The following is a 57,219-nucleotide window of genomic DNA, read 5'->3' on the forward strand; positions in this document are numbered from 1 at the left end:
GCCGGTGGCGCCGCCGCCCCAGGTACGGGCCGCGTCCGCCGCCCCCTCCGTGACCTCCCGGTGGTGCGCCAGCCCCAGGTAGTCGTTGCTCGCGAGATCCAGCAGCGGCGACTCGGCCGGACGGGGCCGCAGGGTCCGGACGAGTCCGGCGCGGCGGCGCGCCCGGGCCTGCTCGTCGATCCAGCCGAACGCCATGGGTCCTCCGGGGCTTTTGTAGGCAGTGGACAGACCCTAGCGGCGCGGCCGACACCCCATGGTGTGGCAATACCCACACGTCGATCCGTCTCTGTTGTGCAAACTCTCCTTGGCCCCGGGCACTCCCGTAGGACAGGATCGGCTCTCATGGACCTGCTGAACACGCTGGTGGACAAGGGGCTTCGGCGCGAGCTGCCGACCCGCGAGGAAGCTCTGGCCGTGCTGGCCACCTCCGACGACGACCTGCTCGATGTGGTGGCCGCGGCCGGAAAGGTACGCCGCCACTGGTTCGGCCGACGGGTGAAGCTCAACTATCTCGTCAACCTCAAGTCCGGCCTGTGCCCCGAGGACTGCTCCTACTGCTCCCAGCGGCTGGGCTCCAAGGCGGACATCCTCAAGTACACCTGGCTCAAGCCGGACGAGGCGTCCCAGGCGGCCAGCGCCGGGCTGGCCGGGGGCGCCAAGCGGGTCTGCCTGGTGGCTAGCGGGCGCGGCCCGACGGACCGGGACGTGGACCGGGTCTCCCAGACCATCAAGGCCATCAAGGACCAGAACGAGGGCGTCGAGGTGTGCGCCTGCCTCGGCCTGCTCTCCGACGGCCAGGCCGAGCGGCTGCGCGAGGCCGGCGCCGACGCCTACAACCACAACCTCAACACCTCCGAGGCGACGTACGGCGACATCACCACCACCCACACCTACGCCGACCGGGTGGACACGGTGCAGAAGGCGCACGCGGCCGGGCTGTCCGCCTGCTCCGGTCTGATCGCCGGCATGGGCGAGAGCGACGAGGACCTCGTCGACGTGGTCTTCTCGCTGCGCGCGCTGGACCCGGACTCCGTTCCGGTGAACTTCCTGATCCCGTTCGAGGGCACCCCCCTCGCCCAGGAGTGGAACCTCAGCCCGCAGCGCTGCCTGCGGATCCTGGCCATGACGCGGTTCGTCTGCCCGGACGTGGAGGTGCGCATCGCGGGCGGCCGCGAGGTCCATCTGCGCCACATGCAGCCGCTGGCCCTGCACCTGGCCAACTCCATCTTCCTCGGCGACTACCTCACCAGCGAGGGCCAGGCGGGCAAGGCCGACCTGGAGATGATCGCGGACGCCGGGTTCGAGGTGGAGGGCGCCGAGCAGGTCACGCTGCCGGAGCACCGCGCGACGGCCGGCGGCGGCTGCGGCTCGCACGAGAGCGCGGGCGCGGGCTGCGGTGCGCACGCGGGTGCCGGGCACGAGTCCGGCGAGGGCGTGGACGCGGGCGCGGGCTGCGGGTCCCACGAGGGCGGCGGCTGCGGGTCCCACGAGGGCGGCGGGGTCTGCGGTACCGCCCCGGCGTCGGCGCCGGCCGCTGGTGAGCCTCGCACCGACCTGGTCGCCGTACGCCGCCGGGGGGCCGGAACGGACCTCGCGCCCAATGCCTGATCCGTCCGGCCGGCGCGTGCCCGACCTGCTGGAGCTGGACCGGCGGCACGTGTGGCATCCGTACGGCCCGATGCCCGGCCGGCAGGAGCCGCTCGTCGTGGAGTCGGCGAGCGGGGTGCGGCTGACGCTCGCCGACGGCGCGGGCGAACTGGTCGACGGCATGTCGTCGTGGTGGTCGGCGATCCACGGCTACAACCACCCGGTGCTCAACGAGGCGGCCCGCGCGCAGCTGGCGCGGATGAGTCATGTGATGTTCGGCGGGCTCACCCACGAACCCGCCGTCCGGCTCGCGAAGCTCCTTGTCGACATGTCGCCTGAGGGACTCGAGCATGTCTTCCTCGCCGACTCCGGTTCGGTGTCGGTCGAGGTGGCGGCCAAGATGTGCCTGCAGTACTGGCGCTCGCTCGGCCGCCCGGACAAGCGGCGGCTGCTCACCTGGCGGGGCGGCTACCACGGCGACACCTGGCAGCCGATGTCCGTGTGCGACCCCGAGGGCGGGATGCACGAGCTGTGGACCGGGGTGCTGCCGCGTCAGGTGTTCGCGGACGCGCCCCCGGCCGGGTACGAGGAGGCCTACGCCGCCCATCTGGGCGAGCTGATCGAGCGGCACGCCGACGAGCTGGCCGCCGTCATCGTCGAGCCGGTGGTGCAGGGCGCGGGCGGGATGCGGTTCCACTCCCCCGCCTATCTGCGGGTGCTGCGCGAGGCGTGCGACGCCCATGACGTATTGCTGGTGTTCGACGAGATCGCGACCGGGTTCGGGCGCACCGGCGCCCTGTTCGCGGCGGAGCACGCTGCCGTGACACCGGACGTGATGTGTGTGGGCAAGGCGCTGACCGGTGGCTATATGACGATGGCGGCCACCCTGTGCACCGCGCGCGTGGCCGACGGGATCTCGCGCGGCGAGGTGCCGGTGCTGGCGCACGGCCCGACCTTCATGGGCAATCCGCTGGCGGCGGCGGTGGCGTGCGCGTCGATCGAGCTGCTGCTCGGCCAGGACTGGCGGGCGGAGGTCAAGCGCATCGAGACGGGACTGCGGGACGGGCTCGCTCCCGCCGCGGACCTCGAAGGAGTCCGCGACGTACGGGTCCTGGGCGCCATCGGGGTGGTGCAGCTCGACCACGACGTCGACATGGCGGCGGCGACGCGGGCCGCGGTGCGCGAGGGTGTGTGGCTGCGGCCCTTCCGGGACCTGATCTACACGATGCCGCCGTACGTCACGGACGACGCGGATCTGGCACGCGTCGCGCGCGCGGTGTGCGCGGCGGCGCGGGAGGGATGACATGCCGGTACTGGTGATCACGGGCACGGGCACGGAGGTCGGCAAGACGGTCACGACGGCCGCCGTGGCCGCCGCCGCGGTCGCGGCGGGCCGGTCGGTGGCCGTGCTCAAGGCCGCCCAGACCGGCGTGGGGCCCGACGAGCGCGGCGACGCAGACGAGGTGGCGCGGCTGGCGGGGCGCGTGACCGCCCGCGAAACCGCCCGCTATCCGGAGCCGTTGGCGCCCGCGACGGCCGCGCGGCGGTCCGGACGGCCGCCGGTCCGTCCGCAGCAGGTGGCCGAGGCCGCCGCCAAGCTGGCCACCGAGCACGACCTGGTGCTGGTCGAGGGCGCGGGCGGACTGCTCGTACGGTTCGACGAGGCGGGCGGCACGCTCGCGGACGCGGCCCGGCTGCTGCGGGCGCCGGTCCTCGTCGTCGCGTCGGCCGGGCTGGGCACGCTGAACACCACGGAGCTGACGGCGCGTGAACTGCGGACCCGGGAGCTGGACCTGCTGGGCGTCGTGATCGGCAGCTGGCCCGAGGAACCCGATCTCGCCTCGCGCTGCAACCTCGCCGACCTGCCCCACGTGGCCGGGGCGCCCCTGCTCGGCGCGCTGCCCGCGGGCGCCGGCACCCTCGCCCCCGACGCCTTCCGGGCAGCGGCCCCGAACTGGCTGGCGCCCCGTCTCAACGGCCGCTGGGAGGCGGAGTCCTTCACGACACGGGAGGCACCGGCGCCGTTGGCGTAGCGGGGCTCCCGCCTCAGGAGCGCCGGTAAAGGCGGGCCCGTCGCCCCGGATGCGCCGGTGCACGAGGGGAGAGGTGCCCGGCCCGTCGGCGTCGCCGGGCTCCCGCCCCCGGCGGCGACGGTACAGCCGGGCGTTCGCCCCGGGGAGGCCAGCACGGGGGGGCGTCCTCCCAGGAGCGCCGGTGCAGCCGGGCGTTCGCCCCGGGGGCCGGTACAACCGGGCCTTCGCCCGAGGGACGCCGGTACGGCGGGGCATCCTTCCAGGGGCGCCTGTACAGCTGGGTGTTCGCCTCGGAGACGTCGGTCCGCGGGGTCCGGCGGGACTGCGGGGCCGAGGGACCTCGCGCTCCCGCGCTCTCGCGGGCCCGCCGGTCGTTTCGGGCCGTCGGTGCGGACGGGCGTGTGGCGCGGCCCTGCGGGGGACAATCTCCGTAGCCCCGTCCTGTCCGGGAGGTCGCCATGCGGCTGCGGTCCACCGGTTCCGGCAAGCCGGCCCGGGATCCCGTCCACCATCCGCTGTTCGCCCGCTACTACGCCCGCGTCAGCGTGGCCGCCGAGACCCGGCTGGGCATGGCCGGGGTGCGCGAGAGGCTGCTCGCCGGGCTGACCGGGCGCGTCATCGAGATCGGCGCGGGCAACGGCCTGAACTTCGCGCACTATCCGGGCACGGTCTCGGAGGTCGTCGCGATCGAACCGGAACGCCTGCTGCGCCGGCACGCCGTGCGGGCCGCGCTGCGCGCCGACGTCCCGGTCGACGTGGTGCCGGGCGCCGCGGAGGCGCTGCCGGTGAAGAGCGAGGCCTTCGACGCGGTGGTGCTCGCGCTGGTGCTGTGCAGTGTGCGCGACGTGCCGCGCGCCCTCGCCGAGGCGCGGCGGGTGCTGCGGCCGGGCGGCGAGGTGCGGTTCTTCGAGCACGGCAGGGGCGGCGGCCCGGCCATGAGGCTCACCCAGCGGGCGCTGGACCGCACCCTGTGGCCGCCGCTGAGCGGTGGCTGCCATCTGGCCCGCGACCCGGTCGCCGCCCTGCGCGACGCCGGGTTCCGGCTCGGCCCCTACCGCCGAGTCCTGATGCCGGAGAAGGGTCCGGCGCTGCCCACCTCGTACTGCGTGCTGGGCACCGCCTGGCGCCCTGGGACCGGCACACCCACCGCCCGGAACTGACCACAGGCCACGGACCCGACGGCCATCTCGGCCCGCTCCCACCCCTCGGCCGCGGTCTTCGCCGTCCCCACCGTCATTGCCGTCTCCACCGCCTTCGCCGTCCCCACCGTCTTCGCCGTCCCCACCGTCTTCGCCGTCCCCACCGCCTTCGCCGTCCCCACCGTCTTCGCCGTCAGCCTCGGACACCCCGTCACGGCCCGCATCGTCCGCTCCGGACCCCCGCCACGGCCGTCGTCGCCCGCTCCGGGCACCCCGCGGCGGCCTTCGCCCTCCGCTCCGGGTCCCCACGACGGCCGTCGCTACCTCCGGACACCGGACCGCGCCCTCATCGTCCGCTCCGGCCCCCTCGGCGCGGACGGCATCGTCATGCCCCGTGCCGCTGGGCGCGGACCCCTCGGCGCGGACGACGCCGTAAGCCCCCGTCCCCCTCGGCGCGGACGACGTCGTACCCCCCGCACCGCTCGCGCGCCGACGCCCCCCTCCGGGCCCGGACCCGGCCGCCTCGGCTCAACGGGGGATATCGGACGGGGGATACCGGCTGTGGACCCGGTCACACTACGCTCGGCCGGGGACAAAGCAGTACATGAGCCAGAACGTGCAGGGTCGCAGGATCACCGAGGAGGCCGCCGTGCCCACACCCGCTGCGCCGGACGGGGCGCCGGCCGACCGGATCGCGGCCCGCGCCCGAGGCCTGACCAAGGCGTACGGCTCGGGCGAGACCACCGTGCTCGCGCTGGACTCGGTGGACGTGGACATCGCGCGCGGGAGGTTCACCGCGGTCATGGGCCCGTCCGGCTCCGGGAAGTCCACCCTGATGCACTGCCTGGCCGGGCTCGACACCGTGTCCGCGGGGCAGGTGTGGCTCGGCGGCACCGAGATCACCGGGCTCAAGGACCGGGAGCTGACCCGGCTGCGGCGGGACCGGATCGGGTTCATGTTCCAGTCGTTCAACCTCATCCCCACGCTGGACGCGCTGGAGAACATCACCCTTCCGATGGACATCGCGGGCAAGCGGCCCGATCCGAAGTGGCTGGACCAGGTCATCGACACACTGGGCCTGCGGGACCGGCTCGGGCACCGGCCCGCCCAGCTCTCCGGCGGCCAGCAGCAGCGCGTCGCCTGCGCGCGGGCGCTCGCCTCGCGCCCCGAGCTGATCTTCGCGGACGAGCCCACCGGAAACCTCGACTCGCGGGCCGGTCTCGAGGTGCTCGGATTCCTGCGCGGCGCCGTCGACCGGCTCGGCCAGACGGTCGTCATGGTGACCCACGACCCGGGCGCCGCCGCCCACTCCGACCTGGTGCTCTTCCTCGCCGACGGGCGGATCGTGGACGAGATGGAGCATCCGACGGCGGAGGCGGTGCTGGAGCGGATGAAACGGTTCGACGTGATCCGGGGCCGGCTGGACGGGGACGCCGCCGTACCCGAGGAGGCCTGACCCGTGCTCAAGGCGACGCTCCGCAGCTTCCTCGCCCACAAGGGGCGGCTGCTGCTCTCGGCCCTGGCCGTGATCCTGTCCGTGGCGTTCGTCGCGGGCAGCCTGATCTTCTCCGACACGGTCGCCCGCACCTTCGACCGCCTCTTCGCCTCGACCTCCGCCGATGTGACGGTGGAGCCGAAGCGGGACCTGAGGTCGTCCGTGCCGACCGGCGCGGTGCAGACCGTGCCCGCCGCGCTCGCCGGGCGGCTGGCGAAGGTCGACGGGGTCGCGGCGACCCATGTGGACGCGGCGATCCAGAACGTGGTGGTGGTCAACGGCAGGAACGAGCCCGTCGGGCCGACCACGGGTGCCCCGACCATCGCCTCGAACTGGGAGCCCACCCGGCGCAGCCCGGTCCGGCTGACCTCGGGTCACGCCCCGCACGGCGGCGGTGAGGCCCTCCTGGACGCCGACACGGCCCGGCACCGGAGCGTGCGGGTCGGGGACGTGCTGACGGTGCAGGCGCCGCCGGGCACGTTCCGGGTGCGGGTGGTCGGCATCGCCACCTTCACCACCACCAACCCCGGCGCCGCCCGGCTCTTCCTCGACACGCCGACCGCGCAGACCCGGCTGCTCGGCTCCCCGGACCGGGCCACGAGCATCTCGGTCGACGCGGCGAAGGGGGTCACCGACGCCGGGCTCAAGAGCCGCCTCGCCTCGGCGGTCGGCAGCGGCGCCTACGACCTGCGGACGGCCGCCGAGCACGCCAAGTCGGCCGCTGCCGACCTCGGCGGGTTCCTCAAGGTCATCAAGTACGTCATGCTCGGCTTCGCCGGGATCGCGGTGCTCGTCGGCATCTTCCTGATCGTCAACACCTTCTCGATGCTGATCGCTCAGCGCACGCGCGAGCTGGGCCTGCTGCGCGCCCTGGGGGCCGACCGGCGGCAGGTGCGCCGGTCGGTGCTGACCGAGGCGGTGCTGCTCGGCCTGGTCGGCTCGACGCTGGGCCTCGCGGCGGGTATCGGGCTGGCGGCCGGGCTGATCAGGCTCATGGGCGCCTTCGGCATGAACCTGAAGACCACCGAGATGGTCATCGGGTGGACCACTCCCCTCGCCGCGTACGTCGTCGGCGTCGGCGTCACCTTCGTGGCGGCCTATCTCCCGGCCCGGCGCGCAGCGGCCGTCTCCCCCATGGCCGCCCTGGCGGAAGCCGAGGTCGCCGGTGCGGGGCGCCCGTTGCGGGTGCGGGCGGTGGTCGGCGCGGTCCTCGGGGCGGCCGGCGCGGCCTCGCTGGCGGGCTGCGCGCTCGCCGACCGGACCGCGACCGCCGCCTCCCTGCTGGGGCTCGGGGTCGTCCTCACCCTCGTCGCGACCGTGATCGCCGGACCGCTCCTGGTCCGTCCGCTGATCCGGGTGCTGGGCGGGGCGTTCCCCGCGCTGTTCGGCTCGATCGGCCGGATGAGCCAGCGCAACGCGCTGCGCAATCCGCGCCGTACGGGTGCCACCGCGGCGGCCCTGATGGTCGGCCTGGCCCTGGTCGGCGGGATGTCGGTGGCCAGCGCCTCGATGAACCGGTCCTTCGACCACCAGATCGACAAGACGCTCGGTGCCGACTTCGTGGTGCAGAACCGCAACTTCCTGCCGTTCTCGCGGGAGGTCACGGACCGGGTGCGCGGCACGCGGGGCGCCGGCACGGTCGTACGGCAGAGGTTCGCGGCGGTGGCGGTGCGGCTGCCGGACGGCAGGCGGGTGGAGACGACCGCGTCCGGGTACGACCCGCGGCTGGACGCCGTCGCCCACCTCACGTACGCGGCCGGTGACACGGCGGCCGCGCTGGCCGGCGGGCACGTCGCCATGGACTCCGGTTTCGCGCGCGAGCACCGGGTGCGGCTGGGCAGCGTGCTGCCCTTCGAGTTCCAGGGCGGGCGCCGCACGCGGCTGACCGTGAGCGCGCTGACCGACCAGGACAACGCCCAGGGGTTCGGGGTGCAGGGCGGGGTGTACTTCGGCCTGGACACGGTGGAGAGGTTCGTGCCGGGCACGCCGGACGCGGCCCTGTACGTGAACGCGGCCCCCGGCACGGGCGCCGGTGAGCTGCGCTCCCGGCTGGAGAGGACCCTCGCCTCATATCCGCAGGTGCAGGTCCGCGACCAGGCCGACTACAAGAAGCTGGTGCACGACCAGATCGCGGTGCTCCTCTACCTCGTCTACGCGCTGCTGGGGCTCGCGATCGTGATCGCGGTGCTGGGCGTGGTGAACACCCTCGCCCTGTCGGTGGTGGAGCGGACCCGGGAGATCGGGCTGCTGCGCGCCATCGGACTCGCCCGCCGGCAGCTGCGCCGGATGATCCGGCTGGAGTCGGTGGTGATCGCGGTGTTCGGCGCGGTGCTCGGGCTGGGGCTCGGCCTGGTCTGGGGCCTGTGCGTCCAGCGGGTGCTGGCGCTGCAGGGCATGAAGGCGCTGGCGATCCCGTGGGGCACGATCGTGGCGGTGGTGATCGGCTCGGCGGTCGTCGGGGTGGTGGCGGCCTTGCTGCCCGCGTTGCGTGCGTCGCGCATGAATGTGCTGGCGGCCATCGCGCACGAGTGATGGAATCGCGGCGGAAGCCGGAATCGCCTTTCATCGGGGGAAGTTCATGCCGCGTCCGTTCCGCTTCGGGGTCAATCTGCTGGAGCCCGCGCCCGGCCGCGAGTGGCGGGCCAAGTGCCGCCGGGCGGAGGAGCTCGGCTACGACGTGATCCTGGTCCCCGACCACCTCGGGATGCCGGCGCCCTTCCCGGCGCTGGTGGCCGCCGCCGAGGCGACCGAGCGGCCGCGGCTGGGCACGTTCGTGCTCAACGCCGGCTTCTGGAATCCGGCGCTGCTGGCCCGCGAGGTCGCGACGACCGACGCCCTGACGGGCGGCCGCCTCGAACTGGGCCTGGGCACCGGATACGTACAGGCGGAGCACGAGAGCTCCGGCCTGCCCTGGGGCTCCCCGCGCGTACGCGTCGACCACCTGCGGCACACGGTCGAGGAGCTGGACCGGCTGCTCGGCTCCCCGGAGCACCGGCCGCGGCCGGTCCAGCGGCCCGGGGTTCCGCTGCTGATCGGCGCCAACGGGGACCGGATGCTGCGCCTGACCGCGGAGCACGCCGACATCGCGGCGTTCACGGGCGCGCGGCCGGTGCCGGGCAGCGCCTCCGGGAAGCTCGACCCGATCACCGCGGACCAGCTCGACGAGCGTGTGGCCCGCTACCGGGAGTTCGCGGCCGGCCGCGCGGAGCCCGCGGAGCTCAACCTGCTCGTCCAGCAGGTCGTCGTCACCGACGACCCCGAGGCCGCGGTCCGCCCGCTCCTCGAACGGCTCCCGCACCTGACCGCGGATCAGGTGCTGGCCCTGCCCATCGTCCTGATCGGCACCCTGGAGGAGATCACCGGGCGGCTGCGGGCGTATCGCGAGCGGTTCGGCTTCTCGTACCTGACGGTCCTGGAGCCGTCCATGGAGGCCTTCGCCCCGGTGCTCCGGGCGCTGCGGGACTGAACCGGACCGAGGCCGAACACTTCTTTGCCCATCCTTTACTCTTGGAGGATCACTCGGTTCTCCATGAAAGGTTGTGAGCGTCCGCCGATGGGCGAGCCTCCCTGTGCGCGACCCCGCGCGCTTCCGACTGCCCTGTCCGACCATGGGACAGGGGTGACCCGATGACCGAAGTGCTCCTGCTGCTCGTGGCGATCCTGCTGTCCCTGGCCTGCGGCGCCTTCGTCGCGGCCGAGTTCTCGCTCACGACCGTCGATCGCGGCGCCCTCGAGCGGGCGGCCGAGCGGGGCGAGCGCGGTGCCGCGGGCGCCCTCAAGGCCGCACGGAATCTGACGTTCCAGCTCTCCGGCGCCCAGCTCGGCATCACCGTCACCAACCTGGTGGTCGGCATGCTCGCCAAGCCGTCGATCGCCACGCTGATCGCGGGCCCGCTGGAGTCGCTCGGCATGTCCGGCTCCGCGGCGGCGTCGGTGGCGCTGGTGCTGGGCACGGCCCTGTCCACGGTGTTCCTGATGGTCGTCGGCGAGCTGGTGCCCAAGAACTGGGCGATCTCCTCGCCGCTGCCGGTGGCCAAGCGGGTGGGGAACCCGCAGCGCTGGTTCAGCGCCGCCTTCCGCCCCTTCATCACCCATCTCAACAACACGGCGAACCGGGTGGTGCGCCGTCTCGGCGTGGAGCCCGCCGAGGAGCTGGCCTCCGCGCGCGGCCCCCAGGAGCTGGCCGCGCTCGCCCGGCACTCCGCCCGGGTGGGCGCGCTGGAGGCGGACACCGCCGAGCTGTTCGTCCGCACGCTCAACCTCGCCGACCTGACCGCGGAGAACGTGATGACACCGCGCGTGCAGGTGGTCGCCCTGGAAGCGCAGGCGACCTGCGAGGACGTGGCGAACGCGACCCGGGCGACCGGGCTCTCCCGCTTCCCCGTCTACCGGGGAAGCCTGGACTCGGTGGCGGGCGTCGCGCACATCAAGGACTGCCTGGCGGTGCCCGCGGAGCGGCGCAGGCTCATGCCCGTCTCCGAGATCATGCGCGAGCCCCTGCTGGTCCCCGAGTCGCTGACCGTCGACCGGCTGCTGGACCGCCTCTCGGGCAAGCGCACGATGGCGGTCGTCATCGACGAGTACGGCGGCACGGCGGGCGTCGCGACGCTGGAGGACATCGTCGAGGAGGTCGTCGGCGAGGTGCGGGACGAGCACGACCCGCACGAGACGCCCGACCTCGCCCCCGCCGGGGCCGACGAGGAGGGCCGCGCCCTGTACTCGGCGGACGGCTCCGCGCGCGTCGACCAGCTCGCCCGGGTCGGCCTGCGGGTGCCGGAGGGCCCGTACGAGACCCTCGCCGGCCTCGTCGCCACCGAGCTGGGCCGGATACCGCGGACCGGGGACACCCTGGAGGTCGCCGGGTGGCGGCTGGACGTGGTGGACGCGACCGGGCACCGCGCCGCGCGCGTCCTGCTGCACGCACCGCTCGACGACGCACCGCACGAGGGCCTGGACGGCCGCCGGGAGCGGTGGGAGCCGAAGCACGAGGCGAGGCACGAGGCGAAGGGGGACGGCCGGTGACCGCCGTGCAGATCCTGATCGGTCTGGCGACCCTGGTCGTCAACGCCTTCTTCGTGGGCGCCGAGTTCGCGCTGATCTCGGTGCGCCGCAGCCAGGTCGAGCCGTACGCCGAGGAGGGCGACCGGCGCGCGAGGAGCGTGCTGTGGGGGCTGGAGCACGTGTCCGCGCTGCTGGCCGCCGCACAGCTCGGCATCACGCTGTGCACGCTGGTCCTCGGTGTGGTCGCCGAGCCCGCCATCGCGCATCTGCTGGAGCCGGTGTTCCACACGCTGGGCGTGCCGTCGGGTGCGGGCCACGCGGTGTCGTTCGTGATCGCGCTGACGCTGGCGACCTATCTGCACATGCTGCTGGGCGAGATGGTGCCGAAGAACATCGCGCTCGCCGAGCCGGTGCGCAGCGCGCTGCTGCTCGGCCCGCCGCTGGTGGCGCTGTCCCGGGCCCTGCGCCCGGTGATCTTCACGGTGAACACCTTCGCGAACGGCCTGCTCAAGCTGTTGCGGGTGGAGACGAAGGACGAGGTCTCGGCGACGTTCACGGACACGGAGCTGGCCCAGATCGTCCGGGACGCCAGCAAGGCGGGCCTCATCGACGACCGGGCGCAGGAGCGGCTGCACGACGCGCTGGAGCTGGGCAGCCGGCCCGTGCGCGACGTGGTGGTCCCGCTGGAACGCGTCGTCCACGCGCGCGTGGGCGTCACTCCGGAGCAGCTGGAGCGGATGTCGGCCGAGTCCGGCTACTCCAGGTTCCCCGTGGTGGACGGGGACGACCGCATCGTGGGCTATCTGCACGTCAAGGACGCCCTGGACGCCTCCCCGCGCGACGAGGCGTTCCGGTTGCAGGACATGCGGCCCATCGCCCGGGTCCGGGAGAGCACACCGCTCGACGACGTGCTCACGGCCATGCGCGGCAGCCGTACGCACCTGGCGGCCGTGCTCGGGGCCGACGGGCGGCTGGCCGGCCTGGTGACCATGGAGGACGTGCTGCGGGAGCTGTTCGGCCAGCAGGTGTGAGCGAGGCCGGGCCGGCGGGGCGTCGGATCCCGGCCGGCGCGGGTGGGTGAGGCAGCCTGCGGGGGGCGAGGGCCGGCCTTGCGCGGGTGGGTGAGGCCCGGCCGGCGGGGGTGGGCGAGGCTTTCCGCGCGGGGGCGCGGAGGCGGACCGACCGCTTGGTATGGCCGTTCCCGCGCGGGATACCATCGCTCACGCCATGCAGACGAATCCCACGTACACCAGCCTGGTCGCGGTCGGCGACTCCTTCACCGAGGGCATGTCGGACCTGCTCCCCGACGGTTCCTACCGGGGCTGGGCGGACCTCCTCGCCACCCGGATGGCGTCCCGCACCCCCGGGTTCCGGTACGCCAACCTCGCCGTGCGCGGCAAGCTCATCCAGCAGATCGTCGACGAGCAGGTCGGCGTCGCCGCGGCCATGCGCGCGGACGTGGTGACCCTGGTGGGCGGGCTGAACGACACCCTGCGCCCCAAGTGCGACATGGGCCGGGTCCGGGATCTGCTCACCGAGGCCGTGGAGCGGCTGGCGCCGTCCTGCGAGCGGCTCGTGCTGATGCGCAGCCCCGGCCGCCAGGGCCCGGTCCTGGAGCGCTTCCGGCCGCGCATGGAGGAGCTGTTCGCCTGCGTCGACGAGCTGGCGCAGCGGCACGGCGCGGTGGTGGTCGACCTGTACGGGGCGCCCTCGCTGGCCGATCCGCGCCTGTGGGACGTGGACCGGCTGCACCTCACCGCCGAGGGGCACCGCCGGGTCGCCGAGGGGGTGTGGCAGGCGCTCGGGTACTCCGCCGAGGACCCCGAGTGGCACACGCCCATGCCGCCGACCGCGCCCCTGCACTGGGTCGCCCGCCGGACCGCGGACGTCCGCTTCGCCCGGGAGCACCTGCTGCCCTGGATAGGCCGGCGGCTGACCGGCCGCTCCTCCGGCGACGGCCGCCCGGCGAAGCGCCCCGAGCTGCTGCCGTACGAGGAGCAGGTCCTCTAGCCAGGACGGACACGGGAGCGGCCCGGGCCCGCACGCCCCCCCGCTCCCTCTCGTAGCTTCCGACGAATACCCCCGTGGCGCTGGCCTGCACGAATCGCCAGTAGAATCCGTACACGTGACTTCTGCGCCCGCCAAGCCCCGCATCCCGAACGTCCTCGCCGGACGCTACGCCTCCGCCGAGCTCGCCACGCTCTGGTCCCCCGAGCAGAAGGTGAAGCTGGAGCGGCAGCTCTGGCTCGCCGTGCTGCGGGCCCAGAAGGACCTGGGCATCGAGGTGCCCGACGCGGCGCTCGCCGACTACGAGCGCGTCCTCGACCAGGTCGACCTCGCCTCCATCGCCGAGCGCGAGAAGGTGACGCGGCACGACGTGAAGGCGCGGATCGAGGAGTTCAACGACCTCGCCGGGCACGAGCACGTGCACAAGGGCATGACCTCCCGCGACCTGACGGAGAACGTCGAGCAGTTGCAGATCCGGCTCTCCCTGGAGCTGGTGCGCGACCGCACGGTGGCCGTCCTCGCCCGCCTGGCCAAGGCGGCCGCCGAGTACGGCGAGCTGGTCATGGCCGGCCGCTCGCACAACGTGGCCGCCCAGGCCACCACCCTCGGCAAGCGCTTCGCGACCGCCGCCGACGAGCTCCTCGTCGCGTACGGAAGGGTGGAGGAGCTCCTGGCCCGCTACCCGCTGCGCGGCATCAAGGGCCCGGTCGGCACGGCTCAGGACATGCTGGACCTGCTCGGCGGCGACGCCGCGAAGCTGGCGGAGCTGGAAGGGCGGATCGCCGGGCACCTCGGTTTCTCGCAGGCCTTCACGTCGGTCGGCCAGGTCTACCCGCGCTCCCTGGACTACGAGGTCGTCACGACGCTGGTGCAGCTGGCGGCCGCCCCGTCGTCGCTGGCCAAGACGATCCGGCTGATGGCCGGGCACGAACTGGTCACCGAGGGCTTCAAGCCGGGCCAGGTCGGCTCCTCGGCGATGCCGCACAAGATGAACACCCGCTCCTGCGAGCGTGTCAACGGTCTCATGGTGATCCTGCGCGGCTACGCGTCCATGACGGGCGAGCTGGCGGGCGACCAGTGGAACGAGGGCGACGTGTCCTGCTCGGTGGTGCGCCGCGTCGCGCTGCCGGACGCGTTCTTCGCGCTGGACGGTCTGCTCGAGACCTTCCTGACGGTGCTCGACGAGTTCGGCGCCTTCCCCGCGGTGATCGCCCGGGAGCTGGACCGGTACCTGCCGTTCCTGGCCACCACCAAGGTGCTGATGGGCGCGGTGCGCGCGGGTGTCGGCCGCGAGGTCGCCCACGAGGCGATCAAGGAGAACGCGGTGGCCACGGCACTGGCCATGCGCGAGCAGGGCGCCGAGCGCAACGACCTGCTGGACAAGCTCGCCGCCGACGAGCGCCTCCCGCTGGACCACGAGCAGCTGCGGGCGCTGATGGCGGACAAGCTCTCCTTCACCGGAGCGGCGGCCGACCAGGTCGGCACGGTCGTCGGCCGGGTCGAGGAGATCGTGAAGCGGCACCCGGAGGCGGCGGGATACACCCCGGGAGCGATCCTCTGACGCGCTTCACCCGGACCGAGCTGGAGGCCGCCCGCGACCGCCTCGTCCCCGACGTGGTCGCGGCCGGCCTCCGGGTGCTCTTCTGCGGCATCAACCCCGGCCTGATGACGGCGGCGACGGGCCACCACTTCGCCCGCCCCGGCAACCGCTTCTGGCCGGTGCTGCACCTGTCCGGCTTCACGCCGAGGCTCCTGAGACCGGCGGAGCAGCGGGAGTTGCTGTCGTACGGGCTCGGCATCACGAACGTGGTGGACCGGGCCACGGCGCGGGCCGACGAGCTGACCGCGGAGGAGTACCGCGAGGGCGGGCGGCTGCTGGAGCTGAAGGTCGCGCGGCTGCGGCCGGGATGGCTGGCGGTGGTGGGGGTGACGGCGTACCGGGCGGCCTTCGGCGACCGCACGGCCCAAGTGGGGCCGCAGGAGCGGACCATCGGCGGCACACGCGTATGGGTGCTGCCCAATCCGAGCGGGCTGAACGCGCACTGGACGGCGGAGACGATGGCGCACGAGTTCGCCCGGCTCAGGGCGGCGGCGGAGGCGTAACCGGCCGGGACGCGGATGGCAGGGGGCGGGGCCGGTCCGAGCGGATCCGGTTGAACGCCTCCGGTGAGGGTGTGTCCGCTCGAGGCGAGTCCGGTCAGGACGGGTCCAGTAGAGGCGAGTCCGGTCAGGACGGGTCCGGTCAGGACGGGTCCGGTCAGGGCGGGTCCGTGTCGGTGACGGCGACGAGCAGGTGCACCTCGTCCGAGTCGTCGAGATCGGCGACACCGAGGGCGACCCACCGGTCGCGCCGCCGCGGAGGCCATACGTACACGTCCCGCACGACATGGCTGAGCAGGGCCCACGGCTCGGGTATCTCCTCGCCGCGCGCGATGCGCACGCCGAGCGTCACCAGACCCAGGTGCTCGGCCTGCCCCAGCCGGCCGTTCAACCGGTCCGCGACGAGCTCCATCCACGCACGGAAGTCGTCCGCCGTCGCCTCCCGCTCCGCGCCGTCGCCCGCCCGCAGCCCGTGACTCGCCGCCAGCTCCGCCGTGTGGTAGCCGGGTCCGGCCGAGCCGCGGTCCGTCCTGCCGCGCTGCTCGGGGAAGTCCCGGCCGCACAGCAGATCGATCGTGACGAGGCACTGCTCGATGTCCATACGTTCCAGTAAACCGGCCGGCACTGACAACTGGCGGAGCGTCAGCCCGCCGGACACCAGCCGGCCGGACATCGGAGGGCGGGACGGCGTCAGGCGTCCCGGCGCCGCAGACTCCACGCCCCCGCCAGCAGCGCGGCCGCCGTCCACAGCGCGGTCACCGCGAGCCCGGTCCACGGACCCAGGTCCCCTTCCCAGCGGTGGTGCAGCGCGATCCGCCCCGCCCGGTCGGGCAGCAGGTCCGCGACACCGCCCGACAGATCACCGATCACGAAGGACACGAGCCCGGCATCGAGGTGGTGGGGGAGGCGGCGGACGGGGCCGCGGTGATCCCGCTGGTGCGCCGGTTGCGGCCCGACGTGGTCGCCATGGACGTGCGCATGCCGCTGCTGGACGGCCTCGAGGCCACCCGCGCGGTGCTGCGCACCGTCGACGGCCCGCCGAAGATCCTGGTGGTGACCACCTTCGAGAACGACGAATACGTGTACGAGGCCCTGCGCGCGGGTGCCGACGGCTTCCTGCTGAAACGGGCCCGGCCCGCGGAGATCGTGCACGCGGTGCGCCTGGTCGCCGAGGGCGAGTCCCTGTTGTTCCCCGCCTCGGTACGGCAGCTCGCCGCCCGGTACGGCGACGGAGGGGGGAACCGGGCGGCCCGCGCGGCGCTGGAGCGGGCCCGGCTGACGGACCGCGAGGTCCAGGTGCTGCGCCTGATGGCCGGGGGCTGTCCAACGCGGAGATCGCCGGCCGGCTCGTCGTCGGCACGGAGACGGTGAAGTCCCATGTGAGCGCCGTCCTGGCCAAGCTCGGGGCGCGTGACCGCACGCAGGCGGTGATCACGGCGTACGAGTCGGGGTTCGTGGCGCCGGGCTGAGCGGTCGCGTGCCGCTACGCGCGCGGGACGTTCGGCGGCCGGGGCGCCGCCCGGTTGCGCGGCGGCCCGGCCCTCGCTGCTCCGGCCGGTGCCGAGTACGATCCGGCCAACACGCGCACGAGCTGGGAGGACGGACGGTGGGGCGGCTGACCGGCGGGGACCCCTCGCTGCTGCGGAGGATCAACTCCGCGGTGGTGCTCCACGCGCTGCGGGCCACGGACTGTGCGACGCTCACCGAGATCACCCGCGTGACCGGACTGTCCCGGCCGACCGTCGAGGGCGTGGTCGAGGATCTCATCACGGCCGGGCTCGTCGTCGAGAAGGCCGCCGAGGAGGGAGCCGCCCGGCGCCAGGGCCGGCCCGCCCGGCGGTTCCGGTTCCGCGCCGAGGCCGGGCATCTGCTCGGTCTCGAGATCGGCCCGCACCGGGTGGCCGCGCTGCTGGCCGACCTGGACGGCCGCGTCATCGGCGCCCAGGCCAAGGACGTCGACGAGACCGCCGGCGCGGACGAGCGCCTGGAGCGGCTGCGCGGCGCGGTCGCCGAACTGCTGCGCCGGGCCGGGGTGGCACGCGGTTCGCTGCGGGCCGTGGGGGTCGCCACGCCGGGGATCGTGGAGGCGGACGGCACCGTACGGCTGGGGACGGCGCTGCCCGGGTGGACGGGCCTGCGCCTGGGCGAACGGCTGAGCCGGTCCTTCAAGTGCCCGGTCCTCGTCGAGAACGACGCCAACGCCGCCGCGGTCGCCGAGCACTGGAAGGGCGCCGCCACCGAGTCCGACGACGTGGTCTTCGTACTGGCCGGACTCAGCCCGGGCGCCGGTTCGCTGATCGGGGGGCGGCTGCACCGCGGATACGGCGGGGCGGCCGGCGAGATCGGCGCGCTGCACCTGCTGGGCCGGGAGGCGACGCCCGAGACGCTGCTGTCGACCACGGACCAGCCGCTGCACCCGCTGGACGAGCAGGCGGTGACCGAGGTGTTCGCCCTGGCCCGCGACGGCGACCAGCGGGCCGGTGCGGCCGTGGACCGGTTCATCCGGCGCCTGGTCCACGACGTGGCGGCACTCGCGCTGGCCCTGGATCCGGAGCTGGTCGTCATCGGGGGCTGGGCGGCCGGTCTGGACGGCGTCCTGGATCCGCTGCGGCGCGAACTCGCCCGCTACTGCCTGCGCCCGCCGAGGGTGACGCTCTCGCTGCTCGGCGAGGCGGCCGTCGCGACGGGCGCGCTGCGGCTGGCCCTCGACCACGTCGAGGAGCAACTGTTCGCGGTGGAGGGCACGGTCACGGCCCGCCGCTGAGCTCCGGGCGAAGTCGGGGCGGCGACGGCGGCCGAGCCGGGGGCCGGTACGTCCGGCGGCGGTGCGCCCGGGTGCTGGGCGTCCGGCGTCCTGGTACCCGGGTCCCAGGACGTACGGCAGCCCGGCACACCCGGGCTCCAAGACGTACGGCAGCCCGGCACACCCGGGCTCCAAGACGTCCGGCAGCCCGGCACACCCGGGCTCCAAGACGTCCGGCGGCCTGGCACACCCGCACTCCAGGACGTACGGCGCCGGGCGCACGCGGGCCCCAAGACGTACGGCGGCCCGGCAACCCGGGCCCCAGAACGCGGGGCGGCGCTGCACCCGGTCTCAGGACGCCGGGCGGCGTTGCGTCCGGGTCCTAGGACGCCCGGCGCTCCGGGCCGTCGTGGATCTCCACGCCGCCCGAGTCGCCGAAGGTGAGGCGGCAGGTGTCGGCGCGGTAGGTGGCGACCGAGAGCGCGGCGGTGCGGCCCCCGGCGAGGAACCGCGTCGTGACGACGAGGACGGGCGCGCCGGGCAGCCGGTCGAGTTCCCTGGCGTCGTCCGCGCGGGCCGAGCCGAGTTCGACGGCGCGGTCCTGGCCCTCCAGCTCCAGGCGCTGCAGCTCGCGCAGCACGGCACGCGCGCGGGCGGGCCCCTCGGGCGCGTCGATCGCCGTGAGGTCGGGCACCGACGAGGCCGGGATGTACAGCAGTTCCGCAGCGACCGGCTGTCCGTGGCTCACACGGGACCGGCGCAGCGTGTGGACGGCCTCCTCGCGGCCGGTCTCCAGGGCGGCGGCGACGGCCGCGGGCGGAACCGCCCGCGCGCAGTCCACGGGCTGCCAGGCGTCGTCGGCCGTCCCCGGCCAGGTGTGCTGCTCGGTGCCGACGGCGACGCCGACGCGGGGCGGGGCGACGGTCGTGCCGACGCCGCGGCGGCGCTGGAGCCGGCCCTCCAGCTCCAGCTGCTCCAGGGCCTGGCGGAGCGTGGCGCGGGCGACGCCGAAACGGGCCGCGAGCTCCCGCTCGTTGGGCAGGATCTCGCCGACCGAGAACTCGGAGTCCAGTGCCTCACTGAGCACGGTCTTGAGATGCCAGTACTTCGGCTCCGGCACCGTCTCCAGCTGCGTGGTCCCCACCCTGTCCTCCGCAATCGCCGTGGTACGGCGGCGTTTCAGCGCCCTTGTTTATTAAAGGTTGTTGTACTTGTCTGCGACCATAGGGCGGCCCCCACCCTTGGTCAAGACCAATCCTCGTCCCCCGAGGGCGGCGCGGACGCGGTGCCGCCGAGCGTTCACGAGGCGTTCGCACCCGGCCATGTTCGTGACATGACGACCGAACCCGGGGCTACCCGTCGGTAGTAATTGCTGACAAGCTGTCTACGAGGCGTTGGCCGGCGATCCCCCGACGAGGAGTATCCATGTCCGCAACCGTGTCCTTCGACGTCCCCACCGAGCACGGCCCGCGGACCGTGACCCTGTCCTACGCGCGCGTGGGCAGTGGTGCGCCGCTGCTCCTGCTGCACGGCATCGGCCACCACCGGCAGGCCTGGGACCCGGTCGTCCACCTGCTCGCCGCCGAGCGCGACGTGATCTCCGTGGACCTGCCCGGCTTCGGCGCCTCCCCCGCGCTGCCCGGCGGACTGCGGCACGACCTGCCGACGATGAACGCCGCGCTCGGCGCCCTGTGCGAGACGCTGGAGATCGAGCGGCCCCATGTGGCGGGCAACTCCCTGGGCGGCCTGCTGGCGCTGGAGTTGGGCCGGGAGAAGCTCGTACGGTCCGTCACGGCCCTGTCCCCGGCGGGGTTCTGGACGCAGGCCGAGCGGCGCTACGCCTTCGGCGTGCTGCTCGGCATGCGGCAGATCGCACGCCGCATGCCGCTGCCGCTGGTGGAGCGGCTCGCGCGCACGGCGGCCGGCCGCACGGCCCTCACGAGCACCATCTACGCCCGGCCCGCCCGCCGCTCACCCGAGGCCGTGGTCGCCGAGACACTCGCGCTGGCGGGAGCCACCGGCTTCGAGGACACGCTGCGGGCCGGCGTCGCCGTCCAGTTCACCGACGACGTCGCCGGCCTCCCGGTCACCATCGCCTGGGGCACCAAGGACCGACTGCTGGTGCGGCGGCAGGGGGTCCGGGCCAAGCAGATCATCCCCCGTGCGCGGCTGGTGCGACTGCCCGGCTGCGGGCACGTCCCGATGAACGACGACCCCGCCCTGGTCGCACGGGTGATCCTCGACGGCAGCCGCTGACCGCCGCACGGCCCGCGCCGGCGCACCGGCTCCCAGAGCGACTCCGGAGGGCCCCGGTGCGACCGCCGCCGAGGTGTGCCCCGTGTCCGCGACGGCGCGCCAGTTCGGCTGCTCGCGCGGGCGGTTGTTCACCCGTGGTTTCCGTGCGCGCCGCGCCGCACCAGTAGGTGTGGCTCTGCACACTGGCCGGATCCCGTCCCCGGAGGCGTCCCCATGTCCCACCGTCCCCTGCCCGGTCGCCGCAGCGTCCTGCGCGGCTCGCTGGCCGCGTCGGCGGCCCTGACCCTGCCCGGCGCCCTCGGCGCCGCACCGGCCTTCGCCCTGTCCGGCCGGCCCCGGGCCGACTGGGGCGTGCAGGCGGGAGACGTGACCGCCGACTCCGGCCTGGTGTGGGTGCGTGCCGACCGCCCGGCCAGGATGGTCGTGGAGACGTCCGCCACGGAGTCGTTCCGCGATCCGCGCAGGTGGCAGGGACCCCTGCTCGGCGCGGACACGGACTTCACCGGCACGACCCGGCTCCGCGGGCTGCCGCCGGGCGAGCAGATCCACTACCGCGTGCTCCTCACCGACCCGGACGACCCGCGCCGCGCCGGCGAGCCGGTGACCGGCACGTTCCGCACGGCCGCCGCACGGCGCCGTCAGGGCGTCCGGTTCGTGTGGTCGGGCGACCTGGCCGGACAGGGCTGGGGCATCAACGAGTCCATCGGCGGCTACCGGATCTTCGACGCCATGGCGAAGCTGGATCCGGACTTCTTCCTGTGCAGCGGGGACAACATCTACGCCGACGGCCCCATCAAGCCCACCGCCACACTCCCGGACGGGGACGTGTACCGGAACGTCACCACCGAGGAGAAGTCGCACGTCGCGGTCACCCTCGCCGACTTCCGGGGCAACTTCCGCTACAACCTGCTGGACGCCGCGCTGCGCCGGTTCAACGCCCAGGTGCCGAACATCGTCCAGTGGGACGACCACGAGGTCCGCAACAACTGGTACCCGGGCGAGGTCATCGGGTCCGGCACCCCCTACCCGGCCGGCACCAGGCTCGACGACCTGGCGCTCCGCGCCCGGCAGGCCTTCTCCGAGTACTTCCCCGTCTCCACCCTCTCCGGACGGCCGGACGGCCGGATCCACCGGGTCGTCCACCACGGCCCGCTGCTCGACGTGTTCGTGCTCGACATGCGCACCTACCGCGACGCCAACTCGCCCGACGACCGGACGACCGACCCGCAGGGCATCCTCGGCGCCGAGCAGCTGGAGTGGCTCAAGCGGGAGCTCACCCGGTCGCGCGCGGCGTGGAAGGTCATCGCCGCGGACATGCCGCTGGGCCTGGTCGTGCCCGACGGGGTCGAGGGCAGGCCGAACTTCGAGGCGGTCGCGCAGGGCGACCCGGGCGCGCCGCTCGGCCGCGAACTCCAGATCGCGGAGCTGCTGCGGTTCATCAAGCACCGGCGGATCACCGGCATGCTGTGGCTGACCGCGGACGTCCACCACACCTCGGCCCAGCACTACGACCCGTCGCGGGCCGCCTTCAAGGACTTCGAGCCGTTCTGGGAGTTCGTGTCCGGCCCGCTCAACGCCGGCGCCTTCCCGGCCAGCGCCCTGGACGGCACGTTCGGCCCGGACCGGGTATTCGTGAAGGCGCCGAGCGTCGCGAACGTCTCGCCCGCCGAGGGCTACCAGTTCTTCGGCGAGGTGGACATCGACGGCGACAGCGGCGAGCTGACGGTGCGGCTGCGCGAGCAGGACGGCACCGTCCTGTTCACGAAGACGCTCCAGCCGGGCCGGGTCGGCCAGTAACTCCCGTGCCCTCTCCCCCCGGGCCGCGCACCGGCGTCATCCCCCGGTGCGCGGCCCGGGCCGGCCCCTCCCAACTCCCCCGGCAGCGGGGTGTTTTCGCAGGTCGAAGCCGATTGTCAGTGGTCGCTTCTACGGTTTTCCCATGACGCGATCTTTGCAGGCCGTGGCCTATCGCCGACCCTCCGTGCTGGAGTCCGCCGCGGGCGGACAGCGCCTGGGGCTGGAGACCTCGCGGGGTGCGACGCCCTCGGGCGTCCAGGACCATCCGCGGTTCTTCGCGGGCTTCCTGACGTCCCCTCAGGTCGCTGCCGCCGGACTGCTGGCCGTGGCGGACGTGGCGGCCGCCCGCTACTACCAGCCGCAGCTGCGCGCCTCCCTCGACCCGGTGGTGACGGGTAACGGCGACCGGCTGCGCTTCGAGTCCTTCTCCGGCTGCGGCGGGGTGTATGCACGCCTGGACGTGCTGCGGTCCGGCCTCGACGGCGGCGAGGTGGGGCACGGCACGACCAATGTCGACGTGAACAACCCGCTGCGGGAGGCACTTTCCCGGATCGGCCCGGACGATCCCCTGCATCTGCGGGTCGGACCCGAGGAACTCGCCGTCACGACGCAGGCCGGCCGGGTCGTGGAGAAGAAGGTGCCGCTCCCGGACCGTTGGCTGCGCGGCTTCGCGGAGGCCCAGGTCATCGCGATCGGCTTCGATCTGTGCGCCGAACTACCGGCGGCCGAGGCGGCGCGGTTCCTCCGGTCGTTGCCGCGCGGCGGGTCGCGGGGCACGGCGGGCGGCCCGCGCTGGGTGGTGCCGGCCGGACGCGGACTGCGGCCGACGACCCGTCCGGTACCCGGCGCGGTGTGCCTGCCGGGTCCGGAGCGGCTGGTCGCACTCCGGCGGGTGCTGCGTCACGCGACGGCCCTGCGGGTGTACGGACCCACGGTGACCGGTGCGGGCACCGGCGCCGGCTCCGGTTCCGGTGGTGGTGCGAGTGCCTGGGAGGCCGTGCTGCCGGGCATGCGGCTCACCCTCACCCTGTCGCCGGACGCCTCCCGCGGGTTCTCCGGCGAGGGCGGGGTGCTGGAGGCGCTCGCCACGGACGAGGCCGCCGAGGACGCCGAGCTGATCGCGGTGCTGCTGGCGTGGGAGCCGTGTATCGACGTCGCCGACCTCGCCGCATCCTCCGGCCTCACGCCGGAGCGGGTGCGGGCCGCGTTGATCCGCCTCGGCACCTCCGGCCGCGTCGGCTACGACACGGCGGAGGCGGCCTACTTCCACCGGGAGCTGCCGTACGACGGCGAACGCGCGGAGCGGCACAACCCGCGGCTGCGGGCCGCGCGCGCCCTCGCCGTCTCGGGCGCGGTCGCGCTGGACGGGGCGCTCGGCACGGTCACGGCCGAGGACGGGCATGTGCACCGGGTGCGCGAGGAGGCGGGCGCGCTCAGCTGCAGCTGCCTGTGGTGGGCCAGGTACCGGGGCGGGCGCGGGCCGTGCAAGCACGCGCTGGCGGTGCGCATGGTGCGACGGGACGGCGCCGCGGTGGAGCGGGGCAGGGCACGGGTCGACGGGGGTGTGCGATGAGTTCGCTGATCGAGGCGGTACGAGCGGGACGGACGGCCGAGGTGGTCGGGCTGCTGGACGGCATGACCGACACCGAACGGCGTTCGGCCTTCCCCGAGTTGAAGGCGCTGCGCAAGGAGCTGAGGCCCGTGCGCTGGGACGCCGGGGCCCGGCGCGCCTATCCGGCCCTGCGGGTGGCCGGGGCGGCGTGCCAGACCGGCGCGGCGGCCGTGGCCGGCTGGATCGCGGCCGCCGACATGCGGTCCTCGGGCGCCTCGCCGGCGGTGCTCGTCGACCTCCTGGGCGATCGTGACCCCCAGTGGCTGGCCGACGTGGCGCACCGGCTCGCCGAGCGCCCGGCGAGCGCCCGGGTGCCGTACGACCTCATGGCGGCCCTGGTGCGGCTCGCGGGCTGCCCGGCGCCGACGACCGACGCCTATGTGCGGGGCTGGGTGCGGCACATCGGCTGCACCTGGCAGCGCGGAGACACCGTTTTCGAGAGACTGCGCCGGGATCCGCACCTTCGCGAGCTCGTGGCGGCCCTCTTCGTCACGGACGACATCGGCGGCCCGCTGGAGTGGGGTGCCGCCGACGGGCCCGACAGCTGGCCCCGCGCCCTCGCCCGGCTCACCCTGGAGGGCGCGCTCGACCGCGGGGCGACGGTCGACGCGTGCGTGGCCCGTCTGCTGCGGGGCGGCACGGCCGCCGATCACCGGGTGTTCCTGCGCGTGCTGACGTCCCTGGCGCTCACCCCCGAGGAACGGCGGGAGCGTACGGCGGACTGGCTGGCGCTCGCCTCGGACGCGGTGTCCGTGGTCGCCTCGCACGCCCAGTCGGTCCTGGGCGACCTGGCGCTGGAGGGCGGGCTGGCGCCCCGCCGGCTGGCGGACATGTGCGGCGCGGTGCTCTTCCGCACCGAGAAGAAGCTGGTGCGGGCGCAGTTGGTGCTGCTGGGCAAGGTGCTCACCCGGGACCCGTCGGCGGCGGACGTGTTGCTGCCCGCGGCTGCCCAGGCCTTCGCGCACGAGGACGCGGACGTGCAGGAGCGCGCGCTCAAGCTGGTGGAGCGGCATCTGCGGAAGACCCGCTCGAGCGAGGCCCGGGCCGAACTGGCCGCGGCTGCTGCACAGTTGGCCCCGGCCCTGCGGGCCCGGGCGGTGGGCACGCTGGGCGCGGCGCCCTCGGACCCGTCGGCGGAGCGGTACGAGGAGGTGCTGCCGCCGGTGCCGGAGCCCGAGCGGCTGGCCGCTCCGCCGCGGTCCGCGGCCGAGGCCGCCGAAGAGGTCGGCGCGCTGCTGGCGTCGGACGGCGGTGTGGCGGCCTTCGAGCGCGCGCTGGACGGACTGGTGCGGCTGGCCCACGACGACCGGGACGGACTGCTCGAAGCGCTCGTCCCGGTGATCGCGCGGCAGTGGTGGAGCGGGACCCCTTCGGGTTCCGGGCGCGCCTACGGCGCCGAGGAGCACTTCGCGAGGGCGTACGAGGGAGCGTTCGGCGCGCGCGGCGGGCTGGAGATGATCCTCGCCACCCTGGCCGGGAGGCTGCCGACCGTCACGCTCCACCGGGCGGTCCAGCACGGCACGACGCCTCCCGACTGCGTGCACGCGCCGCTCTCCCGCGCGTTCGACGCCCGGCTGTGGGAGGTGGCGTACCGGGTCCGCACCGAGCCGCTGCCGTTCCTGCTGTCGACGCCCACCTGGAGCACGGGCCTGCTGGAACCTGACGAACTGGTGACACGGCTGGAGTCGTACCGGCGGCTGGGGGCGAGGACCTCGGCGGCCGACTTCGCCCAGGCCCTGCTGCGGGTGCGGCGGACGGACCGGGCGGCGGCCTCCGCGGCGGCCCGGCGGGCGCTGGCCCTCGGCACGGCGGAGGGGACGCGCCTGGCCCGCTGGCTGACCGCCGAGGGCGAGGAGCTGCCGATCGGGCGGCGGCGCACCTCGCACGGCCGGGTCCTGGTGGAGTTCGGTGAACTCCGAGAGCTGCGGGAGGACTTCCCGGCGGCGTTCAAGCCGCTGGGCACCCCGGTGAGCGTCTTCCGGGAGCGCTGGTACTGCCACCACTGGAGCCACGAGATACGCCGGCACTGGCTGGCCGTGCTGCCCGAGCGGAGGGAACTGGTGGCGGCGCGGATGCTGCGGGACATGTCCGGACCGGCCGCCGAGAACACCCGCGGCGCCGCGGCCGTACTGCCGCCGCTGGCCGAGTCCGGCGGGACGGCGGGCGACGCGACGCACCTGTGCGTGGCCTACGGCCTCGGCGCCCGGCATCCGGAGGACCGGCTCGCCGCCGTGGACGCGCTGCTGGTCCTCGCGGCCCGGGGACAGCTGGACGCGGCCGCACTGGGCGCGGACCTGGGGCAGTTGGGGCGGAGCGGCACCGTCAAGCCGCTGCGGCTGGCCGAGTCACTGCGCACCGCGGCGTCGACCGGGGCGAACGCCACCATCTGGGAGATGCTCCGGCACGCATTGCCGGTGCTCCTCGCGGACCTCGCGGCCGAAGGCCGGGCCGGGCCGGTGCGCGGGCTCGGGGATCTGCTGGCCGTCGCCGCCGAGTGCGCCGAGCGGTCGGGGGCGCGGGGCGAGCTGCCGCACCTGGCACGGACGGCGGACCGGCGCGGTTCGTCCCGCCTGGCGGTGCAGGCGCGCCGGCTGCGCAGCGCGCTGGCAGCGGAGGCGGCCGCGTGAACTGCCCCGCCCCGCTCGCCCCCGAGCACCACCGCCCGGAGGTCCAATAAACGGCAAAAAGCTACAGAAGCACGCTTTACCCATCAGTCACAAAGCGTTCGTGATCACGCAACACCATTCCTTCACAGTGGATGCATGACTCGTGAACTCTCTGATGTGACGCGTGCGAAGCACGGTCGCCCGGTGCACCACTGGCGGCGGGACGTGATAGAACTCGCCGCGCTCTTCACGGCCGTGGCGGTCGCGGACGCGGTGGCGAACCTGATCGGCCACGGACCGGACGGCCCGGCCCTGCTGGTGATCTCGGCGATGGCGCTGGTCGCGACGGCCGCGTTCCACACCTGGTGGGCACGGCGCCACGGGCACGCGCCGCCGACGGACCATACCGGTGCCCGGCCGCCCGCCCCGCGGCGGGGCCAGGCCGGGCAGTCGGCCACCGCCCCGGGGCTGCCGGTGGCGGCGGCCGCGAGCACCCTGTGGCGGATGCGGACGACGGTGAAGGACGAGCCGGGGTCACTGGCCGCGCTGTGCGCCGCGCTGGCCGCGCACCGGGTCGACATCCTCAGCCTGCAGACGCATCCGCTGGCCGAGGGCACGGTGGACGAGTTCCTGCTGCGCGCCCCCGGCGAGGTCGAGGCCGCCGGGGTCGCCCGGGCGGTCACGCTCGCCGGCGGCAGCGACACCTGGATCGAGCGGGCCGACCCGCACGATCTGGTGGACGCGCCCACCCGGGTCCTCGGGCTAGCCGCGCGGACGGCCCTGGACGCGGCGGAACTCCCCCTGGCACTGCGCCAGTTGCTGGGACGGTGCACGATCCGCTCGCTGCCCGGCCGGCCGCCGGCCGGTGGCCGCGGTCCCGAGGAGGTGCCGGTCGAGGGCGCGCTGGAGGGCACCGTGATGCGGCTGCGGGCGCCCGAGGGCGGAGTGATCACCGTGGAGCGGCCGTATCTGGCGTTCACGCCCACGGAGTTCGCCCGGGCGCGGGCCCTGGTGGAACTGGACGCCCGGCTCGGGCCGCGCATCCCGCGCAGCCAGGACGTGCTGACGCTGCCGGAGGGCAACGCCATCACCGTGCGCCGCGCCGACACCGGCGACCTGCCGGCGACCCGCGCCATGCACGAGCGGTGCTCGGCACGGACGCTGAGCATGCGCTACCACGGCCCGGTCGGTGACGCGGACCGCTATCTGCACCACCTGCTCAGCCCCCGGTTCGGGCGGACGCTCGCGGTGCGGACCGCGTCCGGGCGCATCGTCGGCCTCGGCCATCTGCTGTGGGACGGCGACGAGACGGAGATCGCGCTGCTCGTCGAGGACGAGTGGCAGCGGCGCGGCATCGGCGCCGAACTGCTGCGCCGGCTGGTGGCCCTGGCCGTCGAGGCGGGCTGCGAGAGCGTGTACGCCGTGACGCAGGCGTCGAACACCGGCATGGTCGCCGCCATGCGCGGCCTGGGTCTCCCGCTCGACTACCAGATCGAGGAGGGCACCCTGGTCATCACGGCCCGGCTGGAGGCGGCCCCGGTGACCTCGCTGCCGTCGCACGGCGGCAGGCAGCAGGAGTACGACGGGCCCGGCGTGCGGGACTGACGGCGGGTCACGGTCGCGGAGAACGGCCCGGCGGGAGTCCCGCCGGGCCGTTCTCCGTTCCGGGGCCGGTACCCGGGAGCCGGTCTCACGGAACCGGTCCCCCGCAACCCGCGCCCGCAGAGCCGGACTCTATGAAGCCGGTCTCACAAAACCGCCTCCAAGAGCCGGACTCACGGCGCCGGTCTCACGCAACCGACCTCGGGCGACCGGGCTCACACAACCGACCTCAGGCGACCGACCTCACGCAACCGGCCTCAGGCGGCCGGGCTCACGGAACCCGACTCTGCCAGCGCCTCGCGCAGCTCCCTGGCCGCCCCCGGCGCCGGGGGCCGCTCCCCCAGGGCCCGGTCCAGGTCGGCCCAGAGGTCCTCGACGTCCTCCAGCCCCACAGACATCCGCAGCAGCCGGTCGCTCACCCCGGCGCCCCGCCGGTCGTCCGCGTCCACGATGCGGTGGCTGATGGACGCCGGGTGCTGGATGAGGGTGTCGACGCTGCCGAGGCTGACGGCCGGGGTGACCAGGCGGACCCCGCCGATGACGGCGTGCGGGTCGTCGTGCACCTCGAAGGCGATCATCGCGCCGCCGATGCGCGGGTAGTGGACGCGGGTGATCCTCGGGTCGGCCGCCAGCCGCGCCGCCAGTTCCGCGGCCGTGGCGGACGCGGCCCGGACCCGCACCGGCAGCGTGGACAGCCCGCGCAGCAGCAGATAGCCGGCCAGCGGGTGCAGCACACCGCCCGTGGCGAACCGCACCTGCCGCAGCCGCCCGGCGAACTCCTCGTCGCAGGCCACCACGCCCGCCATCACGTCACCGTGCCCGCCCAGGTACTTGGTGGCGCTGTGCAGCACCAGCCGCGCACCCTGCTCGGCCGGTCGCTGCAGCACGGGCGTGGCGAAGGTGTTGTCGGCGAGGAGCGGCACGGAACCGCAGGCGTGGGCGACGGCCCGCAGATCGACCTCGGCAAGCGTCGGGTTGGCCGGGGACTCGACCATGACCAGCCCGGTGTCCGGCCGCAGCGCGTCGGTGATCCCGGCGGGATCCGTCCAGGTCACCTCGGTGCCGAGCAGCCCGGCGGTGAGCAGGTGGTCGCTGCAGCCGTACAGGGGGCGCACGGCGACCACGTGCCGCAGGCCCATGGCGGACCGGGCGAGCAGCACGGCGCTGAGCGCGGCCATGCCGCTGGCGAAGGCGACGGAGGCCTCGGTGCCCTCCAGCCGGGCCAGGGCGGTCTCGAAGCGGGTGACGGTCGGGTTGCCGAGCCGCCCGTAGATCGGCGGGCCCTCCGGGTCGGCTCCGTCCGTGGCGAACGCGTCGATGCGGGCGGCCTCCGCACGGCTGTCGTAGGAGGGATAGGTGGTGGACAGGTCGATCGGCGGGGCGTGCAGCCCCTGCCGGGCGAGGTCGTCACGTCCGGCGTGCACGGCCTCGGTGGCCAGAGCCCTGGGTGCGGTGCGTACGTCGTCGTACGCGTGCGTGCTCGCTGAGTCCATGGGCGGAAGGGTGAACACCGGCCGGGGCGTCGGGGCGGGAGACCGTGTTACGTTCGGCCAATGGCTGAATCTGTCGTACTGGATCCGGTGGACCTTCATCTGCTGCGGCTGCTGCAGAACGACGCCCGGGCGACCTACCGCGATCTCGCCGCCCAGGTCGGGGTGGCGCCGTCGACCTGCCTGGACCGGGTGACGCGGCTGCGCCGCTCGGGGGTGATCCTCGGCCACCAGCTGCGGCTGGATCCGGCGAAGCTGGGCCGCGGGCTGCAGGCCCTGCTGTCCGTGCAGGTCAGGCCGCACCGGCGGGAGCTGGTCGGGCCGTTCGTGGAGCGGATACGGGCGCTTCCGGAGGCGCGGACCGTCTTCCATCTGACCGGGCCCGACGACTACCTCGTCCATGTCGCGGTCGCGGACATGGCGGATCTGCAGCGGCTGGTCCTGGACGAGTTCACGGCCCGGCGCGAAGTCGCGCGGGTGGAGACGCGGTTGATATTCCAGGAGTGGGACTGCGGCCCGCTGCTGCCGCCCGGCGCGGAGGCGGCCACGCCCTCGGCGAAATCGGACCGCTGACAGCCCCACGAGCGGAAAACGGGACTGACATGGACCGTGTCCCCGTACCAGGATGGTCCGCATGTCAGAGACCAAGAGCCAGCTGCCCCGACAGGTCGCCGACGCCTACGTCGACGAACTCATCGCCCTCGACCCGGTCACCGGTACGTATCTCGGCGTGAAGGAGAGCTCCAGCCGGCTGCCCGACCTCTCGCCCGCGGGTCAGGAGGCGCTCGCCGAGCTGGCGCGCACCACGCTCGCCCGGCTCGACGAGGCCGAGCGGCGGCCCGGCGCGGACAGCGACGTGGAGCGCCGGTGCGCCCGTCTGCTGCGCGAGCGCCTCACCGCGGAACTCGCCGTGCACGAGGCCGACGAGGGCCTGCGCGCCGTCGGCAACATGGCCACACCCGTGCACAGCGTCCGCGAGGTGTTCACGGTCACGCCGACGGAGACGGACGAGGACTGGGCGGCGATCGCCGAGCGGCTGCGCGCGGTTCCGGCCGCGCTGGCGGGATACCGCGCCTCCCTGACGCTGGGCCTGGAGCGCAAGCTGTATGCGGGCCCGCGCCCCACGGCCACCTTCGTCGAACAGCTCACCGAGTGGTCGGACACCGACGGCAAGGGCCGCGGCTGGTTCGAGGACTTCGCCTCGAAGGGCCCGGACTCCCTGCGCGCGGAGCTGGACGAGGGGGCCCGCGCCGCGGCCGCCGCCGTGGTGGAGCTGCGCGACTGGATGCGCGACGTCTACGCGCCGGCCGTCGAGGGCGCGCCGAACACGGCGGGCCGCGAGCGCTATGCCCGCTTCGCGCGCTATTTCAACGGCACCGACCTGGACCTGGACGAGGCGTACGCGTACGGCTGGGCGGAGTTCCACCGCATCCTCGGCGAGATGCGGCAGGAGGCGGAGAAGATCCTGCCCGGCGCCGAGACGCCGTGGGTGGCGCTCGCGCACCTCGACGAGCACGGCACCCACATCGAGGGCGTCGACGAGGTCCGCCAGTGGCTGCAGGACCTGATGGACCGGGCCATCGCCGAGCTGGACGGCACGCACTTCGAACTCGCCGAGCGGGTGCGGAAGGTGGAGTCGTGCATCGCCCCGCCCGGCAGCGCGGCGGCGCCGTACTACACGCAGCCGTCCGAGGACTTCTCGCGTCCCGGCCGCACCTGGCTGCCGACGATGGGCCAGACCCGCTTCCCGGCCTACGACCTGGTCTCGACCTGGTACCACGAGGGCGTCCCCGGTCACCACCTCCAGCTCGCGCAGTGGGCGCACGTGGCCCAGGACCTCTCCCGCTACCAGGCCACCGTCGGCATGGTCAGCGCCAATGCGGAGGGCTGGGCGCTGTACGCGGAGCGCCTGATGGACGAGCTGGGCTTCCTCACCGACCCGGAGCACCGGCTCGGCTACCTGGACGCGCAGATGATGCGGGCCGCCCGTGTCATCGTCGACATCGGCATGCACCTGGAGCTGGAGATCCCGGCCGACTCGCCCTTCCACCCGGGCGAGCGCTGGACGCCGGAGCTGGCTCAGGAGTTCTTCGGCGCGCACAGCAGCCGCCCGGCGGACTTCGTGGAGAGCGAGCTGACCCGCTATCTGACGATCCCGGGCCAGGCCATCGGCTACAAGCTCGGCGAGCGGGCCTGGCTGCTGGGCCGGGAGAAGGCCCGGCAGCGGCACGGCGACTCCTTCGACCTGAAGTCCTGGCACATGGCGGCCCTGTCCCAGGGTTCCCTCGGGCTGGACGACCTGGTCGACGAGCTGGCGCGGCTGTGAGCCGGGAGGGGCGGCCGGCGTCCGGCCGCCCCTCCGTGCGGCCCCCGGTCGCGGCGGCCGGCGGGCTCAGTCCACGCCCCGCTGCCGCACCGCCGACCCCGATCTGCCCTTGACGACCTCCAGCTGGGCGTGGATCCGCCGCCGCAGGTCGGCGACGTGGCTCACGATGCCGACGCTGCGGTCGCGCTCGCGCAGGGAGTCGAGCACGTCGAGGACCTCGTCGAGGGTCTGGTCGTCGAGGCTGCCGAACCCCTCGTCGATGAAGAGCGTGTCCAGACGCACCCCGCCGGCCTCGTCGGTGACGACGTCCGCGAGGCCGAGCGCGAGGGCGAGGGAGGCGAAGAAGGTCTCGCCTCCGGACAGGGTCGCGGTGTCCCGCTCCCGTCCGGTCCAGGCGTCGACGACGTGCAGACCGAGACCGCTGCGGCCGCGTCCGGCCCGGTCGTCGGAGTGCACCAGGGTGTAGCGGCCGGACGACATCCGCCGCAGCCGAACGGTCGCGGCGGCGGCCACCTGTTCCAGGCGGGCCGCGAGGACGTACGACTCCAGTCGCATCTTGCGCTCGTTGTCGGCCGCGGTGCCGGCGGTGAGGGAGGCCAGCCGGGCCACCCGGTCGTACTCCTCGCGCAGCGGGGCCAGCCGTCGCGTCCCCGCGGCGGCCTGCCGGGAGAGCCGGTCGAGTTCGGCGCAGCGCCGGGCGGCGGCGTCCCGCACGGAGGCGGCCTCCCGCAGGCGCCGGGCGGCGGCAGCGGCGGCGCCTTCGGCCCCGGCGAGGTCGGCGGGCGGCTGCTGGGCGGCGGCCGCGGTGTCGGCCTCGGCGAGGACGGCGCGTACGGCGGCCTCCTCCGACTGCCGGGCGTCCAGGCGCCGTTGCAGTTCGCGGTGGGCCGCGTCGTCGAGGAGGGCGGCCGCCGCGGCCCGCGGGGTGTCGAAGCCGGCCCGGAAGGCGGCCTCGGCGAGCCGCCCGTCGGCGTCCTTGAGCCGCTCGGCGCTCTCCTCCGCGGCTCGGGCCGCGTCGGCGGCGTCGGTGAGCAGCGCCGTCCGCCGCTCCAGGTGCGCGGCGCGCTCGGCCACGCTGCCGGCGCCGCCCCTGGCCTGCGCCAGCTCCTCCTCCAGCGCGGCCTCCTCGCGGTCCAGGGCGTCCCTGCGGGTCAGCCGTGCGGCAGACCGGACCTCGGCCTGCCGGCGGTCGGCCAGCCGCCGCTCGCGTTCCTGCTCGGCGGCGCGCAGCTCCTCGCGCGCCGGGTGCAGCGCGGAGGCGTCCCGGCGGGCCTCGGCGAACTGCCGCTCCAGCTCCTCGGCTTCCTCGGCGAGCCGGACGGCCGGCGTGTCACCGGCCTCGGCGGTGGCGGCGGCCAGCGCCTCCCGTACGACGCCCAGGCGCCGTTCGTCCTCGGCGCGCCGCTCGTCGGCCTCCTGGTGGGCGGCCAGCGCCCGTTCCTCCGCCTCGCGGTCGACGTGCCCGGCGACCTTGCGGGCGGGCGCGGGGTGGGCGGTGGCGCCGCAGACGGCGCAGGGTTCGCCGTCGACGAGGTTTCCGGCCAGTTCGGCGGCGATGCCGTTGAGGCGCTGTTCCTTCAGCTCCAGCCAGTGTGCCTTGGCCCGCAGGGCGCGCTCCCCGGAGGCGTGGGCCCGCCGCCGGGCGTCGTCGGTGTCCCCGGCGAGCCGGTCGCGCAGGCGGGCGGCCTTCAGACGGGCCTGCGCGGGCTCGCGGCGCACGGCGAGCTGCTCGGCGCGGGTGGCCGCCTCCTGGGCGGATTCGATACGGGCCTGGAGTCCCGCGCGGGTGGTGTCCCATGCGGCGAGCCAGGTCCCGGACTCCTGGAGCACGTCCTCGTCGGCGCGTTCCTGCCGGTCGGCGTCGGCCCGTTCGGCCACGAGGTCGGTGAGGCGGCGCTCGGCGCGGCGGGCCGACTCCAGCCCGCCCAGCTCCTCGGCGGCCCGGCGGGCCGCGGCCGCGAGTCCGGCCGCGCCCTCGCCCGCGAGCCGCTCCGGCAGCAGGGCCCGCGCGCGTGCCTCGGCGGCGGCCGCCCGCCGGTGCTCGGTCTCGGCGGCCTCCCGCAGCTCCAGCGCGGGCGCCACCTTCTCGGCCTTGCGGCCGCGCTCCATCCGGGTCTGCGCCTCGCGGTGGGCGTCGGCCCGCTCCTCGAGACGCGCGGCGCCCTCCCGCGCCTGAGCGAACCGCCGCTGCAGCCGCGCCACCTCGCGTTCGGTGTCCAGGGCGCGCTCGGCGGCGGACTGCGCGGACTCGGCGGCGGCGAGCCGGCTGTGGGCGACCGTCAGCTGTTCGCGGGCGGTGCTGCGGGCGACGGCCGCCGCGGTCAGGACGGCCTCGGCCAGGCCGGGCTCGCCCGGCGCCAGCTCCGGCAGTTCCATGGCGTCGCCCGCCGCCTGCTGCATGCGGTGCGCGTCGGCGAGCAGGGCCGTGTCGCCCTCGCGCACCTGCGCCTCGGTGGCGCGCCGGCGCTCGGCGAGACGCTTCTCCACCTCGGCGAAGCGGTGGGTGTCGAACAGCCGGCCGAGGAGTCGGCCGCGGGCCTCGGCGTCGGCGCGCAGGAAGCGGGCGAAGTCGCCCTGCGGCAGCAGCACCACCTGGCAGAACTGCTCCCGGCTCATCCCGAGCAGCTGCGTGATCTCCTCGCCGATCTCCTGGTGGGAGCGACTGAGGTCCTTCCACGTCCCGCCCGCGGGGTCGTACTCGCGCAGCAGGCTCTGGGCCTTGTCGAGCGTGGTGCCGGTGCCGCGCTTCTTGGGGCGCTCCCAGGGCGGCTGGCGGGTCAGCTCCAGCCGGCGTCCGGCGACGGTCAGTTCGAGGGTGACCTCGGTGCGGGTGGCCGGCGCCGCGTGGTCGCTGCGCAGCGTCGTGCCCTGCCCGCTCTGCCGGGCGCCCGGCACGGACCCGTACAGCGCGTAGCAGACGGCGTCCAGCACGGAGGTCTTGCCGGCGCCGGTGGGGCCGTGCAGCAGGAACAGCCCGGCGGCGGACAGCGCGTCGAAGTCGACGGTCTGCGCGCCCCCGAAGGGGCCGAAGGCGGTGATGTCGAGCCGGTGGAGCCTCACCGGGCCACCTCCCGCGCCGTCGCGTCCGCGCGCACCGCGTCGAAGGCCTCGCGCAGCACCGCGCGTTCGTGCTCGTCGGGGCCGGTGCCCCGGACGTGGGCCACGAAGTCCTCCGCGATCTCCCGGTCGCCGCGTCCGGCGAGCCGGCGGGCGTAGGAGACGTCGGGGTCGTCCGGGGCGCGTTCGGGGTCGAAGACGAGGCTGAGGGTGTGCGGGAAGCGCTCGGTGAGGCGTGCCATGGGCTCGGCCGGGCGGACCGGGTCGGTGAGGGTCGCCTCGACCCACGCCTCCCGGTGTCCGGCGAGGCCGGGGTCGGCGAGCAGGTCCTCCAGCGTGCCCCGGATCCGGGCCAGCGCCCGCGGGACCGGGCAGTCGACCCGCTCGGCGGTGACGGAGCCGTCGGCGTCGAGGTCGACGAGCCACATGGTCTTGCGGTGACCGGCCTCCGAGAAGGAGTAGGGCAGCGGGGAGCCCGAGTAGCGGACGCGCTCAGTGATGGTCTGGCAGCCGTGCAGATGGCCGAGGGCCGCGTAGCCGACGCCGTCGAAGACGCCCGCGGGCACCGCCGCCACCCCGCCGACGGTGATGTCCCGCTCGCTGTCGCTGGCCTCGCCTCCGGTGACGAAGGCGTGCGCGAGGACGACGGACCGCGTGCCGGGCGCGCGGGCGGCGAGGTCGTCACGGACCCGGTCCATGGCGGCGGCGAGGACCGCCTCGTGGGCCGCCTTCTCCACCCCGAACTCGTCCTTGACCAGGGCCGGTTCGAGGTACGGAAGCCCGTAGAAGGCCACGTCCCCGAAGGCGTCCGCGAGGACCACGGGGGTGGCGCACGCCGACGGCTCGGTCCGCAGGTGGATGCCCGCGCGGTCGATCAGCCCGGCACCGACGCCGAGGCGGCGGCCCGAGTCGTGGTTGCCGGAGATCATCACCGTGGGCACGTCCAGCTCCGCGAGCCGGTGCAGCGCGTCGTCGAACAGTTCGACCGCGGCCAGCGGGGGCACCGCGCGGTCGTACACGTCTCCCGACACGACCACCGCGTCGACGCCGCGCTCGCGCACGGTCGTGACGAGGTGCGCTATGAACGCGGCCTGGGCGTCGAGCATGTTCACCCGGTGGAACGCCCGGCCCAGGTGCCAGTCGGAAGTGTGCAGCAGCCTCATGATCCTCGAAGACTAACGGCCGGGTCTGACATCACGGGCGGTTACTCCCGTATCGGCCCGCCATGAGCCGTACGAGCCCTACGAGCCGTACACATACGCCCGTTGTGACCGATTCGCCCGGTCTGTCATATGTCTCCGTAGGCCTCCCCGCCCGGTTCGAAGCCGGCCGTCCCGGCGGTGACGTCGGCCAGCCAGGCGCGGAAGGCGTCCACGTCGGCGTCCGGCAGGCCGATCTCGAGGGTGACCGCCTCGCCGTAGCGCACGTCCCGCACCGCGCGGCCGGTCGCCCGCAGGTCGTTCTGCAGCTTGCCGGCTCGCTGGTGGTCGACGGTCACCGTGGCCAGCCGGAAGCGGCGCCGGGTGACCGTGCCGAGTGTGTCCAGGGCCTCGCCGACCGCTCCGCCGTAGGCGCGGATGAGTCCGCCCGCGCCGAGTTTGACGCCGCCGTAGTAGCGGGTGACGACGGCGACGACGTACCGCATGTCGCGGCGCAGCAGCATCTGGAGCATGGGCACGCCCGCGGTCCCGCCGGGCTCGCCGTCGTCGCTGGCCTTCTGCACCGAGGCGTCGGCGCCAATGACGTACGCCCAGCAGTTGTGGGTGGCGTCGGCGTGCTCCTTGCGTACGGCGGCGACGAAGTCCTGGGCCTCCCGCTCGGTGGCCGCCGGGGCGAGGGCGCACAGGAAGCGGGAACGGTTGATCTCGGTCTCGTGCACGCCCGCGCGGGCGACGGTGCGGTACTCGTCCTGCATCCGGCCAGCCTATGCGCAGCCGGCGTCAGCCCCCGCCGCAGGTGCGAGGGCCCGGCCGGGGGACACCCGCCGGTCGTGCGCGCACGCGGGCCGGCCTCGTCCGGCCGCCTGTGGCGGTGCCTCGGCGCCCGGGCGCGGCCCGGCGCGGCCGGGCCGCGGCATCAGTGCTTCGCGCCCCGGGGGACGGTCAGGTCGGTGAGCAGGGTGGCGCCGGGGGCGAGCGCCCGCCAGCCGGCGCCGTGCCAGGCCAGTACGGCGAGGGCCGAGGTCGGGAACTTCGCCCGGAGCCGGTCGAGGGTGTCGTCGAGGCCGTCCCCGGCCAGGTCGAGGACCAGTTCCTCCAGGCCCGGGTTGTGCCCGATCAGCAGCAGGGTGCCGACTTCGGGGGGCGTCTCGCGCACGGCCGTCAGAAGGGCGGGCACGTCGGCGGCGTAGAGTCGCCGGTCGAACCGCACCGGGGGCGGTGTGCCCCACTGGGCGGAGGCCAGGTCCCAGGTCTGGCGGGCGCGCCGGGCGGTGGAGCACAGCGCGAGGTCCGGCAGCCAGTCGGCCTCGGCGAGCGCGCGGCCGGCGGCGGACGCGTCCCGGCGTCCGCGGGGCGCCAGCGGCCGCTCGTGGTCGGCGACACCCGCGGGCCAGGCGGACTTGGCGTGCCGCAGCACCACCAGGCGGCGCAGCGGCCGCCCTTTCCCACGAGCGCTCACGGCATGCTCCCCAGGTCGCGGGTGAGGTCGAGGCCCAGAAGGCGGTCCGCGTAGGCATACGTCTCGAAGCGGGCGCCGTCCGCGAGGTCCGGCCGGGTCTCCACCCATTCCAGCACGCGCAGCACGGCCGGCACGTCCAGGTCGTCCTCCCAGGCCCCGCGCAGCCGCCCGCGCACCTCTTCGGGGATCGGCCGCGAGGGCCGCATCGCCCAGGCGGCGACCGCGCGGCGCCAGCGGGCGACGGTGCGGCGGGCGTCGTCCAGCGCGTCCGCGTCGAGCCGCAGCGGCAACTCGCGGCGGCGGGCGAGCAGCGCCAGGCGCAGCACGGCGGCATCGCCGGCGGCCGCGGGGGCGACCGTCACCTCGGCATCGACGGGCGCGACCGCGATCCGCACGCCGTCGGCCGCGGCGCCGTCCTCCTTGACGACATGGACGACCTGCGCCTCGCCCAGCGCGGCGCCGAGGTCGCGGCTGTCCTCGAAGGGCCGGATGCCGAGGGCCGCGGCGGCGGCGCGCAGCTCCGCCTGCTCCCGGTCGCCGGTCAGCAGCGTCCACACCGGCGTGCCGCCCAGCTCCAGGGCGCGGACGAGGAGGTCGGCGACCAGCAGCACGCGCAGCCCCGAGGCGTCGAAGCCCGACGCGTGCGCCTCGACACGGGTCAGGCCGCGGCGGGCGGGGGCGGCTTCCACGGGCTCGCCTGTTCGGGCGTCGATGATGCGCAGCACGGCCCGAGCGTAGGCGTGCCGGGGGCCGCGCGCAGGTATGTCGCGCCCTGTCCGGACATGTTGGCGGGTTTCCACCCGGCCCGGGGCGGTACGAAAGCACCAGCGCGCCCTCTCCGCGCGGGGCGGCGCGCGGAGGCCGCCGGGCGGGGAATCGCCCGGCGGCGCCCACTGTTGACCGGTCGGCGGCTCCGCCCGGGAGCGGCCGACGGCGTTCGAGACCGACCGAGACCGAGGAGACCCGTGGTGCACGGCGACGCAGCGACGATCCGCACGATCCTGACCGAACTCGGCGACACCTGGGCCGTGGTGGGCCTGTCGTCGAACCGCGACCGCGCCGCGTACGGCGTCGCCGAGGTGCTGCAGCGGTTCGGCAAGCGGATCGTACCCGTGCACCCGAAGGCGGAGACCGTGCACGGCGAGCCCGGCTACGCCCGGCTGGCGGACATCCCCTTCCCGGTGGACGTCGTCGACGTCTTCGTCAACAGCGAGCTGGCGGGGCCGGTGGCCGACGAGGCGGTCGCGGTGGGCGCCCGGGCGGTCTGGTTCCAGCTCGGCGTGGTCGACGACGCGGCGCTCGCGCGCACGCGCGCGGCGGGACTCTACATGGTCATGGACCGCTGTCCGGCGATCGAAATTCCGCGCCTGCCGTGACCTGTGTCACTCTCTTCTCACATAGCGCGACTGAATAGAAACATTCCGCCACATAGCTTGACCTGTGTAAAGGCCGCACAAAGGAAGTCCCCATGGGAGAGCAAATTTCGAAGTATGGCCTTCTGTGAAGCGGGTTCGATTCCTAATCTGAGCCGCCGTTGAGTGTTAATTCGGTGACCAGATAGTGAGAGGCCCCTTGACATGGTGAACCTGGACCATGCCGCCCCCGACGTCACGCGGCACAAACCCGGCCTGCGACGCGACGTCGGCCTGATCGGACTGATGTGGGCCTCGGTGGGCTCCATCATCGGCTCCGGCTGGCTCTACGGCGCCAAGAGCGCTGTGATGACGGCGGGCCCCGCGGCGATCATCTCGTGGTTGATCGGCGCTGTCGCAATCGTCCTGCTCGCCCTGGTACATGCCGAACTCGGCGGCATGTTCCCGGTCGCGGGCGGCACGGCCCGCTACCCGCACTACGCCTTCGGCGGCCTGGCCGGCATGTCCTTCGGCTGGTTCTCCTGGCTGCAGGCGGCGACCGTCGCCCCCATCGAGGTCGAGGCCATGATCGGCTACGCCGGTCACTGGGACTTCGCGAAGGGCTTCCTCAACCACGACAGCACTCTGACGACCAGTGGCCTGATCGTCGCGATCGCGCTGATGGCCGTCTTCGTCGCGGTCAACTTCCTGGGTGTGAAGGTCCTCGCGCACACCAACAGCGCGGCCACCTGGTGGAAGATCGCCGTGCCCCTGGCCACGATCTTCGTCGTCGCGGTGGGCCACTTCCACGGAGGCAACTTCACCTCCCACGGGTTCGCCCCGTTCGGCGCCAAGGGCGTACTGAGCGCCATCAGCACCAGCGGCATCATCTTCGCCCTGCTCGGCTTCGAGCAGGCGATCCAGCTCGCCGGCGAGAGCCGCGACCCCAAGCGTGACCTGCCGCGCGCGACCCTCGGCTCGGTCGCGATCGGCGCGATCATCTACGTCCTGCTCCAGGTCGTGTTCATCGGCGCGCTCCCGCTCAGCACCTTCGCGCACGGCTGGGCCAACCTCAATTTCCCCGGCATCGACGGCCCGTGGGCGGGTCTGACCACCCTCGTGGGTCTGGGCTGGCTCAGCGTCGTGCTGTACCTCGACGCCGTGGTCTCCCCCGGCGGCACCGGCCTGATCTACACCACCGCCACCTCTCGCGTCTCCTTCGGACTCGCCAAGAACGGCTACGCCCCGAAGCTGTTCGAGAAGGTCGACGCGCGCGGTGTTCCGTGGTTCGGCCTGATCCTGTCCTTCCTCACCGGCATCATCTGCTTCCTGCCCTTCCCGAGCTGGCAGAAGCTGGTCGGATTCATCACCTCGGCGAGCGTCCTGATGTACGCGGGCGCGCCGCTGGCCTACGGCGTCTTCAGCGACAAGCTGCCGAACCACGAGCGCCCCTACCGCCTGCCCGCCGGCAAGGTCATCGCCCCCCTGTCCTTCGTCGTCGCCAACCTGATCATCTACTGGGCCACCTGGGACATCCTCTGGCGGCTCGGTGTGGCGATCCTCCTCGGCTACCTGCTTCTCGGCGGCTACGCCCTCTACGCCCAGCGCAAGGGTCTGCCCGACGCGCCCCGGATGGACTTCAAGGCAGCACAGTGGCTTCCGGCCTACCTCCTGGGCATCGGTGTGATCTCCTGGCAGGGCGGTTTCGGCGGCCAGGGCAACATCCCGCTCTGGTGGGACATCGCGGTCGTCTCCGCCTTCTCCCTCGGCATCTACTACTGGGCACGTGCCGTCTCCTCGCGCCCCGACGAGATCCAGCGCAGCATCGACGAGATCGTGGTCGTGGACGTACCCACGCACTGACCTCCGCCGCGCCCCGACAGCACATCCGTCCGTCAGCCACGGCCTTCGCCGTGGCTGACGGCTTTTCAGCACCTCCCGTGGCCCTGAGCTCCCTTCGTCCGCACCCGGTCCACCGGCTCCCGAGGTTTGTGGCATGAGCGCACCAAAGATCACTCACATACTGGTCAAGGACACGCTCAGACCCCATGATCCCTACATAAGATGATCAATGTTGACCTGAAAACGGGTGGAACAACTCAACATCATCGGAGAACCGAATCCACATGAAGACCAAGGGATTGCGGGCGTCCGTGCCTGCCCTGCTCGTGCCGCTCCTGGCCTCGACGTTCGTGGCCGTCGGCGCCGGTGCCGCGTCCGCGTCGGCCCAGGAGTGCGCGACTCACCAGCTGACGCGCGAGGAGTCGAACACGATCTGCCTCAACGTCCAGGGCAAGGGCCTGACGGTCAAGTCGATCTACGGGCGGTACATGGGCATCTGGGGCAGGCCCAAGCTGACGCTGTACATCAACGGCAAGCTGGCCTCCAGCCAGAAGGCTCCCAAGTCCAGGGACGACTGGGGCGTCGATTTCCCGAAGAAGCTCGACAAGAAGTACGCCAACGGGACCACCATGAAGATCTGCCTGAGCGAGGTCTCGGGCGACATCCCCGCCAAGAGCCTGTGCACCACGCCCATCAAGATCCACTCGTGATCGGATCCGGACCCGCATGACCCCGACGTGTCCCGTCGGTCGCGGCACCCAGTCGTGGCTGACGGGACACCGTCATAATGCTCGGGTGACGCACACCTCCCCCCACCCCGACTCCCCTTCCCCGCAACGCCGTTCGGTGGTCGTCGTCGGTGCGGGCCCCGCGGGCCTGACCGTCGGCAACATCCTGCGGGCCGCCTCGGTCGACTGCGTGATCCTGGAGACCGAGACCCGCCGCTTCATCGAACAACGGCCCCGTGCCGGGTTCGTCGAGGAGTGGGCCGTGCGCGGGCTCGAACAGCGCGGCCTGGCGAAGAACCTGACGGAGCGGGCCCTGCGGCACAGCGCCTGCGAGTTCCGCTTCGAGGACCGCTCCCACCACTTCGACTACGCCGAGCTGACCGGCCATCAGCACTTCGTCTACCCGCAGCCCATGCTGGTGACGGACCTCGTGCGCGAGTACGCCGACGTCCGCGGCGGCGACATCCGCTTCGGCGTGCGGGACATCAGGCTGCACGACACGGAGACCGACCGGCCCTCGGTGTCCTACCTGTGCCCCGAGACCGGCGAACGCCAAGTGCTGCACTGCGACTTCGTCGCCGGGTGCGACGGAGCGCGCGGGGTGACCCGGTCGGCGCTGCCGCCGGAGCGCACCCGCCTCGCACGGCACGACTACGGCATCGGCTGGCTGGCGCTGCTCGCCGAGGCGCCGCCGTCCTCCGACCGCGTGCTGTTCGGCGTGCACCCGCGCGGGTTCGCCGGGCAGATGCCCCGCGGCCCCGAGGTCACCCGCTACTACCTCCAGATCCCCGCCGGGGACGACCCGGAGAACTGGCCGCACGAGCGGGTCTGGGCCGAGCTGCGGCAGCGGCTCGCGGCGGCGGACGCACCCCCGCTCGCCGAGGGGCGGCTGCTGGAGAAGCGCGTCCTCGACATGCACGACTACGTCGTCGAGCCCATGGCGTCCGGCCGGCTCTTCCTGGCCGGCGACGCGGCCCACCTCACCGCCCCCATCGCGGCCAAGGGCATGAACCTCGCCCTGCACGACGCCTTCCTGCTCGGCGACGCCCTCGCCGCCCGCCTCACCGAGGACGACGGCGCGGGCCTGGAGGACTACTCGCGTGCCTGTCTGCGGCGCGTGTGGGACTACCAGGAGTTCTCCCAGTGGCTCTCCGACGTGTACCACGGCGCCGGGTCGGGCGACCCGTACCGCGCGGGCACCACGCTCGCCCGGCTGCGCCGGCTGTTCACCTCCCCCGCCGCCGCGGCCTCCTTCGCGGAGCAGTACCTCGGCACCGCCGCCCGCTTCTGAGGGACCGGACCCGCACCGAGGGAGCGACACCCGGCGGTACGGCCGTCCGCCCTCGGGCGGGCTCAGTCGTGCACGGGCCGGTCGCCGATGCGGTGGTCCGCGACGCTGAGCGCCTCGTCGACCAGGCGGCGCAGATGGCCGTCGCGCAGGGAGTAGACCACCCGGCGCCCCTCCTTGCGGGTGGTCACCAGTCCCGCCAGGCGCAGCCGCGCCAGGTGCTGGCTGACCGCGGGCCGCGCGGCACCGCACACCTCCGTGAGCGTCGTGACGTCCGCCTCCCCGCCCGTCAACGCGTGCAGCAGGACGAGCCGCGTACGGTCGCCGAGCAGGGCCAGCAGTTCCGCGGCGAGCGTGAACTGCTCCTCGCCCGGGTGGTGCGGGTGCGCATGATGCGCAGGTGATAGGTGCATGCGTGCGCTCATACGCACATAATGGCGTCAGGGACGCCGAGCGTCCACTGTCCGCGCACCGGAAGGGGAACCACGTGAGCGACCGGCACCACCACGAGCACGGCGACGACCACGAGCACGGCGACGACCAGGCGCACGGCGGCCACGGCGGTCATGGTCGCGGGCGGGACGAACGCGGCCACAGCCACGCCCGCACCCCCGAGCACGGTCACGCGCACGGACATCACCGCGGGCACGAGCACGGACATGACCACGGCCCGGCCTCCGTCTCCCTCCGGCACCGCCTCGCGCACCTGTTCACCCCCCACTCCCACGAGACCGCCGACAAGCTCGACTCCGCGCTGGAGTCCTCGGCACGGGGAATGCGGGCCCTGTGGATCTCGCTCGCGGTGCTCGGTGCCACGGCCGTGGTGCAGGCCCTGGTGGTGGTCGCCTCCGGTTCCGTGGCGCTGCTCGGCGACACGGTGCACAACGCCGCGGACGCCCTGACCGCCGTACCGCTCGGCATCGCGTTCGTGGTGGGCCGTCGCGCGGCGACCCGCCGCTTCACCTACGGCTACGGCCGCGCCGAGGATCTGGCCGGCCTGGTGATCGTGCTGACGATCGCCGCGTCGGCGGTGTTCGCGGCCTGGGCGGCCGTCGAACGGCTCCTCGATCCGCGCCCGGTCCAGCACCTGCCCGCCGTGGCCGCGGCCGCCCTGGTCGGCTTCGCGGGCAACGAGTGGGTGGCGCGTCACCGCATCCGCGTGGGGCGCGCGATCGGCTCGGCCGCGCTGGTCGCCGACGGCCTGCACGCGCGCACGGACGGCTTCACGTCACTGGCCGTGCTCCTCGGCGCGGGCGGCTCGGCGCTCGGGTGGCATCTCGCCGACCCGCTGGTGGGTCTGGCCATCACGGCCGCGATCGCGCTGGTGCTGCGGGACGCCGCGCGTGAGGTGTTCCGCCGCATGATGGACGCGGTCGACCCCGCCCTCGTGGACCGGGCCGAGCGGGCACTGTGCGAGGTGCCCGGTGTGCGCGGGGTCGGCGAGCTGCGGCTGCGCTGGATCGGTCACCGGCTGCGGGCGGAGGTGGCGGTCGTCGTGGACGGCGATACGACGGTGCGCCAGGCACACGACGTGGCCGTCGAGGCCGAGCACGCCCTGCTGCACGCCGTGCCGAGGCTCACCGCGGCCCTGGTGCACGCCGACCCGGCACCGGCCCCGGGCGCCGGCGACCCGCACCGGGCCCTGGCCCACCACACGGCGACCTGAGCCGGTCCACCCCGGGCCCGGGCCCGCCGGGCCCCGGCCTGGCCGCGTCCCGGCCGTGGTCCGGCGGCGCGGTCAGGTTCCGAGCCCCTCCAGCACCACGGCCCCCGGCAGTTCCGCGAACGCCTTGCCCGGTACCAGCAGCTTGCCGCGGCGCCGTCCGCTGCCGACCAGGACGTACGGCAGGTCGACGACGGCCGGGTCGACCAGGAGCGGCCAGCCCTCGGGCAGCCCGAGGGGGGTGATGCCGCCGTACTCCATGCCGGTCAGCCCCGTGGCCACGTCCATCGCGGCGAACGAGGCCTTGCGGGCGTCCAGTCGGCGGCGCACGACGCCGTTGACGTCGACTCGGGTGGTGGACAGCACGACACACGCGGCCATGCGGGTCTCGGCGCCCCGCCGTCCGGAGACCACCACGCAGTTCGCGGAGCGCTCCAGCAGGTCCTGCCCGTAGTGCTCGACCAACACGGCGGTGTCGGCCCACCGGGGGTCCGTGTCGACGTGGACGATCTGCTCGGCGGGGACGCTGCCGCGCCAGTGGCGGACGGCGTCGGCGACCGGGCGGGGCAGCTCGTCGAGGCGGTCGGGAGCGGGGGCGGCGTGGTCGAAGTTCCCGAGGGGAGCGCGCATGACCGCACGCTAACAGCACGGCGGGACGGGCCGGCCGCGCGTCTCAGTGCACGGGCGGGACCGACACCGTCATCACCATGCCCACCGGCCCGGCACCCGTGTTGGCGTACGTGTGCGGGGTGTTCGCCTCGAAGGAGGCGCTCGCGCCCTCCGGCACGCGGTACTCCACTCCGTCGACCGTGAGCGTCAGCTCCCCGGCGGTGACATGGACCAGTTCGACCGTGCCCGCCGGGTGCGGGTCGGAGGGGCTGCCCTCACCCGGCATCAGGCGCCACTCCCACATCTCCAGCGGGCCGGGCGCCTCGACGCCCGCGAGCAGCCGGTTGTAGCTGCCGGCGTCGGTGTGCCACAGCCGGACGGCCTGGTCGGCGGGGACGATGCGGACCTTCGGGCCCTGCTCGTAGTCGAGCAGGGTGGTGATGCTGACCCCCAGCGCGTCCCCGATCTTGACGACCGTGCCGAGGCTGGGGTTGGTGCGGGCCTGCTCGATCTGGATGAGCATGCCGCGGCTGACTCCGGCGCGTGCGGCGAGCGTGTCCAGGGTGAAGCCGCGCTCGGTGCGCCAGCGCTTGACGTTCCGCGCCAGGGACTGGGTCAGCAGGTCGAGGTCCGACACATTCCGTCCAATATCATGGATGACAGAGTTCACTGCATTGAACTACGGTGGGGTGCACCCGATCGTTCACCGAACTGTACTGCGAGGCACGTCGTGACAGCATTCTTCGCCCTGGCCACCAGCCTCCTGTGGGGGCTGGCCGACTTCGGCGGCGGCCTGCTCACCCGGCGCAGCCCGGCGCTCACGGTCGTCGTGGTCTCCCAGACGATCGCGGCGGTGGTCCTCGGCGCGATCGTGTTCGCCACCGGCGGCTGGAGCGAGGCCGGTCCGCGGCTGTGGTTCGCGGTCGCCGCGGGCCTGGCCGGGCCGGTGGCGATGCTCTCCTTCTACAAGGCGCTGGCCCTCGGCCCGATGGGCGTGGTCTCGCCGCTCGCGACGCTGAGCGTGGCCGTTCCCGTCGGGGTCGGCCTGGTGCTCGGCGAGCGGCCCGCCCTGGTGCAGGTCGCGGGGATCGCGGTGGCCGTCGCGGGCGTCGTGCTGGCGGGCGGCCCGCAGCTCGGGGGTGCCGCCGTGGAGCGGCGGACGATCGGGCTGACGCTGGTCGCCGCGCTCGGCTTCGGCACGGTGTTCGCGCTGATCGCCGAGGCGTCCACCACGGTCACCGGACTCTTCCTGGCGCTGTTCGTGCAGCGCGTGACGAACGTCGCCGCCGGGGGCGCGGCACTGTGGCTCTCCACCCGGCGGGGCGCCCCCGCGCTGCCGGAGGGCGGCTTCCCCTGGTCCTCGCTCCCGGCGCTGGCCTTCGTCGGCCTCGCCGACGTCGCGGCCAACGGCACCTACTCGGTGGCCGCCCAGCACGGCCCGGTCACCGTGGCCGCGGTCCTCGCCTCCCTCTACCCGGTGGTCACCGCCCTGGCCGCCCGCGGCTTCCTCAGCGAGCGCCTGCGCGCGATCCAGGCGGCGGGCGCGGGCCTGGCCCTGGTGGGGACGCTGCTGCTGGCGACGGGCTAGGAGGCTTCGCCTGGATCAGCCCGGGTCCGCGACGCCCGGCACGGCACCTCGCCGCGTCGTCGGACCACCCGAGTACATCCAGTACGCGGGCGATCCTCCGCTTTGCGATGCCCCCCCCCACAGCCTGAACGGCGTGGGAGGTGCCCCCACCGGACGCCGCGGCCTGATCCGACCTGATCCAAACGCCCCCCTGGGTCAGCCCTCGGCCTCGGCCTCCGCGAGCCGGGGTCCCGGCTGCGCGGCCGGCGCGGCGAGCCCTGCGGCCGCCGCCTCGTCGAGGGCGGCCAGCCGGGCCACACTCTCCTCGTCCAGATCCGCCAGCGCGGCGAGCTGCTCCGGGGTGACGTCCTCCGGAATCGGCTTCGGGGCCGGCGTCCGCAGCGGCGGCTGCCATCCCTCGGCGGACGTCCAGCGTCGTACGACCCGGGCGGGCGCCCCGGCGACGACCGCGTGGTCGGGCACCTCGCCCCGGACCACGGCGCCGGCCGCCACCACCACGTTCCGCCCGATCCGCGCCCCCGGCAGGATCACCGCGCCGGTGCCGATCCAGCACCCGGGGCCGATCTCCACGGGCTCCATCCGGGGCCACTGCCTGCCGATGGGCTGGTGCGGATCGTCGTAGGAGTGGTTGGTGGAGGTGACGTAGACGTACGGCCCGAAGTAGCAGTCGTTGCCGATGCTGACCGTCGTGTCCGCGATGACGTGGCTGCCGCGGCCGAGGACCACGCCGTCGCCGATGCGCAGGATGGGGTCCGGGCCGAGGTCGAGATCGGGCATCAGGCCGGCGGTCAGGGTGACCTGTTCGGCGATGATGCAGTAGGAGCCGAGGTGGATCCAGGGCTCACCGAAGACCGTGCCGAGCGGGAAGGCGAGTCCGGTACCCGTTCCTATCGCGCCGAAGCGCAGCCGGCCGGGGTGTTCGGCCGAGACCGAGCCCGCGCGCCGCACCCAGGCCCAGCCCGCGTGGACGGCGCGCTGCGCGAGGCGGCGCCGCCATGATGAGAACGTGTTCTTGCGCTTGGGCACCCGCTCACGGTACTCAGCGAGGGCCGCGCCCATGAGACCGGACGCCTGTGATCTTCGCCCCACCGGGTGACGTACGGTGCGGGTACATCCAGGAGGACCGGACTAGGGAGAGGACCGGGATGACGCACGAGGCGCTGATCGCGGGCATCGGCGGCAGGGAGCCGCAGGTCGATCGGGGGGCGTTCGTGGCGCCCACGGCCGCGGTGATCGGTGACGTGGCGCTCGGCGCGGGCGCGAGCGTCTGGTACGGCGCGGTGCTGCGCGGCGACGTCGAGCGGATCGCCGTCGGCGCGAGCAGCAACGTGCAGGACAACTGCACCCTGCACGCCGACCCGGGTTTCCCCGTCAGCGTCGGCGAGCGCGTCTCGATCGGGCACAACGCCGTGGTGCACGGCGCGACCGTCGAGGACGACTGCCTGATCGGCATGGGGGCGACGGTGCTCAACGGCGCGGTGATCGGCGCCGGGTCGCTGGTGGCCGCGCAGGCGCTGGTCCCGCAGGGGATGACGGTGCCGCCGGGGTCGCTCGTCGCGGGGGTCCCGGCCAAGGTCCGGCGCGAGCTGACGGAGGAGGAGCGCCAGGGGATCACCCTGAACGGCACGATGTACGCGGAGCTGGCCAAGGCGCATCGCGACGTGCACGCGTAGGGGGGCGCCCGCGCGAGGTCTCGGGCTCCGGCCGGTGTGCGGGGAGCGGAGGAGACGCGCGTACCCGGGGGGCGGAGAGGGCCCCGCGCGGGCTTCACCCGTGCGGCTTCACCCGTGCGGGCTTCACTCCCCGGCGGGAACCGGCTCCGGTTCCTCGGCCGTCCGCGGGGCGGCCTGTGCCTGCTTCGCCCTGCGCTTGAGCACCAGCATCGAGGTGAGCCCGATGAGCACGGCCGCCACCAGACCCAGCCAGGAGAACTTCTTCAGCCAGGACTCGGCGACCACGCCGACGTAGTAGATGACGGCGGTGGTCCCGCCGGCCCAGCAGATGCCGCCGAGGACGTTGGCGACGAGGAACTTCCAGTACGGCATCCGCAGCACACCCGCGAGCGGGCCGGCGAAAATACGCAGCAGGGCGACGAACCGGCCGAAGAAGACGGCCCACATGCCCCACTTCTCGAAGGACCGCTCGGCGGTGGCGACGTGCCCCTCGCTGAAGTGCCGGGGGAACTTCCTCCCCAGCCAGGCGAGCAGCGGCCTGCCGCCCTTGCGGCCGATGGCGTAGCCGATGGAGTCGCCGACCACGGCGCCGACGGTGGCGCAGGCGCCGAGAACGACCGGGTCGATGCCCGCGTGCTGGGAGGACATGAGCGCGGCGGAGACCAGCACGATCTCGCCCGGCAGCGGGATGCCCAGGCTCTCCAGACCGATGACCAGGCCCACCACTGCGTAGACGGCGGCCGCGGGTACCGTGTCGAGCCATTCCTGGACGTGCACCGCCGGTTCCTCCCCGATTTCGCGTCCGTGCGTGCTTCCGTGCTTCCCGGGGGCGCCCGCAAGGACGCGCCCCCGGGAAGCCTACCCGCTCGACCCGAACCGGGAGGCGTCCACGAGCGGCGCCCGGTTCCGTCGGCAGGTTCGGTCAGGAGCCGGCCCGGGGCGGCTCCCACGGCCCCGGTGGCAGGTCAGCCGCCGGCCGGCGGCCCTACGAGCAGGCCGGTTCCCGGAACGACGACGAGCTGCCGGCCGGACACGGTGGCGTGCGGGCCGGGGGTGGTGTGGTCGTCGGTCCGGCCCCCGACGGCGAGCGCGGTCGCGAGCAGGACGAGGGACGCGAGGCCGACACCGGCGGCGACGGACGCCCGGTGCCTGCGCACCCTCTCGTCCACGTCGTCCGGCGGGGTGCGGTGGCGGCCGCCGGGCGCGCCCCGGACCCGCCCGGCGGCCCACGGCCCGCCCGGGGAGGCGGCGCGGGCCTGCCGGGAGCCGAGGTAGCGGCGGGCTCCCCAGCCGAGCACGCTCTCGGCGAGCAGGAGCGGCAGGCCGTCCTCGCACAGGCCGAGCTGCTCGGCGCCGTGGCGGCAGTGGCGGCACTCCCTCAGGTGCCGTCGGACGTCGGGCAGCAGAGCCCCGCCGCGGCGCGCGGGGGCCTCGAGGAGACGGTTGTGGAAACGGCATTCCCGGGTGGGCGCGAGTTCCCGGTGGGCGCGCACGCAGCTCGCCCGGAATTGCTCGCGGGCCCGCTCCAGCGTGACCGTCGCGGTATCGGTGTCCATCGCCAGCAGACCGGCCGGTACGGTTATGGGTTCGCCCTCGACCTCGGTGTGCCACAACAGGCATTGGGAGGCTCCGGGAAGGGCCTGGAATGCCCACGCGGCGAGTTGCCGCTTTTCGGACGTCATGGACCTGGCCGCACGCAGTCCACGACCGCCGGTGGGCCTGCACAGTTCCGGCAGGACGACACATGCGGCGTCGTCGGCGGCCCACGCGCGGACGGTGTCCCGGACGGCGACGAGGAGCTGGGGGCGCAGGGCGCCGCCGACCGCTCCGCCGGCCAGCCGCCGCAGCACCCGGTGGTAGGCGGCGGTGGCCACCATCGTCGCCGAACTTCCGGAGCCGGCAAGGCAGATGACCGCGTAATCGTGAGCCGCCCGCCAGTGCCGGGCGAGCAGCAGGGCGACGGCGTGGTGGCCGCCGTCCGTGTCCCGCAGCCGGGAGACGAGAGCGCGGTCGGACTCCCCCGGAACCAGGCCGGGGTGGGGTGGATGAGGAGGACGTGGGGGGTGGGGATATTGCACGAAAGCATTTCCTTCCAAGACGCAGGACGGGCATGCGCAATGCGCGTCCACTGGAAAGCAGGTGCCTGATTGGTGCGTACCTGACCGGAAAACGGGGCCGGCCGTCGCCTTTCCCGATTCCCGACGGGGACGCTCACCCTCGCACAAGCGATCGCGCCCAACAAGAAGGACGAAAGGCGGCGCCGCGAAGGGCGGAAAATGAACGGCGTCGCCCGGCACATCCCCACCCGCATTCGCCGAATCCGTCGCAACGGCGTCACCTTGTGCCGCCCGGCGGCGGACGGCACACGAAATCTCCCACTCCCCGCTCACAGCCCGCCCCTACGTTCCACCCGGCTCGCTCTCATCCCGGTGGACCAGCATGGGCCGCATGATCACCCCCCGGCACCTCGCCCCCGTCCTCCTCTCCGTACGCGTCCGCGGCCGCTGCCGCCCGCGCCGTGCGCAAGGCCGTCGTCCCGGCCGCCGGGCTCGGCACCCGGTTCCTGCCCGCCACCAAGGCGACCCCGAAGGAGATGCTGCCGGTCGTGGACAAGCCGGCCGTCCAGTACGTCGTCGAGGAGGCCGCGGCGGCCGGGCTCGACGACATCCTGATGATCACCGGGCGGCACAAGCGGGCCGTCGAGGACCACTTCGACCACGCCGTGGAACTGGAACAGGCGCTGGCGGCCAAGGGGGACACCGCGCGGCTCGACGCCGTGCGCGCCCCGGCGCGCCTCGCGGCCGTCCACCACGTCCGGCAGCGCGAGCCGCTCGGTCTCGGCCACGCCGTCCTGTGCGGCCGCCGCCACGTGGGCGACCAGCCGTTCGCCGTGCTCCTGGGCGACGACCCGATCGACCCGCGCGAGTCCCTGCTGAGCCGGATGATGGAGGTCCGCGACCGGTACGCGGGCAGCGTGGTCGCCCTGATGGAGGTCGATCCGGCACAGATCCACCTCTACGGCTGCGCGGCCGTCGAACCGACCGGCGAGGAGGGCGTCGTACGCGTCACCGGCCTGGTGGAGAAGCCCGCACGCGAGGAGGCGCCCAGCGCCTGCGCGGTCGTCGGGCGCTACGTCCTCGACCCCGGCGTCTTCGACGTCCTGGAACGCACGCCGCCCGGCCGCGGCGGCGAGATCCAGCTGACCGACGCCCTGCGGGAACTCGCCGCGCGGGGCACCGAGCACGGGGTCGTCTTCACCGGGTCGCGCTACGACACCGGCGACCGGGCCGACTATCTGCGCACCGTGGTCAGGCTCGCCTGCGACCGGCCCGACCTGGGGCCCGAGTTCGTGGCCTGGCTCAAGGAGTTCGTGGCGGAACTCGGCCCGGCCGGCACCGGAACCGGGCCCGCCGCGCGCGGGGGCGCGGCGGTCCGACGAACGGCGGGGCGTCCGGGCGCGTCAGCCGTTGGGGCGCAGGGTCCAGACGACGGTCATCTCCCCGGTCACGGCGCCGTCCGCGCGGCGGATCTCGATGGTGACCGGGAATTCGGGCCGCTGCCCGGCGTCCAGTTCGGCCACGACCTCGGCGGCCGGCCGGCCCAGGGTCGCGGTGGCGGTGACGGCGCCCATCGCGAGCTTCTTGTAGGCGATCTCGGCGCGCACGGCGAGCGGCACGGCCCGCGAGAGCTGCTCGCCGAACGCGGCCAGCACGATCGCGCCGCTGGCGGACTCGCCGAGCGTGAACATCGCTCCGGCGTGCGGGCCGCCCACGTGGTTGTGGTAGGCGCCCTGGTCCGGCAGGGCCACCACGGCCTTGTCCGGCGCCGTCTCCACGAACTCGAGGTTCAGCGTCCGGGCCATCGGCACGGTGGCGGCGAGCATCTCGCCGATGGACATCTGATCTGCGCTCATGGCGGCATGTTACTCATGGGTAGCCCGCGCTGGCCAGAGCGGAGGCCGCCGGCCGGCTCCCATTTCTGGTACGTCCCTGACAAGACCCGGTGACCGAATCGTGTCCGCGGCGCCACTAGGGTTACTGGCCATGTGGCCAGGACAGCAGCCGCCCGGGGGCGAGCAGAACCCGCAGAACAACCCGTATCAGCAGCCGGGATACCAGCAGCCGAATCCGTATCAGCAGCCCGGCTATCAGCAGGGCAACCCCTATGCGCAGCAGCCGCAGTGGGGGGCGCCCGGGCCGGCGGGGGCACCCCAACCGCCGCAGGGCGGGGGCGGCGGCAACCGCACCAAGCTCGTCGCGATCATCGCGGCGACGGCCGTGGTGGTGGCCGCCGGCGTGACCGGTTTCCTGGTCCTGGGCGGCGACAAGGAGGACAGCGCCGGCGGCGGCACGAGCGACAAGGGCAGCCCGTCGGCGTCCGCGGACCCGAGCGTCTCGGCGTCGGCTTCGGAGTCGGAGGACAACCCGCGCGGCAACGAGACCGAGAAGCCGACGGTGCCTGGCTGGAAGGTCGTCGTCAATCCGAAGTACGGCACCGCGTTCGACGTGCCCCCGACCTGGTCGGTCGACTCCCCCGGCATCTTCACCTTCTTCGAGGACAAGAAGAAGGGCGACGGCTCGGCGTACATCGGCTTCTCCGCGCCCGCGTTCCTGAAGGAGAACTGGTGCACGTCCGACGACGACAAGGACGGCACGGAGGAGTCGTCGTCGCTGGCGGCCGGCGGCACCAAGGGTGAGGACGGCGGCAAGGACACCGCCAGCATCGCCCGCGGCGACGCGGCCGCGTTCGCGTTCGGCGGGTACACCGACCAGAGCGACGCCGCAAAGAAGTACCTGAAGATCGGGGCGGCCAAGTCCTACACCACGAAGTCCGGGGTGAAGGGCAGCGTGGCGACGTCGTACACGTCGGGTGTGAGGAAGACGCACAAGTGCGACAGCGACGGCAAGGCCACCACCTTCGCCTTCAAGAACTCGCAGGGCGACTTCGTCTCCTGGACCCTCTACGGCGCCAGGGGTGTGCGCGAGGAGATCCCGGACGCGACGATCCAGAAGGTCCTCAGCACGGTCCGGCTGCACGGCGACCCCACGGGCTGACCGGCGACGGCCGGACCCGCCCGGCCCGCACCGAGTCCTGGGGCCCGGCGGAGAGCGGGTCAGCCGATGCCGAACGCCCCGCCGGGGGGCTCGGGTGACGGGACGGCGTCCTCGTCCCGTACCGGCTCGGCCCCGGCGATGAACACGCGCAGGGCGTCGCCGTGTTCGACCCGGGCGGGGAAGGCGTCGGCGGCGGTGAGCCGGGCCAGGGCGGCCGTGTCCAGGGGGTGGTGCGCGGCGGCGAGCACCGCGTTGCCGAACCGGCGGCCGCGCAGCACACCTGGCTCGGCGATGATCGCGATCTCCTCGAACACCACCGCGAAGGTGGCGAGTTGGGAACGCAGGAAGGCGAAGGGCGCGGCGTCGGCGAGGTTGGCCAGATAGACCCCGCCGGCGCGCAGCACGCGCTCGGCCTCACGGGCGTAGGCGAGGGACGTGAGGTGGGCCGGGACCCGGGAGCCGCCGAAGACGTCGGCGATCAGCACGTCCGCGGAGTCGGCCGGGGCGCCCTCCAGCCAGGCGCGGGCGTCGGCCGCGTGCAGCGCGATCCCGGCGTCGTCGGGCAGCGGCAGATGGGCGACGACCAGTTCCAGCAGGCCGCGGTCCGCCTCGGCGACGTCCTGCCGGGAGCCGGGGCGGGTCGCGGCCACGTACCGGGGCAGGGTGAGCGCACCGCCCCCGAGGTGCAGCACGTCCAGCGGGCGGCCCGGCTCGGCGAGGGTGTCCAGGACGTGCCCGAGCCGGCGCGCGTACTCGAACTCCAGGTGGGTGGGGGCGTCCAGGTCGACGTACGACTGCGGCGCCCCGTCCACGGTCAGCAGCCAGGCCCGCTCACGGTCCACGTCGGGCATCAGCTTGGCGGTCCCGTGATCGACGTCGCGCAGCACGGGTATCGGCTCGGTCACCGCTCCATTGTGCCGGGGACGGGCCGGCCCCGATCCCCGCACGCCGGACACCGACCGAAGCCCACCGGACCCGCACGGCAGACCCCGGCCGAAGCCCACCGGACCCGCACGCCGGACACCGCACGCCAGCCCCCGGCCGAAGCGCGCAGGGCCCGACCTCGCCGAGCCCCCGGCACCCCGGTCCCCCCTTCCTGGGGAGTTCGGGGCGCCGAAGGCTCGGGCGGCGGGCCGGACTACTCCACGGTCGTCACGGTGCCCGCGGCGACGGTGCGGCCGCCCTCGCGGACGGCGAAGCCCAGGCCCGGCTCGATCGGCACCTCGCGGCCCAGTTCCACCGTCATCGTGACGGTGTCGCCGGGCCGGGCGACGGCGCTCGCGCCGAGGTCGACGTCGCCGACCACGTCCGCCGTGCGGATGTAGAACTGCGGCCGGTAGCCGGTGGCCAGCGGGGTGGTCCGGCCGCCCTCGCGCGCCGACAGGACGTACACCCGCGCCGTGAAGCGCCGGCTGGGCGCGACGCTGCCCGGAGCGGCGACGACGTGGCCGCGGCGGACCGCGCCGCGCGGGACGCCTCGCAGCAGCAGCGCCACGTTGTCCCCGGCCTGCGCCTCCTCCATGGGCTTGCCGAAGGTCTCCAGGCCGGTCACCACGGTCTCCACGCCCGCGCCGAGCACCTCGACCCGGTCGCCGACGCGCAGCGTGCCGCGCTCCACCGCGCCGGTGACCACCGTGCCTCGGCCGGTGATGCTGAGCACGTTCTCCACCGGCAGCAGGAACGGCGCGTCGAGATAACGCTCGGGCATGGGCACATAGGTGTCGACCGCGTCGAGGAGCGCCTCGATCGACGCCGTCCACCGCGGGTCGCCCTCCAGGGCCCTCAGCCCGGAGACCCGTACGACGGGCACACCGTCCCCGCCGTAGCCGTGCGCGGTGAGCAGGTCGCGGACCTCCAGCTCCACGAGGTCGTTCAGCTCCTCGTCGCCCGCGTCGGCCTTGTTCAGGGCGACGACGATGTGGTCGACGCCCACCTGCCGGGCGAGCAGCACGTGCTCGGCGGTCTGCGGCATGATCCCGTCGAGCGCGGAGACGACGAGGATCGCCCCGTCGAGCTGCGCGGCCCCGGTGACCATGTTCTTGACGTAGTCGGCGTGGCCGGGCATGTCCACGTGCGCGTAGTGCCGGGTGTCGGTCTCGTACTCGACGTGCGCGATGTTGATGGTGATGCCGCGGGCGGCCTCCTCCGGGGCCCGGTCGATGCGGTCGAACGGCACGAACGTGCCGCCGCCCCGCTCGGCGAGGACCTTGGTGATGGCGGCGGTCAGGGTGGTCTTGCCGTGGTCGACGTGGCCCATCGTGCCGATGTTCAGGTGCGGTTTGGTGCGCGCGTACGCCGTCTTGGGCATGGCTGTACCTCGAAGCCTCTTCGGTGGTGCTCGGTGAGGGTCCCGGCGCGGATGCGGACACGCGGCCGGGACGGGGACCCCGGGAACTCCCCGACCCTCCCCCTGCGGGGTCCGCCGGACGATCCGGGGAGGGTCAGCTTCGGGCGCCGTCGACTGCGGCCGCGAGGATCAGGACGGCAGCCTTCGGGGCATCCGCGGCGGCGGATGCTGCGAGGAGGAAGGCGTACCGGAACATGGGACGATCATGTCCGACACGTCCCCGCGCGTCGACCGGTTTTTCCGCGCGCCGCCCGCAGAGCGCCCGCATCCGCGCCGCCCGGGGGACGGACCATACGGCGATCACACACAGGTGTCGGTTAGTGTCGCCGGATGCTCGATGCCACCACCCGCTCTGGGGGCACCGCCACGGCTTCTCCCCGGGCCGCCGCCACGGAGCACTCCGTCGCCGTGGCCACGCCCCTGCCCGTCTCGATCGCCGCGCCCGGCGCGGCGGCCTCGCCGTTCCCGGCCGTCGAGCCGGTTCGGGCCGCCCCGGCCGCCGTCCCGGGCGGGCCGCTCGCCCGCTGCTCCAGAGCGCTGCTCTCGCCCTGGTCGCGTCTGACGCTGCTGGTGGTCCTGCTCGCGGCGGCGGGGACCTCGGTGCTGCTCTTCGAGCCGCAGCGGCTGCTGGCGGACGGCTGGCCCCCGCAGCTCGGCGGTGCCGCGGCGGCGGTCGCGTTCGCGGTGGCGTACGGCCTGTGCACGGTGGCGTTCGTGCCGCGTCCGCTGCTCAACCTCGCGGCGGGCGCGGTGTTCGGCTCCCAGCTGGGACTGGCGTCGGCGCTGGCCGGCACCGTCCTCGGGGCCGGGTTGGCCTTCGGCCTCGGCCGGGTGCTCGGGCAGGACGCGCTGCGCCGGCTGCTGCGCGGCCGCTGGCTGACGGCGGCGGACGGGCAGCTGAGCCGGCACGGCTTCCGCTCGATGATGGCGGCGCGGCTGTTCCCGGGCGTGCCGTTCTGGGCCGCGAACTACTGTGCCGCCGTCTCCCGCATGAGCTGGCCGGCGTTCCTGCTCGCGACGGCGCTCGGATCGGTCCCCAACACCGCCGCCTACGCCGTCGCGGGCGCCCGTGCCTCCGCGCCGACCTCGCCGGCCTTCCTGGTCGCCTTGGCCTTCATCGCCGTACCGGCCGTGGCGGGCGCGGTGCTGGCGTGGCGCAAGCGCCACCACCTGCGCGGCCTCTGAACGCCCGCACCACCACCTCCGCCGCCCCCGCGCCGCCCTGGACGCCCGCACCACCAACTGCGCCGCCCTCGCGCCGCCCTGGACGCCCGCACCACCAACTGCGCCGCCCCTGACCGCCCGCGCGCCCCGGCGGCACTCCCTCCGTCGCGGCAGGAGAACCGCACCTCCCGGCCCGCACAGCCCTGTGCAGGCCCCGTGCTCACGGGGCGCTACGCTGCCCCTCACGACACCCGATCACCGCGCACGGCGGCCCGGTGTGTCCATCTCCCTTTTCCCGATCGGCACTTGGACTCCCAACCTCCATGTCTTGGCTTGAATCCCTCATCCTCGGACTCGTCCAGGGGCTGACCGAGTTCCTCCCCGTCTCCTCCAGCGCGCACCTGCGGCTGACCGCGGCCTTCTCGGGCTGGAAGGACCCGG

At 74.2% G+C, this 57,219-nt stretch carries 48 protein-coding genes and 3 pseudogenes (2 of these 51 only partly in view); 32 read left to right on the plus strand and 19 right to left on the minus strand.

Annotated features, from left to right (window positions below; translation table 11 throughout):
* A protein-coding gene (locus tag ACIQ9G_RS22740; protein WP_403612399.1) for an 8-amino-7-oxononanoate synthase crosses the window boundary here: on the minus strand, positions 1–195 show its 5' end (the start). 933 nt of this gene lie to the left of the window's left edge; 195 of the gene's 1,128 nt are visible here — the first part of the coding sequence; the start codon lies at positions 193–195; its stop codon lies beyond the left edge, outside the window.
* Positions 196–342: 147 nt separating this feature from the next.
* Here ACIQ9G_RS22740 and bioB point away from each other — a divergent pair, with 147 nt between their 5' ends.
* The 12 genes from bioB (at position 343) to mug (ending at position 15,365) form a co-directional block, all read left to right on the plus strand.
* Positions 343–1,608, plus strand: a complete 1,266-nt coding sequence (bioB, locus tag ACIQ9G_RS22745; RefSeq protein WP_403612402.1) for a biotin synthase BioB — start codon at positions 343–345, stop codon at positions 1,606–1,608.
* Positions 1,601–2,890: an adenosylmethionine--8-amino-7-oxononanoate transaminase gene (locus tag ACIQ9G_RS22750; RefSeq protein WP_403612404.1), complete on the plus strand. Its 1,290-nt coding sequence runs from the start codon at positions 1,601–1,603 to the stop codon at positions 2,888–2,890. The genes bioB and ACIQ9G_RS22750 overlap by 8 nt, the downstream gene beginning before the upstream one ends.
* Before the next feature lies 1 nt (position 2,891).
* A complete protein-coding gene (gene bioD / locus ACIQ9G_RS22755) occupies positions 2,892–3,620 on the plus strand; it encodes a dethiobiotin synthase (RefSeq protein WP_403612407.1) in 729 nt (242 codons plus the stop codon).
* Positions 3,621–4,078: 458 nt separating this feature from the next.
* A complete protein-coding gene (locus ACIQ9G_RS22760) occupies positions 4,079–4,780 on the plus strand; it encodes a class I SAM-dependent methyltransferase (protein ID WP_403612410.1) in 702 nt (233 codons plus the stop codon).
* A 583-nt stretch (positions 4,781–5,363) separates the two neighbouring features.
* Entirely contained in the window at positions 5,364–6,215 is an 852-nt protein-coding gene (locus ACIQ9G_RS22765; protein WP_403612413.1) for an ABC transporter ATP-binding protein, read from the plus strand.
* A gap of 3 nt (positions 6,216–6,218) precedes the next feature.
* Complete coding sequence (locus tag ACIQ9G_RS22770) at positions 6,219–8,786, plus strand: ABC transporter permease (RefSeq protein WP_403612416.1); 2,568 nt, start codon at positions 6,219–6,221, stop codon at positions 8,784–8,786.
* A gap of 46 nt (positions 8,787–8,832) precedes the next feature.
* The gene (locus ACIQ9G_RS22775) at positions 8,833–9,720 is read left to right on the plus strand and encodes an LLM class F420-dependent oxidoreductase (RefSeq protein ID WP_403612419.1); all 888 of its coding nucleotides are present in this window, start codon (positions 8,833–8,835) and stop codon (positions 9,718–9,720) included.
* A 161-nt stretch (positions 9,721–9,881) separates the two neighbouring features.
* Entirely contained in the window at positions 9,882–11,276 is a 1,395-nt protein-coding gene (locus tag ACIQ9G_RS22780) for a hemolysin family protein (RefSeq protein WP_403612421.1), read from the plus strand.
* A complete protein-coding gene (locus ACIQ9G_RS22785; protein ID WP_403612424.1) occupies positions 11,273–12,286 on the plus strand; it encodes a hemolysin family protein in 1,014 nt (337 codons plus the stop codon). Before ACIQ9G_RS22780 ends, ACIQ9G_RS22785 begins: the two co-directional genes overlap by 4 nt.
* Positions 12,287–12,482: 196 nt before the next feature.
* Positions 12,483–13,265, plus strand: coding sequence for an SGNH/GDSL hydrolase family protein (locus tag ACIQ9G_RS22790; RefSeq protein ID WP_403612427.1), 783 nt, complete (start codon positions 12,483–12,485; stop codon positions 13,263–13,265).
* A gap of 115 nt (positions 13,266–13,380) precedes the next feature.
* Positions 13,381–14,823, plus strand: a complete 1,443-nt coding sequence (gene purB / locus ACIQ9G_RS22795; protein ID WP_403612429.1) for an adenylosuccinate lyase — start codon at positions 13,381–13,383, stop codon at positions 14,821–14,823.
* The gene (gene mug / locus ACIQ9G_RS22800; protein ID WP_403612652.1) at positions 14,820–15,365 is read left to right on the plus strand and encodes a G/U mismatch-specific DNA glycosylase; all 546 of its coding nucleotides are present in this window, start codon (positions 14,820–14,822) and stop codon (positions 15,363–15,365) included. Before purB ends, mug begins: the two co-directional genes overlap by 4 nt.
* 154 nt (positions 15,366–15,519) lie before the next feature.
* On the opposite strand, the gene ACIQ9G_RS22805 is transcribed toward mug, so the two are convergent.
* Together ACIQ9G_RS22805 and ACIQ9G_RS22810 are read right to left on the minus strand one after the other, a co-directional pair.
* Positions 15,520–15,963, minus strand: a complete 444-nt coding sequence (locus ACIQ9G_RS22805) for a hypothetical protein (protein ID WP_403612432.1) — start codon at positions 15,961–15,963, stop codon at positions 15,520–15,522.
* Between the two features lie 89 nt (positions 15,964–16,052).
* Positions 16,053–16,244: pseudogene (locus tag ACIQ9G_RS22810) on the minus strand (ABC transporter permease); the annotation flags it as partial.
* On the opposite strand from ACIQ9G_RS22810, the pseudogene ACIQ9G_RS22815 reads away from it, so the two are divergent.
* Positions 16,221–16,831, plus strand: a pseudogene (locus tag ACIQ9G_RS22815) (response regulator). The pseudogenes ACIQ9G_RS22810 and ACIQ9G_RS22815 overlap by 24 nt on opposite strands.
* Before the next feature lie 137 nt (positions 16,832–16,968).
* On the plus strand, positions 16,969–18,126 hold the full coding sequence (locus ACIQ9G_RS22820; protein WP_403612435.1) for an ROK family transcriptional regulator: 1,158 nt from the start codon (positions 16,969–16,971) through the stop codon (positions 18,124–18,126).
* A gap of 361 nt (positions 18,127–18,487) precedes the next feature.
* Here the strand turns inward: ACIQ9G_RS22820 and ACIQ9G_RS22825 are convergent, their stop codons facing one another.
* Entirely contained in the window at positions 18,488–19,249 is a 762-nt protein-coding gene (locus tag ACIQ9G_RS22825; RefSeq protein ID WP_403612438.1) for a GntR family transcriptional regulator, read from the minus strand.
* A gap of 281 nt (positions 19,250–19,530) precedes the next feature.
* Here ACIQ9G_RS22825 and ACIQ9G_RS22830 point away from each other — a divergent pair, with 281 nt between their 5' ends.
* The 5 genes from ACIQ9G_RS22830 (at position 19,531) to ACIQ9G_RS22850 (ending at position 27,981) form a co-directional block, all read left to right on the plus strand.
* The gene (locus ACIQ9G_RS22830; RefSeq protein ID WP_403612440.1) at positions 19,531–20,361 is read left to right on the plus strand and encodes an alpha/beta fold hydrolase; all 831 of its coding nucleotides are present in this window, start codon (positions 19,531–19,533) and stop codon (positions 20,359–20,361) included.
* Positions 20,362–20,574: 213 nt separating this feature from the next.
* On the plus strand, positions 20,575–22,158 hold the full coding sequence (locus tag ACIQ9G_RS22835) for an alkaline phosphatase D family protein (protein ID WP_403612442.1): 1,584 nt from the start codon (positions 20,575–20,577) through the stop codon (positions 22,156–22,158).
* 142 nt (positions 22,159–22,300) lie between these two features.
* Positions 22,301–23,731: an SWIM zinc finger family protein gene (locus ACIQ9G_RS22840; RefSeq protein WP_403612443.1), complete on the plus strand. Its 1,431-nt coding sequence runs from the start codon at positions 22,301–22,303 to the stop codon at positions 23,729–23,731.
* Positions 23,728–26,397, plus strand: coding sequence for a DUF6493 family protein (locus tag ACIQ9G_RS22845; protein ID WP_403612446.1), 2,670 nt, complete (start codon positions 23,728–23,730; stop codon positions 26,395–26,397). The genes ACIQ9G_RS22840 and ACIQ9G_RS22845 overlap by 4 nt, the downstream gene beginning before the upstream one ends.
* Before the next feature lie 135 nt (positions 26,398–26,532).
* Positions 26,533–27,981, plus strand: coding sequence for a GNAT family N-acetyltransferase (locus ACIQ9G_RS22850; protein ID WP_403612449.1), 1,449 nt, complete (start codon positions 26,533–26,535; stop codon positions 27,979–27,981).
* A 254-nt stretch (positions 27,982–28,235) separates the two neighbouring features.
* On the opposite strand, the gene ACIQ9G_RS22855 is transcribed toward ACIQ9G_RS22850, so the two are convergent.
* Positions 28,236–29,471, minus strand: a complete 1,236-nt coding sequence (locus tag ACIQ9G_RS22855; RefSeq protein WP_403612451.1) for a trans-sulfuration enzyme family protein — start codon at positions 29,469–29,471, stop codon at positions 28,236–28,238.
* Between the two features lie 60 nt (positions 29,472–29,531).
* On the opposite strand from ACIQ9G_RS22855, the gene ACIQ9G_RS22860 reads away from it, so the two are divergent.
* Positions 29,532–30,041 (plus strand): Lrp/AsnC family transcriptional regulator, encoded by a 510-nt coding sequence (locus ACIQ9G_RS22860; RefSeq protein WP_403612454.1) that lies wholly within the window; start codon positions 29,532–29,534, stop codon positions 30,039–30,041.
* Between the two features lie 61 nt (positions 30,042–30,102).
* A complete protein-coding gene (locus ACIQ9G_RS22865; RefSeq protein ID WP_403612457.1) occupies positions 30,103–31,794 on the plus strand; it encodes a DUF885 domain-containing protein in 1,692 nt (563 codons plus the stop codon).
* A gap of 66 nt (positions 31,795–31,860) precedes the next feature.
* Here the strand turns inward: ACIQ9G_RS22865 and ACIQ9G_RS22870 are convergent, their stop codons facing one another.
* From ACIQ9G_RS22870 to ACIQ9G_RS22890, 5 genes are all read right to left on the minus strand, one after another.
* Positions 31,861–34,854, minus strand: a complete 2,994-nt coding sequence (locus tag ACIQ9G_RS22870) for an AAA family ATPase (protein ID WP_403612459.1) — start codon at positions 34,852–34,854, stop codon at positions 31,861–31,863.
* Entirely contained in the window at positions 34,851–36,014 is a 1,164-nt protein-coding gene (locus ACIQ9G_RS22875) for an exonuclease SbcCD subunit D (RefSeq protein ID WP_403612461.1), read from the minus strand. Before ACIQ9G_RS22875 ends, ACIQ9G_RS22870 begins: the two co-directional genes overlap by 4 nt.
* 125 nt (positions 36,015–36,139) lie before the next feature.
* A complete protein-coding gene (locus ACIQ9G_RS22880) occupies positions 36,140–36,766 on the minus strand; it encodes a YigZ family protein (RefSeq protein ID WP_403612464.1) in 627 nt (208 codons plus the stop codon).
* A 161-nt stretch (positions 36,767–36,927) separates the two neighbouring features.
* Positions 36,928–37,470, minus strand: coding sequence for a SixA phosphatase family protein (locus ACIQ9G_RS22885; protein ID WP_403612466.1), 543 nt, complete (start codon positions 37,468–37,470; stop codon positions 36,928–36,930).
* Positions 37,467–38,234, minus strand: coding sequence for a hypothetical protein (locus tag ACIQ9G_RS22890; protein ID WP_403612653.1), 768 nt, complete (start codon positions 38,232–38,234; stop codon positions 37,467–37,469). The genes ACIQ9G_RS22885 and ACIQ9G_RS22890 overlap by 4 nt, the downstream gene beginning before the upstream one ends.
* Before the next feature lie 204 nt (positions 38,235–38,438).
* On the opposite strand from ACIQ9G_RS22890, the gene ACIQ9G_RS22895 reads away from it, so the two are divergent.
* The 4 genes from ACIQ9G_RS22895 (at position 38,439) to ACIQ9G_RS22910 (ending at position 42,683) form a co-directional block, all read left to right on the plus strand.
* Positions 38,439–38,846, plus strand: a complete 408-nt coding sequence (locus tag ACIQ9G_RS22895; protein WP_403612468.1) for a CoA-binding protein — start codon at positions 38,439–38,441, stop codon at positions 38,844–38,846.
* Between the two features lie 201 nt (positions 38,847–39,047).
* Entirely contained in the window at positions 39,048–40,685 is a 1,638-nt protein-coding gene (locus ACIQ9G_RS22900) for an APC family permease (protein ID WP_403612471.1), read from the plus strand.
* Positions 40,686–40,948: 263 nt separating this feature from the next.
* Positions 40,949–41,374, plus strand: a complete 426-nt coding sequence (locus tag ACIQ9G_RS22905) for a hypothetical protein (RefSeq protein WP_403612473.1) — start codon at positions 40,949–40,951, stop codon at positions 41,372–41,374.
* 85 nt (positions 41,375–41,459) lie between these two features.
* Positions 41,460–42,683, plus strand: coding sequence for a 4-hydroxybenzoate 3-monooxygenase (locus tag ACIQ9G_RS22910; protein ID WP_403612475.1), 1,224 nt, complete (start codon positions 41,460–41,462; stop codon positions 42,681–42,683).
* A 62-nt stretch (positions 42,684–42,745) separates the two neighbouring features.
* On the opposite strand, the gene ACIQ9G_RS22915 is transcribed toward ACIQ9G_RS22910, so the two are convergent.
* Complete coding sequence (locus tag ACIQ9G_RS22915) at positions 42,746–43,105, minus strand: ArsR/SmtB family transcription factor (RefSeq protein ID WP_403612478.1); 360 nt, start codon at positions 43,103–43,105, stop codon at positions 42,746–42,748.
* 62 nt (positions 43,106–43,167) lie between these two features.
* On the opposite strand from ACIQ9G_RS22915, the gene ACIQ9G_RS22920 reads away from it, so the two are divergent.
* Entirely contained in the window at positions 43,168–44,346 is a 1,179-nt protein-coding gene (locus ACIQ9G_RS22920; RefSeq protein ID WP_403612480.1) for a cation diffusion facilitator family transporter, read from the plus strand.
* A gap of 72 nt (positions 44,347–44,418) precedes the next feature.
* Here the strand turns inward: ACIQ9G_RS22920 and ACIQ9G_RS22925 are convergent, their stop codons facing one another.
* A complete protein-coding gene (locus ACIQ9G_RS22925; RefSeq protein ID WP_403612482.1) occupies positions 44,419–44,973 on the minus strand; it encodes a YbaK/EbsC family protein in 555 nt (184 codons plus the stop codon).
* Positions 44,974–45,016: 43 nt separating this feature from the next.
* Positions 45,017–45,589 carry a helix-turn-helix domain-containing protein gene (locus tag ACIQ9G_RS22930; protein WP_403612485.1) on the minus strand — a complete coding sequence of 191 codons (573 nt, stop codon included), beginning with the start codon at positions 45,587–45,589 and terminating at the stop codon, positions 45,017–45,019.
* Between the two features lie 93 nt (positions 45,590–45,682).
* Here ACIQ9G_RS22930 and ACIQ9G_RS22935 point away from each other — a divergent pair, with 93 nt between their 5' ends.
* Entirely contained in the window at positions 45,683–46,540 is an 858-nt protein-coding gene (locus tag ACIQ9G_RS22935; RefSeq protein ID WP_403612487.1) for an EamA family transporter, read from the plus strand.
* 195 nt (positions 46,541–46,735) lie between these two features.
* On the opposite strand, the gene ACIQ9G_RS22940 is transcribed toward ACIQ9G_RS22935, so the two are convergent.
* Positions 46,736–47,566: an acyltransferase gene (locus ACIQ9G_RS22940; RefSeq protein WP_403612489.1), complete on the minus strand. Its 831-nt coding sequence runs from the start codon at positions 47,564–47,566 to the stop codon at positions 46,736–46,738.
* Between the two features lie 119 nt (positions 47,567–47,685).
* Between ACIQ9G_RS22940 and ACIQ9G_RS22945 the strand changes: the two genes are divergently transcribed.
* Positions 47,686–48,213 carry a gamma carbonic anhydrase family protein gene (locus ACIQ9G_RS22945; RefSeq protein WP_403612491.1) on the plus strand — a complete coding sequence of 176 codons (528 nt, stop codon included), beginning with the start codon at positions 47,686–47,688 and terminating at the stop codon, positions 48,211–48,213.
* Between the two features lie 123 nt (positions 48,214–48,336).
* Here the strand turns inward: ACIQ9G_RS22945 and ACIQ9G_RS22950 are convergent, their stop codons facing one another.
* A complete protein-coding gene (locus ACIQ9G_RS22950; RefSeq protein WP_403612494.1) occupies positions 48,337–48,990 on the minus strand; it encodes a DedA family protein in 654 nt (217 codons plus the stop codon).
* A 188-nt stretch (positions 48,991–49,178) separates the two neighbouring features.
* Entirely contained in the window at positions 49,179–50,291 is a 1,113-nt protein-coding gene (locus ACIQ9G_RS22955) for a hypothetical protein (protein WP_403612496.1), read from the minus strand.
* 440 nt (positions 50,292–50,731) lie between these two features.
* On the opposite strand from ACIQ9G_RS22955, the pseudogene galU reads away from it, so the two are divergent.
* Positions 50,732–51,628: pseudogene (gene galU / locus ACIQ9G_RS22960) on the plus strand (UTP--glucose-1-phosphate uridylyltransferase GalU); the annotation flags it as partial.
* Positions 51,629–51,673: 45 nt separating this feature from the next.
* Here galU and ACIQ9G_RS22965 read toward each other — a convergent pair.
* Entirely contained in the window at positions 51,674–52,111 is a 438-nt protein-coding gene (locus ACIQ9G_RS22965; protein WP_403612656.1) for a DUF4442 domain-containing protein, read from the minus strand.
* A 145-nt stretch (positions 52,112–52,256) separates the two neighbouring features.
* On the opposite strand from ACIQ9G_RS22965, the gene ACIQ9G_RS22970 reads away from it, so the two are divergent.
* Positions 52,257–53,267, plus strand: coding sequence for a hypothetical protein (locus tag ACIQ9G_RS22970; RefSeq protein ID WP_403612499.1), 1,011 nt, complete (start codon positions 52,257–52,259; stop codon positions 53,265–53,267).
* Between the two features lie 59 nt (positions 53,268–53,326).
* On the opposite strand, the gene ACIQ9G_RS22975 is transcribed toward ACIQ9G_RS22970, so the two are convergent.
* Complete coding sequence (locus tag ACIQ9G_RS22975) at positions 53,327–54,172, minus strand: spermidine synthase (protein WP_403612502.1); 846 nt, start codon at positions 54,170–54,172, stop codon at positions 53,327–53,329.
* Positions 54,173–54,405: 233 nt separating this feature from the next.
* Positions 54,406–55,575, minus strand: a complete 1,170-nt coding sequence (gene tuf / locus ACIQ9G_RS22980) for an elongation factor Tu (RefSeq protein ID WP_403612504.1) — start codon at positions 55,573–55,575, stop codon at positions 54,406–54,408.
* Between the two features lie 369 nt (positions 55,576–55,944).
* On the opposite strand from tuf, the gene ACIQ9G_RS22985 reads away from it, so the two are divergent.
* Together ACIQ9G_RS22985 and ACIQ9G_RS22990 are read left to right on the plus strand one after the other, a co-directional pair.
* A complete protein-coding gene (locus ACIQ9G_RS22985; RefSeq protein WP_403612507.1) occupies positions 55,945–56,799 on the plus strand; it encodes a VTT domain-containing protein in 855 nt (284 codons plus the stop codon).
* Positions 56,800–57,101: 302 nt separating this feature from the next.
* Positions 57,102–57,219, plus strand: partial view of an undecaprenyl-diphosphate phosphatase gene (locus ACIQ9G_RS22990; RefSeq protein ID WP_403612509.1) — the start only. 758 nt of this gene lie beyond the right edge of the window; the window shows 118 of its 876 coding nt (coding positions 1–118); the start codon lies at positions 57,102–57,104; its stop codon lies beyond the right edge, outside the window.

Source organism: Streptomyces sp. NPDC096152 (genome assembly GCF_044763235.1).
GTDB lineage: Bacteria > Actinomycetota > Actinomycetes > Streptomycetales > Streptomycetaceae > Streptomyces.

Excerpts from the sequence above, each read along its gene's own strand:
- bioB (WP_403612402.1), top strand. The coding sequence starts at position 343 with ATGGACCTGCTGAACACGCTGGTGGACAAGGGGCTTCGGCGCGAGCTG.
- ACIQ9G_RS22750 (WP_403612404.1), top strand. The coding sequence starts at position 1,601 with ATGCCTGATCCGTCCGGCCGGCGCGTGCCCGACCTGCTGGAGCTGGAC.
- bioD (WP_403612407.1), top strand. The coding sequence starts at position 2,892 with ATGCCGGTACTGGTGATCACGGGCACGGGCACGGAGGTCGGCAAGACG.
- ACIQ9G_RS22760 (WP_403612410.1), top strand. The coding sequence starts at position 4,079 with ATGCGGCTGCGGTCCACCGGTTCCGGCAAGCCGGCCCGGGATCCCGTC.
- ACIQ9G_RS22765 (WP_403612413.1), top strand. The coding sequence starts at position 5,364 with ATGAGCCAGAACGTGCAGGGTCGCAGGATCACCGAGGAGGCCGCCGTG.
- ACIQ9G_RS22775 (WP_403612419.1), top strand. The coding sequence starts at position 8,833 with ATGCCGCGTCCGTTCCGCTTCGGGGTCAATCTGCTGGAGCCCGCGCCC.
- ACIQ9G_RS22780 (WP_403612421.1), top strand. The coding sequence starts at position 9,882 with ATGACCGAAGTGCTCCTGCTGCTCGTGGCGATCCTGCTGTCCCTGGCC.
- ACIQ9G_RS22790 (WP_403612427.1), top strand. The coding sequence starts at position 12,483 with ATGCAGACGAATCCCACGTACACCAGCCTGGTCGCGGTCGGCGACTCC.
- ACIQ9G_RS22805 (WP_403612432.1), bottom strand. The coding sequence starts at position 15,963 with ATGGACATCGAGCAGTGCCTCGTCACGATCGATCTGCTGTGCGGCCGG.
- ACIQ9G_RS22830 (WP_403612440.1), top strand. The coding sequence starts at position 19,531 with ATGTCCGCAACCGTGTCCTTCGACGTCCCCACCGAGCACGGCCCGCGG.
- ACIQ9G_RS22835 (WP_403612442.1), top strand. The coding sequence starts at position 20,575 with ATGTCCCACCGTCCCCTGCCCGGTCGCCGCAGCGTCCTGCGCGGCTCG.
- ACIQ9G_RS22840 (WP_403612443.1), top strand. The coding sequence starts at position 22,301 with ATGACGCGATCTTTGCAGGCCGTGGCCTATCGCCGACCCTCCGTGCTG.
- ACIQ9G_RS22845 (WP_403612446.1), top strand. The coding sequence starts at position 23,728 with ATGAGTTCGCTGATCGAGGCGGTACGAGCGGGACGGACGGCCGAGGTG.
- ACIQ9G_RS22850 (WP_403612449.1), top strand. The coding sequence starts at position 26,533 with ATGACTCGTGAACTCTCTGATGTGACGCGTGCGAAGCACGGTCGCCCG.
- ACIQ9G_RS22855 (WP_403612451.1), bottom strand. The coding sequence starts at position 29,471 with ATGGACTCAGCGAGCACGCACGCGTACGACGACGTACGCACCGCACCC.
- ACIQ9G_RS22860 (WP_403612454.1), top strand. The coding sequence starts at position 29,532 with ATGGCTGAATCTGTCGTACTGGATCCGGTGGACCTTCATCTGCTGCGG.
- ACIQ9G_RS22865 (WP_403612457.1), top strand. The coding sequence starts at position 30,103 with ATGTCAGAGACCAAGAGCCAGCTGCCCCGACAGGTCGCCGACGCCTAC.
- ACIQ9G_RS22875 (WP_403612461.1), bottom strand. The coding sequence starts at position 36,014 with ATGAGGCTGCTGCACACTTCCGACTGGCACCTGGGCCGGGCGTTCCAC.
- ACIQ9G_RS22880 (WP_403612464.1), bottom strand. The coding sequence starts at position 36,766 with ATGCAGGACGAGTACCGCACCGTCGCCCGCGCGGGCGTGCACGAGACC.
- ACIQ9G_RS22900 (WP_403612471.1), top strand. The coding sequence starts at position 39,048 with ATGGTGAACCTGGACCATGCCGCCCCCGACGTCACGCGGCACAAACCC.
- ACIQ9G_RS22905 (WP_403612473.1), top strand. The coding sequence starts at position 40,949 with ATGAAGACCAAGGGATTGCGGGCGTCCGTGCCTGCCCTGCTCGTGCCG.
- ACIQ9G_RS22915 (WP_403612478.1), bottom strand. The coding sequence starts at position 43,105 with ATGAGCGCACGCATGCACCTATCACCTGCGCATCATGCGCACCCGCAC.
- ACIQ9G_RS22925 (WP_403612482.1), bottom strand. The coding sequence starts at position 44,973 with ATGCGCGCTCCCCTCGGGAACTTCGACCACGCCGCCCCCGCTCCCGAC.
- ACIQ9G_RS22945 (WP_403612491.1), top strand. The coding sequence starts at position 47,686 with ATGACGCACGAGGCGCTGATCGCGGGCATCGGCGGCAGGGAGCCGCAG.
- ACIQ9G_RS22965 (WP_403612656.1), bottom strand. The coding sequence starts at position 52,111 with ATGTCCATCGGCGAGATGCTCGCCGCCACCGTGCCGATGGCCCGGACG.
- ACIQ9G_RS22970 (WP_403612499.1), top strand. The coding sequence starts at position 52,257 with ATGTGGCCAGGACAGCAGCCGCCCGGGGGCGAGCAGAACCCGCAGAAC.
- tuf (WP_403612504.1), bottom strand. The coding sequence starts at position 55,575 with ATGCCCAAGACGGCGTACGCGCGCACCAAACCGCACCTGAACATCGGC.
- ACIQ9G_RS22985 (WP_403612507.1), top strand. The coding sequence starts at position 55,945 with ATGCTCGATGCCACCACCCGCTCTGGGGGCACCGCCACGGCTTCTCCC.